At 58.1% G+C, this 55,980-nt stretch carries 52 protein-coding genes and 1 pseudogene (1 of these 53 only partly in view); 20 read left to right on the top strand and 33 right to left on the bottom strand.

What is annotated here, in order from left to right; genetic code table 11:
- A protein-coding gene (locus ACWKXN_RS09185) for an MFS transporter (protein WP_039262842.1) crosses the window boundary here: on the top strand, positions 1–72 show its final stretch. The gene continues 1,416 nt to the left of window position 1, outside the view; 72 of the gene's 1,488 nt are visible here — the last part of the coding sequence; its start codon lies off the left edge, out of view; the stop codon is at positions 70–72.
- A 77-nt stretch (positions 73–149) separates the two neighbouring features.
- Positions 150–2,033, top strand: a complete 1,884-nt coding sequence (locus ACWKXN_RS09180; protein ID WP_182072937.1) for a potassium transporter Kup — start codon at positions 150–152, stop codon at positions 2,031–2,033.
- 39 nt (positions 2,034–2,072) lie between these two features.
- On the opposite strand, the gene ACWKXN_RS09175 is transcribed toward ACWKXN_RS09180, so the two are convergent.
- From ACWKXN_RS09175 to ACWKXN_RS09145, 7 genes are read right to left on the bottom strand one after another with little or no spacing between them, the layout of a single operon-like run.
- Positions 2,073–3,299: an allantoate amidohydrolase gene (locus tag ACWKXN_RS09175; RefSeq protein WP_454543679.1), complete on the bottom strand. Its 1,227-nt coding sequence runs from the start codon at positions 3,297–3,299 to the stop codon at positions 2,073–2,075.
- A complete protein-coding gene (locus ACWKXN_RS09170) occupies positions 3,296–3,778 on the bottom strand; it encodes an L-2-amino-thiazoline-4-carboxylic acid hydrolase (protein ID WP_032656897.1) in 483 nt (160 codons plus the stop codon). The genes ACWKXN_RS09175 and ACWKXN_RS09170 overlap by 4 nt, the downstream gene beginning before the upstream one ends.
- A gap of 18 nt (positions 3,779–3,796) precedes the next feature.
- The gene (locus ACWKXN_RS09165) at positions 3,797–4,954 is read right to left on the bottom strand and encodes a branched-chain amino acid ABC transporter substrate-binding protein (RefSeq protein ID WP_454543678.1); all 1,158 of its coding nucleotides are present in this window, start codon (positions 4,952–4,954) and stop codon (positions 3,797–3,799) included.
- 28 nt (positions 4,955–4,982) lie between these two features.
- Positions 4,983–5,702, bottom strand: coding sequence for an ABC transporter ATP-binding protein (locus ACWKXN_RS09160; protein WP_331395432.1), 720 nt, complete (start codon positions 5,700–5,702; stop codon positions 4,983–4,985).
- Positions 5,695–6,462 (bottom strand): ABC transporter ATP-binding protein, encoded by a 768-nt coding sequence (locus ACWKXN_RS09155; RefSeq protein ID WP_039262838.1) that lies wholly within the window; start codon positions 6,460–6,462, stop codon positions 5,695–5,697. The genes ACWKXN_RS09160 and ACWKXN_RS09155 overlap by 8 nt, the downstream gene beginning before the upstream one ends.
- On the bottom strand, positions 6,459–7,565 hold the full coding sequence (locus ACWKXN_RS09150) for a branched-chain amino acid ABC transporter permease (RefSeq protein WP_023335815.1): 1,107 nt from the start codon (positions 7,563–7,565) through the stop codon (positions 6,459–6,461). The genes ACWKXN_RS09155 and ACWKXN_RS09150 overlap by 4 nt, the downstream gene beginning before the upstream one ends.
- Before the next feature lie 8 nt (positions 7,566–7,573).
- Positions 7,574–8,524 (bottom strand): branched-chain amino acid ABC transporter permease, encoded by a 951-nt coding sequence (locus ACWKXN_RS09145; protein ID WP_094934999.1) that lies wholly within the window; start codon positions 8,522–8,524, stop codon positions 7,574–7,576.
- 170 nt (positions 8,525–8,694) lie between these two features.
- Between ACWKXN_RS09145 and ACWKXN_RS09140 the strand changes: the two genes are divergently transcribed.
- Positions 8,695–9,639: a LysR substrate-binding domain-containing protein gene (locus ACWKXN_RS09140; protein ID WP_248180062.1), complete on the top strand. Its 945-nt coding sequence runs from the start codon at positions 8,695–8,697 to the stop codon at positions 9,637–9,639.
- Between the two features lie 55 nt (positions 9,640–9,694).
- Here the strand turns inward: ACWKXN_RS09140 and ACWKXN_RS09135 are convergent, their stop codons facing one another.
- On the bottom strand, positions 9,695–10,804 hold the full coding sequence (locus tag ACWKXN_RS09135; protein WP_454543677.1) for a porin OmpC: 1,110 nt from the start codon (positions 10,802–10,804) through the stop codon (positions 9,695–9,697).
- A gap of 629 nt (positions 10,805–11,433) precedes the next feature.
- Positions 11,434–12,312: an aromatic amino acid DMT transporter YddG gene (yddG, locus tag ACWKXN_RS09130; protein ID WP_182931942.1), complete on the bottom strand. Its 879-nt coding sequence runs from the start codon at positions 12,310–12,312 to the stop codon at positions 11,434–11,436.
- Between the two features lie 221 nt (positions 12,313–12,533).
- Between yddG and fdnG the strand changes: the two genes are divergently transcribed.
- The 3 genes from fdnG to fdnI are packed head-to-tail and all read left to right on the top strand — an operon-like array spanning position 12,534 to position 17,126.
- Positions 12,534–15,581 carry a formate dehydrogenase-N subunit alpha gene (gene fdnG, locus ACWKXN_RS09125; RefSeq protein ID WP_454543778.1) on the top strand — a complete coding sequence of 1,016 codons (3,048 nt, stop codon included), beginning with the start codon at positions 12,534–12,536 and terminating at the stop codon, positions 15,579–15,581.
- An 11-nt stretch (positions 15,582–15,592) separates the two neighbouring features.
- A complete protein-coding gene (fdxH, locus tag ACWKXN_RS09120) occupies positions 15,593–16,477 on the top strand; it encodes a formate dehydrogenase subunit beta (RefSeq protein ID WP_454543676.1) in 885 nt (294 codons plus the stop codon).
- Entirely contained in the window at positions 16,470–17,126 is a 657-nt protein-coding gene (gene fdnI / locus ACWKXN_RS09115) for a formate dehydrogenase-N subunit gamma (RefSeq protein ID WP_047060941.1), read from the top strand. The genes fdxH and fdnI overlap by 8 nt, the downstream gene beginning before the upstream one ends.
- Positions 17,127–17,177: 51 nt before the next feature.
- Here fdnI and ACWKXN_RS09110 read toward each other — a convergent pair whose 3' ends face one another.
- From ACWKXN_RS09110 to ppk2, 3 genes are all read right to left on the bottom strand, one after another.
- Complete coding sequence (locus tag ACWKXN_RS09110) at positions 17,178–17,501, bottom strand: CcdB family protein (protein WP_454543675.1); 324 nt, start codon at positions 17,499–17,501, stop codon at positions 17,178–17,180.
- Positions 17,501–17,689, bottom strand: a complete 189-nt coding sequence (locus tag ACWKXN_RS09105; RefSeq protein WP_048981265.1) for a type II toxin-antitoxin system CcdA family antitoxin — start codon at positions 17,687–17,689, stop codon at positions 17,501–17,503. Before ACWKXN_RS09105 ends, ACWKXN_RS09110 begins: the two co-directional genes overlap by 1 nt.
- Before the next feature lie 102 nt (positions 17,690–17,791).
- Positions 17,792–18,610: a polyphosphate kinase 2 gene (gene ppk2 / locus ACWKXN_RS09100; protein WP_033145639.1), complete on the bottom strand. Its 819-nt coding sequence runs from the start codon at positions 18,608–18,610 to the stop codon at positions 17,792–17,794.
- A 261-nt stretch (positions 18,611–18,871) separates the two neighbouring features.
- Here ppk2 and ACWKXN_RS09095 point away from each other — a divergent pair, with 261 nt between their 5' ends.
- From ACWKXN_RS09095 to araJ, 3 genes are all read left to right on the top strand, one after another.
- Entirely contained in the window at positions 18,872–19,240 is a 369-nt protein-coding gene (locus tag ACWKXN_RS09095; protein WP_182072888.1) for a hypothetical protein, read from the top strand.
- On the top strand, positions 19,240–19,746 hold the full coding sequence (locus ACWKXN_RS09090; protein ID WP_211438091.1) for a YbjP/YqhG family protein: 507 nt from the start codon (positions 19,240–19,242) through the stop codon (positions 19,744–19,746). The genes ACWKXN_RS09095 and ACWKXN_RS09090 overlap by 1 nt, the downstream gene beginning before the upstream one ends.
- Before the next feature lie 189 nt (positions 19,747–19,935).
- Entirely contained in the window at positions 19,936–21,111 is a 1,176-nt protein-coding gene (araJ, locus tag ACWKXN_RS09085; RefSeq protein ID WP_454543674.1) for an MFS transporter AraJ, read from the top strand.
- A gap of 6 nt (positions 21,112–21,117) precedes the next feature.
- Here araJ and ACWKXN_RS09080 read toward each other — a convergent pair whose 3' ends face one another.
- The 6 genes and pseudogenes from ACWKXN_RS09080 to ACWKXN_RS09055 form a co-directional block, all read right to left on the bottom strand.
- Positions 21,118–22,209 carry an alkylhydroperoxidase domain protein gene (locus ACWKXN_RS09080; RefSeq protein ID WP_058840965.1) on the bottom strand — a complete coding sequence of 364 codons (1,092 nt, stop codon included), beginning with the start codon at positions 22,207–22,209 and terminating at the stop codon, positions 21,118–21,120.
- 10 nt (positions 22,210–22,219) lie between these two features.
- Positions 22,220–23,209 carry a putative FMN-dependent luciferase-like monooxygenase gene (locus ACWKXN_RS09075; protein WP_182931946.1) on the bottom strand — a complete coding sequence of 330 codons (990 nt, stop codon included), beginning with the start codon at positions 23,207–23,209 and terminating at the stop codon, positions 22,220–22,222.
- Positions 23,206–24,081: pseudogene (locus tag ACWKXN_RS09070) on the bottom strand (ABC transporter ATP-binding protein); the annotation flags it as partial. The gene ACWKXN_RS09075 and the pseudogene ACWKXN_RS09070, both read right to left, overlap by 4 nt.
- A gap of 162 nt (positions 24,082–24,243) precedes the next feature.
- On the bottom strand, positions 24,244–25,188 hold the full coding sequence (locus tag ACWKXN_RS09065) for an ABC transporter permease (protein WP_454543673.1): 945 nt from the start codon (positions 25,186–25,188) through the stop codon (positions 24,244–24,246).
- A gap of 10 nt (positions 25,189–25,198) precedes the next feature.
- On the bottom strand, positions 25,199–26,818 hold the full coding sequence (locus tag ACWKXN_RS09060) for a TIGR04028 family ABC transporter substrate-binding protein (RefSeq protein ID WP_454543672.1): 1,620 nt from the start codon (positions 26,816–26,818) through the stop codon (positions 25,199–25,201).
- A 136-nt stretch (positions 26,819–26,954) separates the two neighbouring features.
- Positions 26,955–28,157, bottom strand: coding sequence for an NAD(P)/FAD-dependent oxidoreductase (locus ACWKXN_RS09055; protein ID WP_096151095.1), 1,203 nt, complete (start codon positions 28,155–28,157; stop codon positions 26,955–26,957).
- 130 nt (positions 28,158–28,287) lie between these two features.
- Here ACWKXN_RS09055 and ACWKXN_RS09050 point away from each other — a divergent pair, with 130 nt between their 5' ends.
- The gene (locus ACWKXN_RS09050) at positions 28,288–28,794 is read left to right on the top strand and encodes an RrF2 family transcriptional regulator (protein ID WP_096151094.1); all 507 of its coding nucleotides are present in this window, start codon (positions 28,288–28,290) and stop codon (positions 28,792–28,794) included.
- 43 nt (positions 28,795–28,837) lie between these two features.
- Here the strand turns inward: ACWKXN_RS09050 and adhP are convergent, their stop codons facing one another.
- The 6 genes from adhP to ACWKXN_RS09020 form a co-directional block, all read right to left on the bottom strand.
- Positions 28,838–29,848 carry an alcohol dehydrogenase AdhP gene (gene adhP / locus ACWKXN_RS09045; protein ID WP_033145630.1) on the bottom strand — a complete coding sequence of 337 codons (1,011 nt, stop codon included), beginning with the start codon at positions 29,846–29,848 and terminating at the stop codon, positions 28,838–28,840.
- 196 nt (positions 29,849–30,044) lie between these two features.
- Entirely contained in the window at positions 30,045–31,757 is a 1,713-nt protein-coding gene (locus ACWKXN_RS09040) for an ABC-F family ATP-binding cassette domain-containing protein (protein WP_454543671.1), read from the bottom strand.
- Between the two features lie 424 nt (positions 31,758–32,181).
- Complete coding sequence (locus tag ACWKXN_RS09035; RefSeq protein WP_039262819.1) at positions 32,182–33,879, bottom strand: NAD-dependent malic enzyme; 1,698 nt, start codon at positions 33,877–33,879, stop codon at positions 32,182–32,184.
- Between the two features lie 176 nt (positions 33,880–34,055).
- On the bottom strand, positions 34,056–34,193 hold the full coding sequence (gene sra, locus ACWKXN_RS09030; protein ID WP_008501714.1) for a stationary-phase-induced ribosome-associated protein: 138 nt from the start codon (positions 34,191–34,193) through the stop codon (positions 34,056–34,058).
- Between the two features lie 95 nt (positions 34,194–34,288).
- On the bottom strand, positions 34,289–34,504 hold the full coding sequence (gene bdm, locus ACWKXN_RS09025) for a biofilm-dependent modulation protein (RefSeq protein ID WP_013096534.1): 216 nt from the start codon (positions 34,502–34,504) through the stop codon (positions 34,289–34,291).
- 232 nt (positions 34,505–34,736) lie between these two features.
- Positions 34,737–35,588 carry a Vmh family MBL fold metallo-hydrolase gene (locus ACWKXN_RS09020; protein ID WP_454543670.1) on the bottom strand — a complete coding sequence of 284 codons (852 nt, stop codon included), beginning with the start codon at positions 35,586–35,588 and terminating at the stop codon, positions 34,737–34,739.
- 110 nt (positions 35,589–35,698) lie between these two features.
- Between ACWKXN_RS09020 and ACWKXN_RS09015 the strand changes: the two genes are divergently transcribed.
- Positions 35,699–36,574 (top strand): LysR family transcriptional regulator, encoded by an 876-nt coding sequence (locus ACWKXN_RS09015; protein WP_454543669.1) that lies wholly within the window; start codon positions 35,699–35,701, stop codon positions 36,572–36,574.
- 7 nt (positions 36,575–36,581) lie between these two features.
- Here the strand turns inward: ACWKXN_RS09015 and ACWKXN_RS09010 are convergent, their stop codons facing one another.
- On the bottom strand, positions 36,582–37,541 hold the full coding sequence (locus ACWKXN_RS09010) for a hypothetical protein (RefSeq protein WP_454543668.1): 960 nt from the start codon (positions 37,539–37,541) through the stop codon (positions 36,582–36,584).
- Between the two features lie 115 nt (positions 37,542–37,656).
- Between ACWKXN_RS09010 and ACWKXN_RS09005 the strand changes: the two genes are divergently transcribed.
- Positions 37,657–38,085 carry an OsmC family protein gene (locus tag ACWKXN_RS09005; RefSeq protein ID WP_023311893.1) on the top strand — a complete coding sequence of 143 codons (429 nt, stop codon included), beginning with the start codon at positions 37,657–37,659 and terminating at the stop codon, positions 38,083–38,085.
- A 23-nt stretch (positions 38,086–38,108) separates the two neighbouring features.
- Here the strand turns inward: ACWKXN_RS09005 and ACWKXN_RS09000 are convergent, their stop codons facing one another.
- On the bottom strand, positions 38,109–39,014 hold the full coding sequence (locus ACWKXN_RS09000) for a LysR family transcriptional regulator (RefSeq protein WP_047060930.1): 906 nt from the start codon (positions 39,012–39,014) through the stop codon (positions 38,109–38,111).
- A 114-nt stretch (positions 39,015–39,128) separates the two neighbouring features.
- Between ACWKXN_RS09000 and ACWKXN_RS08995 the strand changes: the two genes are divergently transcribed.
- On the top strand, positions 39,129–39,878 hold the full coding sequence (locus ACWKXN_RS08995; RefSeq protein ID WP_454543667.1) for an SDR family NAD(P)-dependent oxidoreductase: 750 nt from the start codon (positions 39,129–39,131) through the stop codon (positions 39,876–39,878).
- On the opposite strand, the gene ACWKXN_RS08990 is transcribed toward ACWKXN_RS08995, so the two are convergent.
- Genes ACWKXN_RS08990 through ACWKXN_RS08960 form a run of 7 tightly spaced genes read right to left on the bottom strand, consistent with a single transcriptional unit; the run spans position 39,875 to position 46,709 of the window.
- Complete coding sequence (locus ACWKXN_RS08990; protein ID WP_182383603.1) at positions 39,875–40,804, bottom strand: oligopeptide/dipeptide ABC transporter ATP-binding protein; 930 nt, start codon at positions 40,802–40,804, stop codon at positions 39,875–39,877. The two genes, ACWKXN_RS08995 and ACWKXN_RS08990, sit on opposite strands and share 4 nt — an antisense overlap.
- Complete coding sequence (locus ACWKXN_RS08985) at positions 40,797–41,783, bottom strand: ABC transporter ATP-binding protein (protein WP_454543666.1); 987 nt, start codon at positions 41,781–41,783, stop codon at positions 40,797–40,799. The genes ACWKXN_RS08990 and ACWKXN_RS08985 overlap by 8 nt, the downstream gene beginning before the upstream one ends.
- On the bottom strand, positions 41,783–42,676 hold the full coding sequence (gene ddpC, locus ACWKXN_RS08980) for a D,D-dipeptide ABC transporter permease (protein ID WP_094935015.1): 894 nt from the start codon (positions 42,674–42,676) through the stop codon (positions 41,783–41,785). Before ddpC ends, ACWKXN_RS08985 begins: the two co-directional genes overlap by 1 nt.
- On the bottom strand, positions 42,673–43,695 hold the full coding sequence (locus tag ACWKXN_RS08975) for an ABC transporter permease (RefSeq protein WP_033145620.1): 1,023 nt from the start codon (positions 43,693–43,695) through the stop codon (positions 42,673–42,675). Before ACWKXN_RS08975 ends, ddpC begins: the two co-directional genes overlap by 4 nt.
- Positions 43,696–43,718: 23 nt before the next feature.
- The gene (locus ACWKXN_RS08970; RefSeq protein ID WP_039262806.1) at positions 43,719–45,251 is read right to left on the bottom strand and encodes an ABC transporter substrate-binding protein; all 1,533 of its coding nucleotides are present in this window, start codon (positions 45,249–45,251) and stop codon (positions 43,719–43,721) included.
- Positions 45,252–45,266: 15 nt separating this feature from the next.
- Positions 45,267–45,842, bottom strand: a complete 576-nt coding sequence (ddpX, locus tag ACWKXN_RS08965) for a D-alanyl-D-alanine dipeptidase (RefSeq protein ID WP_048981295.1) — start codon at positions 45,840–45,842, stop codon at positions 45,267–45,269.
- 12 nt (positions 45,843–45,854) lie between these two features.
- Positions 45,855–46,709, bottom strand: coding sequence for a MurR/RpiR family transcriptional regulator (locus tag ACWKXN_RS08960; RefSeq protein WP_039262804.1), 855 nt, complete (start codon positions 46,707–46,709; stop codon positions 45,855–45,857).
- Positions 46,710–46,975: 266 nt separating this feature from the next.
- Between ACWKXN_RS08960 and ACWKXN_RS08955 the strand changes: the two genes are divergently transcribed.
- The 7 genes from ACWKXN_RS08955 to ACWKXN_RS08925 all read left to right on the top strand — a co-directional run.
- Entirely contained in the window at positions 46,976–48,457 is a 1,482-nt protein-coding gene (locus ACWKXN_RS08955) for an alpha/beta hydrolase (RefSeq protein ID WP_454543665.1), read from the top strand.
- A 95-nt stretch (positions 48,458–48,552) separates the two neighbouring features.
- Positions 48,553–49,764, top strand: coding sequence for a diguanylate phosphodiesterase (locus ACWKXN_RS08950; RefSeq protein ID WP_454543664.1), 1,212 nt, complete (start codon positions 48,553–48,555; stop codon positions 49,762–49,764).
- An 88-nt stretch (positions 49,765–49,852) separates the two neighbouring features.
- Positions 49,853–50,743, top strand: a complete 891-nt coding sequence (locus ACWKXN_RS08945) for an aminoimidazole riboside kinase (RefSeq protein WP_454543663.1) — start codon at positions 49,853–49,855, stop codon at positions 50,741–50,743.
- A gap of 173 nt (positions 50,744–50,916) precedes the next feature.
- A complete protein-coding gene (locus tag ACWKXN_RS08940) occupies positions 50,917–52,434 on the top strand; it encodes a carbohydrate porin (RefSeq protein ID WP_167818580.1) in 1,518 nt (505 codons plus the stop codon).
- Positions 52,435–52,500: 66 nt separating this feature from the next.
- Complete coding sequence (locus ACWKXN_RS08935; protein ID WP_048974816.1) at positions 52,501–53,871, top strand: sucrose-specific PTS transporter subunit IIBC; 1,371 nt, start codon at positions 52,501–52,503, stop codon at positions 53,869–53,871.
- Entirely contained in the window at positions 53,871–55,277 is a 1,407-nt protein-coding gene (locus tag ACWKXN_RS08930; protein ID WP_454543662.1) for a sucrose-6-phosphate hydrolase, read from the top strand. Before ACWKXN_RS08935 ends, ACWKXN_RS08930 begins: the two co-directional genes overlap by 1 nt.
- A 28-nt stretch (positions 55,278–55,305) precedes the next feature.
- On the top strand, positions 55,306–55,980 hold a 675-nt coding region (locus tag ACWKXN_RS08925; protein WP_454543661.1), incomplete at its 3' end, for a LacI family DNA-binding transcriptional regulator.

The following is a 55,980-nucleotide window of genomic DNA, read 5'->3' as shown; positions in this document are numbered from 1 at the left end:
AGCGCGGGCGGAATGCTGCTGTTGCTGGCAGTGGGGATCTGGTTCAGCCTGGCGAAGGCCAGGCCGCAGTAATACAGGGCGCGCGGTTGGCGCGGGTGGGGCAGATGGGCTATGTTTTTTAAAGGATTATCTGACTCTTGCTGGAAAATATGCGCCCTCGCCACAGCAGTGAACCGTCCCAACCGCTCTCCCGGTTAACCCTGCTTGCAGGGGGCGCGCTGGGCGTCGTTTTTGGTGATATCGGCACCAGCCCGCTCTATACCTTCCGCACGGTGCTTTCGCTCTCTGAGCATGACCCGACGCCCGGCGTCATACTGGGCCTGCTCTCCCTGATTACCTGGACACTCATCCTGGTAACGTCCATAAAATATGCCGCCTTTGCCATGCGAATTGATAATCATGGCGAGGGAGGCATCATGGCCTTAATGTCGCTTCTGGTGGAGAAAGGCAAAGGCGGGCGCTGGGTTATTTTTTCCGCCCTGATCGGTGCCGCTTTAATTTACGGTGACGGCGCGATAACCCCGGCTATCTCCGTGCTTTCTGCCCTTGAAGGGCTGGAGATGGTCATTCCTGAATCTCAGCCGTACATATTACCCCTGACGGTGGCGGTTCTGCTGGGGCTGTTTCTTCTTCAGCCTTTTGGCACTGCGCGAATAGGGAAAATATTTGGCCCGGTCATGGCGGTTTGGTTTTTGGCGATTGCTGCCCTGGGCGTGCGGGGGATCGTTCAACACCCCTCGGTATTGCTGGCCCTCAACCCTGCGTACGGCATCGCGTTTTTGTTTTCGAACGGGTACACCAGTTTCCTGGTCCTGGGCGGCGTTTTTCTCTGCGTGACGGGTGCCGAGGCCCTGTATGCAGACATGGGGCATTTTGGCAAAAAGCCCATCTGGCTTGCCTGGTACGGCATAGTCTTTCCTTCGCTGCTGCTCAACTATGCCGGCCAGTCAGCGCTGATTCTGGCCGGTGCCGACAGCAAACAAAACCTTTTCTATACGCTCTGTCCGCCGGTGCTGCAGGTTCCGCTCATCATTCTTGCCGCGCTGGCGACGATCATCGCCAGTCAGGCGATTATTACCGGCGCTTTTTCCATGACGCGCCAGGCCATACAGCTTGGCTGGTTACCCCGATTACGCATCAAGCAGACGGCGGCGGAAAGCTACGGCCAGATTTATATCGGGATAATCAACTGGCTGCTGATGGGGGTGACCATCGGGCTGGTGGTGTTCTTTAAATCCTCCGATAAGCTCGCCGCCGCGTACGGCATTGCCGTGTCGTTAACCATGCTGATGACCACGGGGCTGCTGTTTGTGGCGATGCGCGAAGTGTGGCGCTGGAGCCTCGCCAGCAGCGCGGTGATTGCCCTCTGTTTCCTGGTGATTGATGCCACCTTCTTGTTTGCCAATCTGATTAAGGTCCTGGAGGGCGGCTATATTCCGCTGCTGATGGCCGCCGCTATTTGTACGGTGATGCTGATCTGGCACCGCGGCGTTAAGGCGGTATCCGCATCGGTGGGCGAGAAGGGCGTCAGCGTGGATGCGTTCTTTGCCCAGCTTCAGCAAAAGACGGTGCCCAGAGTGGCGGGCTCCGCCGTCTTTTTGACCCGGACACAAAACAATATCCCGCCGGTCATGCGCTGGCACGTCGCGCGAAACCGGGCGCTACAGCAGGATGTGTTGTCGCTTACCATTGATATTCTGAATGTGCCCTACGTGGGGGAAGAACAACGCATCAGGGTAGAGCAGCGCGCGCCGGGCTACTGGCACGGCGTGGCGCAGTATGGCTTTATGGAACATCCGGACATCCCGCGTTTGCTGCAGGGTGTCAGCGAGATTAACGCGCTTTTCGCCACGGATGACGCCACCTGGTATGTCGGGCATGAAACCATTGTGGCAGGCGAGGGTGAGGCAGGGATGGCGGCCTGGCAACGGCACATCTTTGCGTTCATGAAGCGCAACTGCACGCACGTCATCAACCACTATCACCTTCCCAGCGATCGGGTTGTCGAAATCAGCCGACGCGTTGCCGTGTAGATTCTGGCGAAAGCAGAGCCCCTCTGCTTTCGCACCGTTCTATCTCTCAAGGGCCGCAGACAGGACGCTATGCAATAACACGTTCGCCCCTTTCTCCGCCCATTCTGGCAGGATCCTTTCCGCTTCGTTATGGCTGATGCCTTTCACGCAGGGGATAAAGATCATGCTGGCGGGCGCCATTTTGCTGACATAGCAGGCGTCGTGTCCCGCCCCGGAGACCATCGGTTTCGACGAATAGCCCAGTTCCGCCACGGCCTTCTCCGAACGCGCCAGGCATTCGGCGTCAAACGCGATGGGCGCGTAGTCGAAAATACGCTCAACGGCAGCCGCGACGCCGCGCAGGCTGAGGCTTTCAGCCACCTTATGCAGCGCAGCTTCCATGGCTTCCAGCGCCTGCTGCATAGGATGGCGAAACTCAACGCTGCATTCCACGCGAGACGGCACGACGTTGCGCGAGTTTGGCGTAACCTTCGCCCTACCGATCGTCGCGCGTCCGTCCGGCGCATGCCGGTAGCCAATCTCTTCCACCTTCAGCGCCAGCTCTGCGAAGGCGGTCAGCGCGTCGCGGCGGCTGTGCATCGGCGTCGTGCCCGCGTGGGCGGCGAATCCGTCCAGCGTCAGGGTAAACCAGCGCTGGCCCATTGCCGCGCGGACTAACCCGATATCAATGGCTTCATCTTCCAGGATCGGGCCCTGTTCGATGTGCAGTTCGTAGCAGGCGTGAACCGGAAACGCGCGGGCAGGGGTTTCACCCCGGTAGCCAATGCTATCCAGCGCTTCGCCCACGGTGATGCCATCGTTATCCGCGCGGGCATGGGCGTACGCTTCGCTAAACTGTCCCGTCCAGACCCCTGAAGAGAGCATAGCTGGCGCAAAGCGCGCGCCTTCTTCGTTAGTCCAGTTCACCAGCACAACGTCACGCTCGGTCTCAACGTTATGATCGTTAAGGGTGCGCAGTAGCTCCAGCCCGGCCAGCACGCCGTAAACACCGTCGTAGTTACCGCCCAGCGGCTGGGTATCCAAATGTGAACCCGTCATGACCGGGGCAAGCTGCGGGTTTTTCCCCGCGCGACGGATAAACATATTGCCCATGCTGTCGACCTCGCAGGTGAAACCCGCGTCCAGCGCCCAGTCGCGCAGCAGGTTACGGGCAATCCGGTCTTCCTCGCTCAGCGCCAGGCGGGTCACGCCGCCGGCGGGCGTGCCGCCGATCTGCGCCATCATCTCTAGCGTTGACCACAGCCGTGCGGCGTTAACGCGGATCATGTTTTGTCCTTACTGCTGCGGTAGCGGAAATCACAGCACGAACCGCCCTGCATGATGGTGGTCGTGCGGGTCAGCTTCACGTCAGGCGCATAGCCAACGATGAATTTTTCATCGCGCGCGCAGGAGAGCAGATGACCAATCTCGCCCAGCCCCATTTCGTGATACATCTCCGCGTAACGACAGCGGGTCACGTTGTAGTTGTACTGCTGGTCGTCGGCGTCGATCACCTTCACGTCCAGGGCGTTATCTTTCTCCCACAGATACTGCAGGGCGATGAAGCTCTTTACGTCCGCGCCGTTGGGTTCTTTGCTGGCAAACGCTTTGCCAGCGTCAATCGCGGCCTGCTCAATGGCCTCGCCAATGACCGCCTGGGCGCGGGTTTTCCCTATCTCGCGCACCAGGATTTCATAAATTGGCTTTATAATTTCTGCTTCAATTTTGCGGCGGGCGAGAATGCCCAGCTCGTTATTATCACTCATCACATTGCCCTCGCTGCGTTACTTCGCTTTTGCGCCACCCAGCACGGTCTGCGGCTGCCATTTGCCGTCGACAACTTTGTAAACGGTGAAGGACGGCGATTTCAGGTTACCTTCTTTATCAAACGCGATCTGGCCGGTGACGCCGGAGTAGCTGATGGCGCGCAGGGCGGGCAGATAGTCGGACGGCTCAACGGAGTTTGCTTTTTCCATCGCCGCAACCAGCACGCGGGTGGCGTCATAGGCGAACGGGGCGTGCAGTTCGATATGGGTGTGGTAGCGGGACTGATAGGCCTGTTCGAATGCCTTTCCACCCGGCATCTGGTCAACGGGCAGACCCGGCTCCAGCGCCACCACGCCTTCGCCTTCTTTCTGCGCCAGCTGCAGGAACGTCTGGCTGACAAATCCGCCTGCGCCCATCAGGGTGGCGTTCATGCCCAGCTGTTTGATACGACGCGCCAGCGGTGCGGCCTGGCTGTCGACGCCGCCGAAGAAGATCAGATCGGCGTTTTTACTCCGGATGGCGGTCAGCACGGCGCTGAAGTCCACCGTTTTGTCATCAACGTACTGACGATCGACAACCTTCACGCCCTGCGCTTCAAGGGATTTAATGAACTGGTCCGCCAGTCCCTGACCAAAGGCGGTACGGTCGTCGATCACCGCAATACGTTTGGCTTTGAGGGTATTGACCGCGTACTGACCGGCAAACTGACCGCCGTCGTCGTCGTGGCCCATCACGCGGAAGCTGGTATCAAAACCCTGTTTGGTATAGGCGTGACCGGTCGCGACCGGTGCCACCTGTGCGATGCCCGCATCGTGATAGACGCGTGCGGCAGGAATGCTGGTACCGGTGTTCCAGTGACCGACAACGCCCGCCACGCCGCTATCCACCAGACGCTGCGCCACGGCCACGGCGGTGCGCGGGTCGGACTGATCGTCTTCGGACTGCAGTTTGAAGGTCACCGCTTTGCCGCCGATGGTCGGGTGCTGCTTGTTAATGTCGTCAATGGCCAGCTGCGCGCCGTTCTCCAGGTCCTTACCGATACGGGCAGACGGGCCGGTGAGCGGGCCTGCCAGACCGATAACCACGGTTTCGCCGTCGGCGGCCCAGGCTCCGGTAGAGGCAAAGCTGCCGAGGAGGATAGCGGCGCTAAGCGCACTGATTTTTACTGTTTTCATTGTGTTTCCCTGATGTTGGCTGGTGTTGTTAAACGGGCATTTCGCCCAAATAAATCTGTGCAATCTGGTCGTCATTGAGCAGCGCTTTCGATTCGCCATGATGAACAATGCTGCCGCTGTCCATCACCCACGCGCTGTCGGTGACTTCCAGCGCGAGACGGGCGTTTTGTTCGATGAGCAGCAGGGCAACGCCGCGCTCGCGCAGGCCGGCAATGACGGCAAAAATGTTCTCGACCATCTTCGGGGCAAGGCCCATCGAGGGTTCGTCGAGGATCAGCAGGCGCGGGCGGCTGAGCAGGGCGCGGTTAAGGGCCAGCAGCTGTTGCTCACCGCCGGAAAGCAGGCCGGCGAGCTGATGCTGGCGTTCGCCCAGGCGCGGGAAGCGCTCGAAGATCTCGTTCATCTCGCGCTTAACGGTGACAGTGTCACGCCTGAGCCAGGCGCCCATCTGCAGGTTTTCCACCACCGTCATTCGGGAGAAGATCCCCCGGCCTTCCGGGACCATCACCAGACCGTCACGGAGCAGGGTTTCGGGCCTGTGCTTACGCACCGCTTTACCGTTGAATTCAATACGGCCGCTAAAGCTTTCCAGCCCGGTAATAGCGCGCACCGTGGAGCTTTTCCCCGCGCCGTTAGCGCCGATCAGCGTAGCCTGTTCGCCCTCGCGCAGGGTAAAAGAGACATCGCGTACGGCCTGAATGCCGCCGTAATGCACGTCCAGACGTTCCACCTTCAGTAATTCAGACATGGGCGTTGCCTCCAAGCCAGGCGGCGATCACCGCCGGGTCGCGACGCACGCTCTCCGGCGTGCCGCTGGCGAGCGTTTTGCCGTAATCAAGCACCGTCAGGCGATCGCAGATGCCCATCACCAGCTTGACGTCATGTTCGATCATCAGCAGGGTTTTGCCGTCATCGCGAAGGCGGATAAGCAGCTCGCCGAGCGCCACTTTTTCAGCAGCGTTCATCCCGGCGGCGGGTTCGTCCAGCGCCAGCAGCAGCGGATCCGTTGCCAGCGCGCGGGCAATCTCCAGACGTCGCTGATGGCCATACGCCAGATCGCAGGCGCGGTAGTGGGCGAACTTCGCAATGCCGGTGTACTCCAGCCAGTGCCAGGCCAGCTCCCGGGTCTGTTTCTCTTCTTCGCGAGCGCGTTTGTGACGGCTCAGCGCGGCCCACAGGCCGTTACGGGTGCGCACGTGGCGGCCCACCATCACGTTTTCCAGCACCGACATGTCGTTAAAGAGGCGCACGTTCTGGAAGGTACGCGCGATCCCGGCGGCGGTGACTTTCTCAATGTGCTTTGGGAAATAGGGCTTATCTGCAATGGAAAATTCACCGCTGTCCGCCGGATAAAGCCCGGTGATCAGGTTAAAACAGGTGGTTTTTCCCGCCCCGTTAGGACCAATCAGGCCGTAGATCTCGCCCTTGTTCACGGCGATCGAAACGTCATCCACGGCGGTAAGCCCGCCGAAGCGTTTGGACATGTTGCGTACGGTTAACAGACTCATGTATTCACCTCCTTGTGGCGTACCGGCCAGATCCCGGCAGGACGCACCAGCATGACCAGCACCAGCGCCAGGCCGTAGAACAGCTGACGCAGCACTTCCGGGTCAATCAGTACCGTACCGAACAGCGCCTGCTGAACCGGGGCTGCCTGACTGCGCAACAGTTCCGGCAGGGCGGTAAGCAGTATCGCGCCGAGGATCACGCCCGGAATGTGTCCCATCCCGCCCAGCACCACCATCGCCAGTACGGCAATGGATTCCTGTAACGTGAAGGATTCCGGGGAGACAAAGCCCTGGAACGCGCCGAACAGGGCACCCGCCACGCCGCCAAAAGAGGCACCCATCGCAAAGGCCAGCAGCTTATAGTTACGCACGTTGATGCCCATCGCGCGGGCCACATCCTCATCTTCACGGATGGCGTGCCAGGCGCGGCCAATACGGGAATGCTGCAGGCGCAGGCAGACAAAAATAATCGCCACAATCACCAGCATCAGCAGGTAGTACCACAGCCATAGCGCGGGCACTTTGAAACCAAACCAGTGGTATACGCCGCTGAACTTCAGGCCGAACAGATTCAGCGTATCCACCCCGGTAATGCCCTTCGCACCGTTGGTGATGTTCACCGGACGGTCGAGGTTGCGCATCAGGATGCGGATGATTTCGCCAAAGCCGAGGGTCACTATCGCCAGGTAGTCCCCGCGCAGCTTCAGCGTGGGAGCACCCAGTAAAATGCCGCAGACCGCAGCGACGAGCGCCGCCAGCGGAATAATCAGCAGATATGAGGTGTGCAGCCCGTCCGGGAACCAGACGCCGAGGAGAGGAAACACCTCCAGCAGGTGTGGCGAGGCCATCAGCGCGGCGAGATAGGCGCCGACCGCGTAAAAGGCGATAAACCCCATATCCAGCAGGCCGGTATAGCCCACCACAATATTTAGCCCCAGCGCCAGCATGATGTAGAGCAGGGCGAAGTCGATAACGCGCACCCAGTAGTTGCCGCCAAGCTGCGTGGCCACCACGGGCGCAACCAGCAGCGCGAGGCAGAACAGGACCATGCCTGACCAGAATTTGCGCGTCGCCGCCGGGGTTTGTAGTTGAAGCGTTGTCATTGTATCCCTCACGCCCTGTGCGCTACGCGCTCGCCCAGCAGGCCTGCCGGACGGAAGACCAGCACCAGGATCAGGACCATGAAGGCAAAAACGTCCTGATAGTTACTGCCGAAGACGCCGTGGGTCAGTTCACCCAGGTAACCTGCGCCCAGCGCTTCGATAATGCCGAGCAGGATCCCGCCAATCATGGCGCCACGAATGTTGCCAATGCCTCCCAGCACGGCGGCGGTAAAGGCTTTGATCCCGGGCAAAAAGCCCATCGAGAAGCTGGCGTTGCCGTAGTTGCTGGCCATCATGACGCCTGCCAGCGCGGCGAACACGCCGCCAATGGCGAACGTCAGGGTAATAATGGCATTGGGGTTAACCCCCATCAGCGTGGCAACGCGCGGGTTTTCCGCCACGGCGCGCATGCCGCGCCCCAGGCGGGTGTATTCCACCAGCAGCCATAGCCCCGTCATCACCGCAAGCGCCAGCGCCACGGTAACAATGCCGGTGACGGTCACAATCGCAGGGGGATGCATTTCACTTCCCGACGTCACGGCGATCGGTTCCATGGGCAGGATCTGTGGGAACATCAGCGGATTGCGCGTCCAGATAATCATCGCCACGGTTTGCAGCAGGACCGAGACGCCGATACCCGAAATAAGCGGTGCCAGGCGCGGGGCGTTGCGCAGTCGACGGTAGGCAAAGCGCTCCACGGCCATTGCCAGCAGGGCGCAAACGGCCATGGCAATCGCCAGGGCAACGCCAAGCTGCAACAGCAGCGGCATGTGAGGAAAGGTGGCGTTCAGGGCGTTAATGGCGGAAAGGGTGGTGAGCGCACCGACCATCAGAATATCGCCGTGAGCAAAGTTAATAATGCGCAAGATGCCATACACCATGGTATAGCCCAGCGCGATCAGCGCGTAAATGCTGCCCAGCATCACACCGTTGATCAGTTGTTGTATGAGTGTATCCAACGTCTGTTCCCGCAAAGTCTTCTTTCTGCGGCTACCATCCGATAAATGAATTTAATTGTAAAATACACATATATTATTTCTTATGATAAACCGCTATTGTTTTATCTTAATGATTTATATAAAGATAATGTAATCGCGTTCTCTGGTGAAAAGCCTAAAGAAATCAACATATGAATAAAACAGAACAATCGGCGGGTTTGCCTGCGTATGCAGACAGCCGTCTGGCAAACGATCCGCCGCTTCGGGCCGTCCGTGCCTTTGAGGCCATCGCCCGGCTGGGCAGCGTCACGCTTGCCGCGCAGGAGCTGGATATCTCACCGTCGGCGGTCAGCCATCAGCTCAAGGTGCTCGAAGGGTATCTGCAAATGCCGCTGACGGAACGTCAGGGGCGCAGGCTGGTGCTGAGCCAGCATGGACGTGAATATTACCGTTCGATCCGTGCGGCATTTAACGTGCTGCGCCAGGCAACGGAACATCTGGCCGGGCAGGCGCAAACGCGTCAGGTCACCATCAGCCTGATCCCGCTTTTTGGCATGGGGTGGTTTATCCCGCGTCTGCCTGATTTTATGCGTGCCAATCCGCAGACCGAGATCAACGTAGTGTATGCCAACCATCGTAACTATCTGAGCGATGCGTCGGATATGTCGATTCGTTTTGGTAACGGCCAGTGGGCGGGCTATCAGAGCGAAAAGCTGATTTCCGGACAGATGGTGCCGGTGTGCAGCCGCGCGTTTTTGCGCATTCATGGCCATATCGACACGCCTGAGCAACTGCTGCAAATGCCGCTGCTGCATGATGAAGAGCGCACCACGTGGCCGCAGTGGTTTCTGCTGCAGGGGGTAAAACGAGCTCTGCGGCGCAGCGGCCCCCTGTTTGAAGACGGGCTGTTAACGCTGGCGGGCGTGCAGGCCGGGCTGGGCTGTGCGCTGATGCGCGAGCCGCTGATCGCGCCTTATCTTGAGAGCGGCGAGCTGGTGAAGATATTTGACTTACCCATTGATGACGGGCGCGACTATCACCTCTGCGTGCGTTCGGATTCGGAGATGACCGAGGACGGTAAGTTGCTGCAAAACTGGCTGCGTCGGGCGGCGAGCGGGGAGCCGTCAGCCGGGTAAAAGTGACGGATAAAAAAAAGCCAGCTTATTCAGCTGGCTTTTGTACAGACAAGATTTAGAACTGGTAGGTCAGACCCAGCGCAACGATGTTGTCGGTACCGATGCCTGCCTGGCGAGTGAACTGGTTGTCGTCGAGCAGGTTGATTTTGTAATCCACGTAGGTGGACATGTTTTTGTTAAAATAGTAGGTTGTGCCAACATCGATGTATTTAACCAGATCCTGGTCGCCGAAGTTCTCGATGTCTTTACCTTTAGACTGCAGGTAAGCAATGGATGGGCGCAGGCCAAAGTCGAACTGATACTGAGCCACAACTTCGAAGTTTTGCGCCTTGTTTGCAAAACCGTAGATGTCGCTGCGATTACCGTTAGAGGTACCGAAGCGGGTTGCGTTATAGGTCTGAGAGTACTGTGCAGCAAGGTAAATGTTGTTTGCGTCGTATTTCACACCACCGCTGTACACTTCAGCGCGGTCGCCTTCACCGTATACGCCAGCCGCATTCTGGTCAGCGGTACGACGTGAAGAGGACATTGCGCCACCCACGCTGAAACCTTCACCCAGATCGTAAGTCAGGGACGCGCCGTAACCGTCGCCGTTCTGGTTCAGCAGGCTGCGACCGCTGGTGTTTTCACCGCTTACGCTGCCGTTTTTGCCCTGATACTGCAGAGCAAAGTTCAGGCCGTCAACCAGACCAAAGAAGTCCTGGTTACGGTAGGTCGCAACGCCGTTTGCACGAGACTGCAGGAAGTTGTCGGCACCGTAGGTGTCGCCGCCGAATTCTGGCAGGACGTCGGTCCAGGAGGTCACGTCGTAAATTACGCCGTAGTTACGACCGTAATCAAAGGAGCCTGCTTCAGCAAACTTCAGACCTGCAAACGCCACACGGGTCCAGGACTGGTTGTCGCCTTCGTCTTTGTTACCCTGAATCTGATATTCCCACTGGCCGTAGCCGGACAGCTGGTCGTTAACCTGGGTTTCGCCCTTGAAGCCGATACGCATGTAGGTTTTATCGCCATCTGCGCCAGCGTCATCAGAGAAATAGTGCAGACCTGTTACTTTACCGTACAGATCCAGATTGTTACCGTCTTTGTTGTAAATTTCGGCAGCGTTAACAACGCCTGCTGCCAGCATGGAAGTGACTGCCACTGCAACTAATTTAAGTTTCATCTTAAATGTTCCTTATAATTTTTTTGAGTATTTCCTGAACCACTGTGAACGATTTCTAAACGAGGCTGCTCGTCAATGGCATGCTATTTTTAAAAATCTCGTAGTCTTATTTCAATAATAAGTTTCAAAATATTAGAGATAATTTCAATTAGTGTGATCTCGATCGTGCAAAAAGGCGATTATTCAAACAATGCGATCGAGTTTCATACGATTAATAATTATGTGTTCTGCGGGGCTATTGCTATCGCTATAATTTCTGCGTGTTTTAGTCTATTGCGTTAGATTTCGGTATTATCGATGCTTTGAGGGGGTTGTTATTACTGTTTTGACTTAATAACAGTAGGTTAGGGGTAGATCGCGACGTATATTGCGAATATTGCCATGAACACGTCAGAAATGAATTACTGCACTTAATGCTATCCATGACGTTAATATTCGCAGTTAATTAATTCCATAGTGTTGTCAGTTTGTGTCAATTATCTTTTCTGCCGTTTACAGAAGGCGGCAAATATAAACCGAATTTAAACGGAAATGCGATAATTATGATAAATATTCTGAGGAGCGATCACACTTTAAATTTATGTTAATTATGTTGCCGGACTGAAATTCGCCCGGCCGTTAGAGAAGCATTATTTTCTTGTTGCGTACCAGCAGAGCAACGACCCGGCGCAGACCATTAGCGCGCCTTGCCAGAACGAGAATGAGAGAGGCGAACTCAGCACTGCGGCGGCAAGCGCGGCGGAGAGGACAGGGGTAAAATAGGATACGGCAGCCAGTACCGTGACGTTACCGTGAAGGATGCCAATATTCCATGCGGCGTAACCAAACCCAAGCGCGATACCGCACATGACGAGTTTCACGACCACCGGAAGCGTGAACACCATCTCGGGCTGATCGCTCAGGAAATATTTCACCCACAGGCTCAGCGCGGTCAGCAAAACAAACAGGGTAATGCCGTTTTGTCCTTTCGCAAATTTGCTGGTGACCGTGCAGTAGGCGGCCCAGATAAATGCCCCGGCAAACGCCAGCGCGTAGCTCAGCGGGCTGAAAACGATATTGCGGGTTATTTCATCGAGATGTAAACCCTGTTCACCGCCCAATACCCAGCATACGCCCAGCAATGAGATGGCTAAGCCGGGGATCACCCACAGGGTCGATTTCTGCCCGTTGAACAAGATGGCAAACACAATGGTCAGGCTCGGCCAAAGGTAATTGACCATGCCCACTTCAATCGCCTGCGATCGCGTTGCGGCATAGCCCAGCGACAGCGCCAGGCATATTTCGTAGCTGACAAATAAAACGCTGCCGGCAATAAGATAGCGGGGCGAAAACCGCCTGATATCAGGAAATCCTACCGTCACCAGACACAGTAATCCGCTCAGCGTGTAGATCATTGCCGCACCGCCTACCGGGCCCAGTCCCTCACTCACGCTGCGAATAAGGCCGACCATGGTGCTCCATAACAGTATTGCCGCCAGCCCAATAAGCGTTGCTCTCTTTCTGTCCATTACTCCGCCATTGCAATAAAAATCAGAGGAAAAATGTATCGCATTCATCCTGACGCTGTCGCCAATTATTCTCTTAAACCGTTAATCAAAAAGGAGTATTTAAAGGTTCCGGGGGTGACTATTAAGGGGGTGAAGGCAGATGACCTTGATTTGACGCAAAAAAATCAGGGGCTTTGCTGTTAGTTTGCGGCGCGAAGTCTTATATGAAAACGAGGACAACAATGGACGTCAGCCGCAGACAATTTTTTAAAATCTGCGCGGGCGGTATGGCCGGAACAACGGCAGCCATGCTGGGATTTGCTCCCAAAATGGCGCTGGCTCAGGCACGCAACTATAAGCTGCTGCGCGCAAAAGAGATCCGTAACACCTGCACATACTGCTCCGTAGGTTGTGGGCTTTTGATGTATAGCCTGGGCGATGGCGCGAAGAACGCCAGAGAAGCGATTTACCATATTGAAGGGGACCCGGATCATCCGGTGAGCCGCGGGGCGCTTTGCCCGAAAGGGGCGGGGCTGCTGGACTACGTTCACAGCGAAAACCGCCTGCGCTACCCGGAATACCGCGCGCCGGGTTCCGACAAGTGGCAGCGTATCTCCTGGGATGAGGCCTTCTCCCGTATTGCCAAATTAATGAAAGCCGACCGCGACGCCAACTTTATTGAAAAGAACGCCCAGGGCGTAACGGTTAACCGCTGGCTTTCCACCGGGATGCTGTGCGCCTCTGCGGCGAGTAATGAAACCGGCATGCTGACGCAAAAATTTGTGCGCTCTCTCGGCATGCTGGCGGTAGACAACCAGGCGCGCGTCTGACACGGACCAACGGTAGCAAGTCTTGCTCCAACATTTGGTCGCGGTGCGATGACCAACCACTGGGTTGATATCAAAAACGCTAACGTCGTGGTGGTGATGGGCGGTAACGCCGCGGAAGCCCATCCGGTGGGGTTCCGCTGGGCGATGGAAGCGAAAAACAACAACGATGCGACGCTTATCGTCGTCGATCCGCGCTTTACGCGTACGGCATCGGTGGCCGATATCTATGCGCCGATCCGCTCCGGTACGGACATTACGTTCCTGTCCGGCGTGCTGCTGTACCTGATCGAAAACAACAAAATTAACGCGGAATACGTTAAGCACTACACCAACGCGAACCTGCTGGTGCGGGATGATTTTGCCTTCGATGACGGGTTGTTTAGCGGCTATGACGCCGAAAAACGCCAGTACGATAAAACGTCCTGGAACTATCAGTTCGATGAAAACGGCTACGCGCTGCGTGATGAAACCCTGACGCACCCGCGCTGCGTGTGGAACCTGCTAAAACAGCACGTTTCCCGCTATACGCCGGAGGTGGTGGAAAACATCTGCGGCACGCCGAAAGCGGACTTCCTGAAGGTGTGTGAAGTGCTGGCCTCCACCAGTGCCGCAGACAGAACCACCACGTTCCTCTACGCGCTGGGCTGGACGCAGCATACCGTCGGCGCGCAGAACATCCGCACCATGGCGATGATCCAGCTGCTGCTCGGCAACATGGGGATGGCGGGGGGCGGCGTAAACGCGCTGCGCGGGCACTCCAACATTCAGGGGCTTACCGACCTCGGTCTGCTCTCCACCAGCCTGCCGGGCTACCTGACGCTGCCGTCGGAAAAGCAGGCGGATCTGCAAACGTATCTTGAGGCCAATACGCCGAAAGCAACGCTGCCGGATCAGGTGAACTACTGGAGCAACTATCCGAAGTTCTACGTCAGCCTGATGAAATCCTTCTACGGCGACGCGGCGCAGAAGGAGAACGACTGGGGCTTTGAGTGGCTGCCGAAGTGGGACCAGGCTTACGACGTCATCAAGTATTTCAACATGATGGATAAGGGCAACGTCACGGGGTATATCTGCCAGGGCTTTAACCCGGTGGCCTCCTTCCCGGACAAGAACAAAGTCGTTCGCAGCCTGAGCAAGCTGAAGTACATGGTGGTTATCGATCCGCTGGTGACCGAAACGTCAACCTTCTGGCAGAACCACGGGGAATCGAACGATGTCGATCCGGCGTCGATTCAGACCGAAGTGTTCCGCCTGCCGTCCACCTGCTTTGCGGAAGAGGACGGTTCAATCGCTAACTCTGGCCGCTGGCTGCAGTGGCACTGGAAAGGCCAGGACGCTCCGGGCGAAGCGCGTAACGACGGCGAAATCCTGGCCGGGATTTACCATCGCCTGCGCGAAATGTACCGCACCGAAGGCGGCAAGGGCGCTGAGCCGCTGCTGAAGATGGGCTGGAGCTACAAGCAGCCTGACCATCCTGAGTCAGAGGAAGTCGCCAAAGAGAACAACGGCGTGGCGCTGGCGGATCTCTATGACGCCAGCGGCAACCTGGTGGCGAAGAAAGGCCAGCTGCTGAACAGCTTCGCGCTGCTGCGCGATGACGGCACGACGGCGTCGTCATGCTGGATCTACACCGGCAGCTGGACGGAGCAGGGCAACCAGATGGCCAACCGCGACAACGCCGACCCGTCCGGGCTGGGCAATACGCTGGGCTGGGCATGGGCGTGGCCGCTGAACCGTCGCGTGCTGTACAACCGCGCGTCTGCAGACGTAAAAGGCAAGCCGTGGGATCCGAAACGCATGCTGATCCAGTGGAACGGGGCGAAGTGGGCGGGGAACGATATCCCGGACTACAACACCGCCGCGCCGGGCAGCAACACCGGGCCATTCATCATGCAGCCGGAAGGGCTGGGACGCCTGTTTGCCCTCAACAAGCTGGCGGAAGGGCCGTTCCCGGAACACTACGAGCCGATGGAAACGCCGCTCGGCACCAACCCGCTGCATCCGAACGTGGTCTCCAGCCCGGTGGTGCGTATCTACGAAGACGACGTCCTGCGCTTAGGTAAAAAGGACAAGTTCCCGTACGTAGGGACGACCTATCGCCTGACCGAGCATTTCCACACCTGGACCAAGCACGCGCGGCTTAACGCCATCGCGCAGCCGGAACAGTTTGTGGAGATCAGCGAGACGCTAGCGAAGGCGAAAGGCATCGCCAACGGCGACCGCGTGAAGGTGAGCAGCAAGCGCGGCTTTATTCGCGCGGTGGCGGTGGTGACCCGTCGTCTTCAAAGCCTGAACGTGCACGGCCAGCAGGTGGAAACCGTCGGGATCCCGCTGCACTGGGGCTTTGAGGGCGTGGCGCAGAAAGGCTACATCGCCAACACCCTGACGCCAAACGTCGGCGATTCCAACTCGCAAACGCCGGAGTACAAGGCGTTCCTGGTCAACATCGAGAAAGCGTAAGGAGCGATTCAATGGCGATGGAAACACAAGACGTTATCAAACGCTCCGCGACCAACCCGATTACCCCCGCGCCCCGCGCGCGGGACTACAAGGCAGAGGTCGCCAAGCTTATCGACGTCTCCTCCTGCGTGGGCTGTAAGGCCTGCCAGGTGGCCTGCTCGGAGTGGAACGATATCCGCGACGAGGTGGGGCACTGCGTGGGGGTCTACGACAATCCGGCGGATCTGAGCGCCAAATCCTGGACGGTGATGCGCTTTAGCGAAACCGAGCAGAACGGCAGGCTGGAATGGCTCATCCGTAAAGACGGTTGCATGCACTGTGAAGATCCGGGCTGCCTGAAGGCGTGCCCGTCTGCCGGCGCGATTATTCAGTACGCCAACGGAATCGTCGACTTCCAGCAGGACAACTGTATCGGCTGCGGGTACTGCATCGCGGGCTGTCCGTTTAATATCCCGCGCCTCAATAAAGAGGATAACCGGGTATACAAATGCACCCTGTGCGTGGACCGCGTCAGCGTCGGACAGGAGCCTGCCTGCGTCAAGACCTGTCCGACCGGGGCTATCCACTTCGGCACCAAAAAAGAGATGCTGGACGTGGCGCAGGCGCGCGTGGACAAGCTGAAAGCGCGCGGCTACGAGAATGCGGGCATTTATAACCCGCAGGGCGTGGGCGGTACGCACGTGATGTATGTGCTGCACCATAACGACCAGCCGGAGCTGTACCACAACCTGCCGAAGGCTCCGGCGATCGATACCTCCATCAACCTGTGGAAAGGGGCGCTTAAACCGCTTTCGGCGGCGGGCTTTATCGCCACCTTTGCCGGGCTGATTTATCACTACATCGGTATCGGGCCAAACAAAGAGGTGGATGAGGACGAGGAGGAGCATCATGAGTAAGTCGAAAACGATCGTGCGCACGAAGTTTGTTGACCGCGCCTGTCACTGGACGGTCGTGATTTGCTTCTTCCTGGTGGCGGTGTCGGGGATTTCGTTCTTCTTCCCGACGCTGCAGTGGCTGACCGAAACCTTCGGCACGCCGCAGATGGGGCGCATTCTGCACCCGTTCTTCGGCGTGCTGATTTTCGTGGTGCTGATGTTTATGTTCGTGCGCTTTGTCCACCACAACATCCCGGACAGGCAGGATATCCCGTGGGTGAAAGGGATCGTCGAAGTCCTGAAGGGCAACGAGCATAAGGTCGCGAAGGTGGGGAAATACAACGCCGGGCAGAAGATGATGTTCTGGACCATCATGAGCATGATTTTTGTGCTTCTGGTGACCGGCGTGATTATCTGGCGTCCGTATTTTGCGCACTATTTCCCGATTCAGGTGATTCGCTACGCGCTGCTGATCCACGCCACCTCGGCCATCATTCTGATCCACGCCATCCTGATCCATATGTATATGGCGTTCTGGGTAAAGGGATCGATTAAAGGGATGATTGAAGGGAAGGTGAGCCGCCGCTGGGCGCAGAAACACCACCCGCGCTGGTATCGTGAAGTGGAACGACTGGAAGCGAAACGGGAAAGCACGGAAGGAATGAAGTAAGACCTGCGCCGTCGGCTTTGCCCGGCGGCGCTGAGTTTGCGCGGGCCTACGTTATGTATTGGTCACTAACGCATCTATCGCCGCGATAACAGTACTTCTCGCGCTGCGAAGATTACATACATAATCTTTATTATTTAGTTTCTGTTTTTCCACGTGTGTTATGCTAGCGGTGTTAAGGAAATATCGCTCGAAATCAATATTCACTAAAGGCATCGCGGCATTGATATGTCCACGTAGATAACTATGGTAGCTCAATGGAATAATCAGTCTTGTTGATAAATCATCATAATAGTCATGTTGAATTATCATAAAATAAGGCTGGTAGTCCCGTGTTCTTTCTGAAGGGTTACGGTAAATGTCAAACTGAAAGCACATTAAATCCCTCCAAAGAAAGGATCGTCTGATAATAATCCCGCTTTAGCCGTAAATTCATTTATGGCTTTTATGAATTTTTTATCTTGCTGACGATCTCGTCTTCGAGCCTCTGGTGTCCGGGCTTCACGGGAGACTCCACTCGCTATGCTCTCCCTTTTGCCATAGTCTTTGCTTCGGTTTGGCTTCATTTGTATCTCCTTTGTTGGTGCGGTCATTATCAACCGCAGCCAACAAAAAACAATACCGTATCCCCTGGTAATCTACATTCTGCGAGGCGTATTCCAGTAATTTCAGAACCGCTCCTCCACATACCGGAACGGATATTTTGTGGGTTTGACTTTACCAATTTTACGTTTCGGTAAATCCACTTTTTCGACGTGAATTTCTTTATAGGGAATTTGGGTGAGCAGGTGCGAAATAATATTCAGGCGCACGCGTTTTTTATCTTCTGAACGCGCTACAAACCACGGCGCCCAGGCGGTATCTGTCGCTTCAAACATGGCGTCGCGCGCGAGGGTATACTCGTCCCACAGGTTAAAGGATTTAATATCCATCGGCGATAGCTTCCAGATTTTACGACCATCGTTAATACGGTCGCGCAGGCGGCGCTCCTGCTCTTTAGGCGTGACCTCCAGCCAGTACTTCAGCAGGATAATCCCGGCATCCACCATCGCTTTTTCCATCACCGGCGCACCATCTAGAAACTTTTCAACCTGCTCGGGGGTGCAGAATCCCATTACCCGCTCGACGCCCGCGCGGTTGTACCAGCTGCGGTCGAAAATGACGATCTCCCCGGCGGCAGGCAGATGGGGAACATAACGCTGAAAATAGAGCTGGGTTTTCTCTTTCTCGGTGGGTGCAGGGAGGGCAACAACGCGAAACACGCGAGGGCTGACGCGCTCGGTGATCGCTTTAATGGTGCCGCCTTTACCCGCTCCGTCGCGTCCTTCAAAAACAATACACACTTTTAGCCCTTTGGCGACGACCCACTGCTGGAGCTTAACCAGTTCAACGTGGAGGCGACGTAGCTCTTGTTCATACTCTTTGGTCTTTAACGGAGCATTCTTTACGACATCAACAGCGACACTGGTTTTCTTTTTGCTTCCCATGATGGTCATCCTCAGATTGTCCGGCGCGGAAAAAAGCGAGGCCGCACTATGAAGTGTAATCCACCTGATATTATACGTATTGTTTTTAGGTAATTAATTTAACAACACTTTTTCAAGCAGTTACTTAGGTATTCACGAAGGTGCTTAGCACCCGTTCCCCTTTTAGAACGTCACGGATGCGAAAAATCAGCACGTTTAATCCCACACGCTAAATGTGGTTAGCGTGATAATTTCGTTCTTATTTACTTAAAGGAACTAAGAATGAGTTGGAATAAAGAAGCTGCGGTTTCGTATCTCCGTTCACACGCTCTGGGGCACTCTCATAGTGAATGTGCGAAGTTTACCCGCCTGGCCATTCTGGCTGGAGGCGTTAAGGTGCCGAACACAGATTATGCAAAAGATTATGGGGCGCAGTTATTACGTGCTGGGTTCAGTGAGCTGCCGCCCGGTTCTACTTTAATTTCTGGCGATGTGGCTGTGATACAGCCGTATTCTGGCGGAAATGGCATAGGTCACATGACTATGTATGACGGTACGCAGTGGATTTCTGACTTTGTTCAAAAAAGCATGTATCCGGGGCCTGGGTACCGCAAAATGCAACCATCCTTTAAAATTTACAGGATGCACTGATGCAAAGGGTATTTTTATCATTCGTTATGCTGCTGGTGGGATGTAGTTCTGCTGCCCGTCAAGATCAGAGTGCGCAAGACGCTACCGAATCATTTTATAAATCCTATCTTTCCGCATTCGGCAGCGATGAAGCCAGGCCTTATCCTGCCGACGCACTGCGAAAATATGTTTCTGCTGATACTATTGCTCGCATTAGCGCCATTCAGGAAATCTCTGAACAAGAGTTAATCGAATCTGATTATTTTACGTATACCCAGGATTACTCTCGCGATTGGATACCTGCGTTACGAGTGGGAAACGCAAGGCCATTTTTAAACGGTGAAGTAGTCCAGGTCATTGAGGGGGCGGGTGATGGAAGAAGCATACATCTTGAAGTCTTTCTTCGTCGTGAAGGAGATGCATGGAAAATCTACCGCGTTCGTGACGTAACGAACAATCACGAGCACCCAATTTTCAATGCTGGCGCTATTACACGCGCTAAATCAGCGGCAGAAAGCGAACTGTAAAAGCTAAACCTTAAATCCTTTGAAGCCCTGACACCAGTCGGGGCTTTTTGTTTGCCATTCCCGCCGCGTAGCAATTGGAGAAAACTCCTGAATTAATGGATTAACCTGCCAGCCATCGGATTTGAACTGGCTCACCATACAAGATTATTCAATAATGTCCGTCGCGTGTGATTAACCAGTGGTTGAAGTATGAAAAAGACAATTTTTTCGTTGGCGCTTGGCACATTTGGCCTGGGAATGGCCGAATTTGGCATTATGGGCGTGTTAACCGAGCTGGCACATGACACCGGTATTTCGATTCCCTCCGCCGGGAATATGATCTCGTTTTATGCGTTCGGCGTGGTGATTGGTGCCCCGATTGTGGCGCTGTTCTCAGGCAAGTTTTCGTTAAAAACCACGCTGCTGTTTCTGGTGGCGATGTCCGCTGTCGGCAATGCCCTGTTCACGTTTTCCACGTCCTATTTCTGGCTGGCGGTGGGGCGGCTGATTTCCGGCTTTCCGCACGGGGCTATTTTTGGCGTCGGGGCGATTATCCTGTCTAAAATTGCGCCTCCGGGTAAGGTGACGGTCGCGGTGGCTGGGATGATCGCCGGCATGACCGTGGCCAACCTGATGGGCGTTCCGCTGGGGACCTGGCTCGGGCACCAGTTTAGCTGGCGCTATACCTTTTTTCTGATTGCCGTGTTCGATGCGCTGGTGATCCTTTCGGTTCTGCTCTGGGTGCCGGACATCCGCGACACATCAGAAATCAAATTAACCGAGCAGTTCCACTTTCTGAAAAAACCAGAACCCTGGCTGATCTTTGCCGCCACCATGTTTGGCAACGCCGGGGTGTTCGCGTGGTTCAGCTTCGTTAAGCCGTTTATGGTCAACGTCTCCGGTTATTCAGAAGGGATGATGACGGCCATCATGATGCTGATGGGGCTTGGCATGGTGTTGGGCAATCTGATGAGCGGTAAGCTCTCGGGGCGTTTTAGCCCGCTGCGCATTGCGGCCACCACCGACATGGTGATTGTCGCCTCGCTGCTGCTGCTTTTCGCCTTTGGTGAACTGAAAACGGCCTCGCTGATCATGGGCTTTATCTGCTGTGCGGGGCTATTTGCGCTCTCTGCGCCGCTACAAATTCTGCTTCTGCAAAATGCGAAGGGCGGTGAGATGCTGGGGGCGGCAGGGGGGCAGATGGCGTTTAATCTCGGCAGTGCGATTGGCGCGTACTTTGGCGGAATGATGATTGTCCTCGGCTTTAGCTGGCGTTACGTCACGCTGCCGGCGGCAATACTCTCTTTCTCGGCCATGAGTGCACTGCTGATCTACGGCCACCTGCGGGCCAGGCGGGCTCAGGCTAACGCTCGCGCGCTAGCCTGACAGGCTTCAGGCAAGCCAGGGCTCACCCAGGGTCAGCATCAGACGGTTGGCCCAGGCGAAGAACGCGGCGGATTGCACCAGATCGAGCTGCGCTAAGGTATCCAGCCCCTCTTTTTCCAGCGCGGCAAGGTGCAGCGGCGTGGCGGCAGGCGGCGTGACCGACAGCGCCGCCGCAAAATCGATTTCCGCCTGCCAGCGTGCGGATTGCCCCTCGCTCAGGGACCGCCCCGGCCTCACGGCCAGCAGGGCCTCTACCGCCGCGTCATCCTTTGACAGCTGGCTGGCTTTGCGCGCATGGACAGATGCGCAGTAAATGCAGCCGTTGATTTTACTGGCTACCGTTGCGGCCAGCTCGCGCTCGGCGCGCGGCAATCCCCCCGATGTATAAAAAATGCCTTTATCCGTTAACGTGCGCTGTTCAAGCACCGGCAGGTTGCGCGCCAGCAGGCGGAAGTACTCGGAATCGGTATGGCCAAATTTCGCCAGGATGGCAACCTCATCGTCACTGAAATCCGCCAGCGGTTTGGCCGCTATCCACGGTTCCCATCCCAGCTCCTGCTGGGTGAACGCGACGGGGGCCGCCTTTCCAGTGACCGTTGTTGCGGTCGTGTGCCAGATGCCTGCCGCCACCGGCGCATCGCTTTTGGCGACGGGCCTGTCATTCAGCAGCCGCAGCCCGGTGATGAGTCGGCTCTGGAAGCTCACAAACGCAATAAGCTGCGCCAGGGTAACAATGCCTTCCTTGCTCCATCCCGCCTGGGTCAGCGCCCTTAACGCTGCGGGCGTCGCTTCGACGGGGGAGAACGTCAGCAGCCGCGCGAAATTCAGCGCCGGGGTCAGGCGTTCTGAGGTGGGATCGGCCAGGCCAAACCCCGCATAGTGCGCGGCCAGCGCCTCCGCGCTGTGCCACCTGGCGACTTTTGCCGCCACGGCGAAGCGCTCGTCGAGTGCAAAATCAGCATCCTGCTGGCTAAACAGGATTTCGTAGCTGCCCTGCGCGTGGCGCGTGGCGGCATCACGCGTGGCGCGCGCCTCTGCCAGAGGGGAACCGGGTTTTATTTCCGCCAGCTCGGCGAGAATGTCCTGACTTAACGACATAGGTGTCTCCTCAAAGGATGTGGGGGGCAATACGTTCGGCGATCAGTTCGATGGACCGCAGCGTGTCGCGATGCGAGGGTTCGACCGAATGGACCTGGAATGAGATATCCGTGGCGCGCCTGAGAATGGAATCAGCATTCAGCGAATGCAGCACCGTGTCGGGCGAACCAATATGCGCGTCAAACTGGCGGCGATAATCAGTGACGTTGTCACCTTTAACCACGTGCCCGGCAGCGCGATGCTGCTGGGCCTGTTTCGTGAGGCCCGGCGTTGCGACCCTGAGCGCATAGTCGTCGCTGTCGGCGACGAACGCCGTACGGGAGGCCAGAATGCGCGGTGCGATGCCCGCAGGCAGCGCCTCAAGGTAGGCATCCACAATCGGGTTCTGGATCTCGTCGAGCGTTAAATCCAGCCGATCTGCCGGGCGCGGCTGCGTGCGGGAGAGCATTAAACCGTGTCCGGCCCGGGCGGCGCGAACGGCTCCGTCAACAGAGAAGGTGGCAATCCAGATACGGTCGGCCAGCTGTGGCGCAGGCGGGTAAAGGTGGTTATCCGGATGGGTAAGCGAATCCCCGCGCCAGGCGCTTTGGATCACATGCAAATGGTCAGCAAACGCCGCGCCGCGCTCCTCGAACGTCAGTCCGAACGGCAGAAATGAGGTCGGTGTGCCGCCCGAACCAAAACCGATCTCAAGACGGCCATCGGCGAGTAAATCGAGCACGGCGGCATCTTCCGCGACGCGCAGCGGGTTTTCCATCGGCAGGGTGATGATGGCCGTGCCCAGCCGGATGGTTTCGGTATGCGCGGCTACGTGCGCCAGAAACAGCAGCGGCGACGGCAGGCCGCCTTCACTTTCGTGGAAGTGGTGCTGGGCAATCCAGGCGCTGTCAAAACCGTGGCGTTCGGCGTGGCGGATCTGTTCAGTTGCCAGACGATAGCGCTCCTTCGGCGCAGCGTCGTCAAGCAGGCGGGTAAAAAATCCCAGGCGTTTTCGCGTCATGCGAACTCCTCCGTAGCGGGTGAAAAATGGGGAATGGCGTCAATCAGCTCGCGGGTATAGTCGTTCTGCGGCGACGCGAATAAGGTTCCGACGTCGCCCTGTTCGACCACCTGACCGCCGCGCAGCACCGTGACGCTGTGGGCGATCCGGCGGACAGTTGACAGATCGTGCGTGATAAAGAGGTAGGTCAATCCCAGCTGCTGCTGCAGCTGCTGAAGCAGAGCCAGGATCTGCGCCTGCACGGTGACGTCCAGCGCGGAGGTGGCTTCGTCCAGCACCAGAATGGTCGGCTCCAGAATCAGCGCCCGGGCGATGGCAACGCGCTGGCGCTGTCCGCCTGAAAGCTCCCGGGCGGTGCGGGTCAGGAATTCGACGGGCAGGGCAACCCGCTGCGCCACCGTCTCCACCCGGAGCTTTCGCTGCGCCTTACTGAGGCGAGAAAAGTTCTTCAGGGGCTCCTCGATGATCTCGAACAGCGTCTGTCGCGGGTCGAGAGAGGCAAACGGGTTCTGGTAGACGAACTGGATCTTCTGGCGCAGCTGACGGCGGGCCTCGCGGCTGAGCGCGGTGGCATCAATATCATCAATGATGACCTGTCCGCTGTCGGCCTGTTCAAAACCCAGCAAAATACGGGCGAGGGTGGTTTTCCCGGAGCCGGATTCACCGACCAGCGCATGCGTGCTGCCGCGCTTGACGTCAAACGTCACCCGATCCAGCGCCTGAAGCTGATGACCTTTGCCCAGGGAGAATTGCTTGCTGATGGCGCGGGCGCGAATGGCCGGCGACGCGAGCGGGAGACCGGCTACCGGGGCGATGGTCAGGCGCTGGCCCTGGAGATCGCTCAACAGCTGGCGGGTGTAGGCGTGCTGCGGCGATGCCCTCAATCGGGCTGTAGTGGGTTAACAGGCCGGGCGCTACGGCGGCAAAAGCGGCGAGAATAATCACCCCCCACGCCAGCCACAGTCCCGGTTGCCATTCCACGGCCTGCCAGGCTGGAACGCGTTTTCGCGCGGCGGCAGCGTAATCGACCAGACTCATGATGCACCTCCGGTAACGGTTTGCAGACGGGGATCCAGCAGCGGCATCAGCAGATCCACCAGCAGATTGATCAGGACAAAACCGAGGGCGGAAATCATCACTACCGCCTGAAGTACGGCGATATCCTGGTTATTCACCGCCTGCTGGGTCAGCTGTCCGAGCCCGCTGCGGCCAAAAACGGTTTCGGTGATCAGCGCCCCGGCAATCAGCTCGCCCAGCAGCAGCCCGGCAATGTTCAGGACCGGCAGCAGGGCGTTGCCGGTCACGTGACGCCACAGGACGGCGGTTTCACTCAGCCCTTTGGCACGGGCGACGGCGACAAAAGGCTGCGTCGCCACCTGGTCCAGACTGCGCATCAGAATTTGCGCCTGCGGGGCGGAGATCGGGATCGCGACGGTCACGATCGGCAGGATCAGCCCCTGCAGCGGCGTCGGGTTAATCACCGGGATCAGCCGCAGCTGAAAAGAAAAGAGCTGGATGAGGGCAATCCCCAGCCAGAACGTCGGTAAGGAGATAAAAAGGACCGGCAGAGACTGAAGGGTATTGCTCAGCCAGCGCAGACCCGGCAGACGCGATGCAAAGGCCAGCGCAAAGGCCAGCAGGACCGCGAGTACAAACGCGGGCAGGGCGAGGCTCAGGGTATCCGGCAGATTGCTGGCAATCAGCTCGCTGACCGGCACGCCCGCCTGTAGCGAATAGCCGAAATCCCCGCGCAGCATTGCCAGCAGCGTGTGGCCGTATTGCTGCCACAGCGGGCTGTCCGCGCCGTAGGCCACGCGCATCTCCTCGATTTGCGCCGGGCTTAAGCCCAGGTCCGGGTTCTGAAATTTAATCAGCACCGCGTCGCCCGGCAGCACCTGGAGCAACACGAACGAGAGGGTAAAGGCGGCCCACAGTACCAGCAGCCCGTGCCCAAAGCGTTGAAGAAGTGCGTGGCGCATCGTCAGCTCCTCAGTGTTTCTCAATCCACGCGCCGTAGAACGACGGGCGGCCTACCGCTTCAAAATTGACGCCTTTCAGCCACGGCGCACCGGCAAAGACCTGCGGCTCTTCGAAAATCGGAATGACGTAGGCGTTATCCAGCAGGTAGCGCTGGGCGTCCCCCGCCAACTGCAGGCGTTTTTGCGGGTCGACCTCAGCCGAAATGTTCACCAGCAGCGCATTCAGCCTGTCGTCACGGAAGTTTTTGACCTTGTCGCTGGATCCGCCTTTTTGCAGCAGCGCGTCGCGGTTAGCCGGGTAGAACATGCTTTTCACCACGTCCGGATCGGCGCGGCCCACTTCGGAGACGGTTAACGGGGTTTTCAGCGGGTCAAGGTTATCCAGCGTGCGGCTGCCTGCGTCTCCGGCTTTGACGCTCAGCGCCACGCCCACCTGGCGCCATTGCTGGGCAACCAGCTGCAGCACCTCTTTGTTTTGCGGCTGCGGCAGGGATTCATACACCGTCAGCGCCAGACGTTGGCCGTCTTTGGCGCGGATCCCGTCGCCGCCTGCTTTCCAGCCCGCCTCGTCCAGCAGCTGGTTGGCTTTTGCCGGGTCAAAGGTCAATTTGTCGCTGAGATCGACAAAGCCTGCGGCGGAACCGGCAATCACCGACTTCGCCTGCGGATAGTTGGCCGAGAAGAGGGTCTCGACCACCTGTTTTGCATTGGTGGCATGCAGCAGCGCCTGGCGAACGCGAATATCGGAGACCAGCGGGTTATCCGGGCGGAAGCTGATGCTGTCGTTCACCCCGCGCGTCGGGGCGGCGTAGATCTTATAGCCCTGATCGGTCGCCTGCTTTTCGTCATACGCCTGCACCTGGCGAATAAAGTCGGCCTGACCCGCCAGCAGGGCGCCGACGCGCACGCTGTCTTCCTGGGTCACGATAAACTTGATGCCATCGAGATTGGCTGGCCCCTGTTGCGTCAGGTTTTTCGGCCCCCACTGGTAGTCTTTGCGGGCTTCGAGCGTCACTTCACGACCCAGCTTCTCGTCCTTCACCACAAACGGGCCGGAACCAATGATGTGGCGGGCATCTCCCAGCTCTTCGAAGTTGCGCTTCAGCGTGCTGAGCGAGACCAGCCCCGAGCCAATGGTGGCGGTGCCCTGCAGGAACCCCGGCGACGGTTTTTTGAAGTAGAACTTCACGGTCAGCGGGTCGATGACTTCGCTGCGATCGTAGTTATTGATCACTTCTGACACCGGCAGGCGCTGCGCCTTGTTGCCTAAACCGTAGGTATCAAAGTTTTTCGCCACGGCGTTGGCGTCCAGCGACGTGCCGTCGGAGAAGGTGATGCCGGGACGAAGCTTAAAGGTGTATTCGGTTTTATCGGCGTTGGTGGTCCAGCTTTCGGCCACCCAGGGTTCCACCTGCAGCGTTTTTGGGTTCTGCCACGTCAGTTTGTCGGTGATTTGATTCAGAATGCCGCCGTTCGGGTAAAAGCCACCGGCAGGCGGATAGAGGTTGGTGTGCGCCTGTTGCTCCAGATAAATCAGCGTGCCGCCTTTGACGGGCGCATCTGCGGCCCAGGCTGCGGTTGTCGCCAGAATCAGCGCCGTCAGCAGCGGCAGACGAAATGGGGTTTGCATGGTGAATTCCTTTGTTATCTTCTTGTTAGCGTCGGATTCATCATCGGGCGCGGGGGAAAACAAGGGAACAAAGGAATTAAGATAAGGATTGCCGGAAAATGGCTATAAAAAAACCGCCCCGTTAGCGGGGCGATGGCTAAACGAATTTCGCCAGCGGGTCGGCGGCGGCAAATGCGACCGTTTTGTCTGCTGCTGGCGGATAGATCAGCTCGTTCGTGATGGCGATTTTGATCTTCTTCGCCTCGTCGCGGACGGATTTAACGGCCTGTTCCCAGCCCTCGGTATAGACCGCGCCCCACGCGCCTAAATCCAGGCAGGTAACATAGTTCACCTGACGATAAGGATATGGCGCGATTTTTAGCAGGCTGGCTGCCGCGTTGTGTCCGGCAAATTTTCCAAGCTGGATCGCGTGCTGGCAGGTCATCAGCGCCGTGTTGCCCGCATCGTCTGTTTTGGCGTGCGCCATGTCGCCCGTTGCATAGATGTCCGGATGGGCTGGAACCTGCAGCGACTCGGTAACGATAAGTCGCCCCTGGCTGTCACGTTCACCGTCAATCTGCTGGCTAAGGGGGTTGGCCTCGACGCCTGCCGTCCAGACTACGGTAGTGGCGGCAATACGTTCGCCATTTTTTAATGTAACGCCGTTTGCATCGATGGCTTCCACCTCACTGTTAAGACGCCATTCAACGCCCAGCTCGTGGCTTGCGTCTTCAATGGTCTTGCGCAAGGCTTCGCTGTAACGTCCACCGATAGCTGTACTGCGCTCAACTACGATGATTTTAATCCTGGTATCCTCACCTAATCTGGAACGAAGCCGGGCAGGGAGCTCGGTCGCCAGCTCAATGCCGGTGAAACCGCCGCCGCAGACCACAACGGTGTTACGTTCCGGGGAGGCAGGCCGTGAAGCCAGTGAATTCAGGTGCTGCTCAAATACCTGCGCCGATTCCAGCTGGTCGATATCAAATGCGTATTCGGCAAGCCCGGCAATGGGAGGGCGTTTGGTTTGGCTACCCGTCGCCAGCACTAAACGTTCGTAAGTCACCGGGGATGTTATCCCCTGATTATCACGCCATATCACCGTTTTTGCATCAGGATCAATATGTTCTGCGCTTCCGGCAATGAATTCAATATCCAGCTCAGCGAACAGTTCTGTCAGCGGCGCGACTAGCGTTGATACCTTTTCTTCATAGAAGCGTGGGCGAACGCGCAGCTCAGGAACGGGCGCCAGCACGGCAATCTTAAGATTGTCTTTTCCTTCCAGCGCCGACAGGCGAGCGGCACTGACCGCAGCCCACATACCGGAAAAGCCGCTACCCACAATTAAAATTTGCTTTTTCATACTCGATCCTTTTGATCGCCAGGCTCTGTTCCTGACATAACTGCTACTATACTTGTCGGAGTTAACTGCGACAACTTCTTTCTGAGTTAAAAATCGTTATAATGGCCCGAACAGCAAACTGGGGTTAAGCATGGCGTTTTACAGTTCCGGTGTGGAATACGGCATTCACAGCCTGATGTGTATGGTGGATGCGAAGGGCAATGAGCGGGAGATGAGCGTCAGGGAGATGGCTGCCCTTCAGGGCGTGCCGTACGATTATCTTGGTAAAATATTCACCCGCTTGTCGCGTGCCGGTCTGGTCATCAGTACGGAAGGCAAGGGTGGGGGCTTTCAGCTGGCGCGCCCGGCGGAACTGATCACCGTGCTGGACGTAACGCACGCCATAGACGGCGAGAAAAATATGTTTGAGTGCAGGGAGATACGCCAGCGGCTGGCCGTGTTTGATGAAACGCCGCCTGCCTGGGTATGTGACGGTCCGTGCGGGGTACGTTCGGTGATGGACAGCGCGCAGCAGAGAATGGAAGAGGAGTTAGCACGGCATACCATTCTCGATCTGGCGCGCAAAATGTATCGAAAAGCACCGGACACGTTCCAGATTGAGGTTCAGGAGTGGATTTCGAACCGGCGTTCGTCGTAACAGTAGGCCGGGTAGGGCAAAGCCGCTACCCGGCGATAGTTTTTTACGAGCGGAGATCAATGACCATACGGCCGCGGATCTGGCCCTGTTCCATCTCTTTAAAGATGGCGTTGATGTCCTCGATTGGACGCATCGTGACTTTCGGCACCACCTTACCTTCAGCGGCGAACTGGAAGGCTTCCTGCAGATCCTGACGGGTGCCGACCAGCGAACCCACCACCTGGATGCCGTCCAGCACCAGACGCGGAATGTCGAGGCTCATCGCTTCCGGCGGCAGGCCAACCGCGACCACGCGGCCACCGGCACGCACGGCGTCAACGGCGGAGTTAAAGGCCGCTTTTGCGACGGCAGTGACGACTGCGGCATGCGCGCCGCCGGTTTTCTCCTGCACAATTTTCGCGGCGTCTTCGCTGCGGGAGTTGATGGTTAAATCCGCACCCATGCTGGCCGCCAGCTTCAGCTGTTCGTCGTTAACGTCGAGAGCGATGACTTTGGCGTTAAAGACGTTTTTGGCGTACTGCAGCGCAAGGTTGCCCAGACCGCCCAGACCGTAAATCGCGATCCACTGGCCTGGTTTGATTCCGGACACCTTCACCGCTTTGTAGGTGGTAACGCCGGCGCAGGTGATGCTGCTGGCCGCAGCGGATTCCAGACCGTCCGGCACTTTTACGGCGTAATCCGCGGTGACGATGCACTCTTCCGCCATGCCGCCGTCAACGGAGTAACCGGCGTTTTTCACGTCGCGGCACAGGGTTTCGTTGCCGGTATTACAGTATTCGCAGTGGCCACAGCCTTCAAAAAACCAGGCCACGCTTGCGCGGTCGCCGACTTTCAGCGACTTCACGCCGGGGCCGACTTCTTTTACGATACCAATCCCTTCGTGGCCCAGGATAACCCCGGTTTTATCGCCGAAATCACCGTTCTTCACGTGGAGATCGGTATGGCATACGCCACAGCATTCCATCTTCAGCAGGGCTTCCCCGTGCTTTAGCGGGCGTAAGGTTTTTTCGGTGATATTGACCTGATGATCCTGAGTGACAACAGCAGCCTTCATGTGTATCTCCTTGTTCATGATGAGTATCTGCATAGCAGGTGTAATACTCCTCAAGGATTAGTGGTTTGGCGCTGTAATGCAAGGCAACGGCAACATAATGTCATTATTTAATCCATTTTCAGAATAAGAATACGGCGTTCCTCTAATAATTTAGGGGGAAAATACTGGCCCGACGAGAGACTCGCCGGGCGCAGACTTACAGCTGTGCCTCTATCTCCTCAATCTCTTTACGCCATTGCGCCTGCAGCTGCGGCTTTTGATGCTTCGGCTTACGCGCCAGATCGTCTTCCAGCAGCGCTTCCAGCGCGACCAGCCGTTCGAGCAGATCGTCATACGGTGAGGGTTGAACCGTCGCCGCGTCGATGGCGGGCGCGGTGGATGTCGCCAGCCCCGCGCTTTCACGCAGGCGCTCAAACACCGCTTCTGCATCGTGCCACTCGCTCAGCTTTCCCTCTTCAATCAGCCAGAAACGGTTGCAGCTTTGGCTAATTAACTGACGGTCGTGGCTGACCAGCAGAACGCCGCCTTCAAACTGCTGAAGGGTTTGCGCCAGCGCCTCTTTGCCTTCCATGTCGAGGTGGTTGGTCGGCTCATCCAGCATCAGCAGGCTGTAGCGGGCAAGCGTCAGGCCAACGAACAGCAGGCGCGAGCGCTCGCCGCCGCTGAGCGTGCTGACCGTTTGCCCGTGACGCGACCACGGGAAACCCGCGCTTATCAGCGCCATTTTGCGGTTCTGCGGATCCGGTGCGAAAGGCTCCAGCGCGTCGAGCAGCGTGGCGTTGTCCGCAAGCTGGTGAAGCGTCTGGTCGTAATAGCCTGGCGACACGCGCGGATGGATTTTCAACCCGTAGTCTGCGGTCTCATCTGCAAACTGTTGCCAGATAAGCCTCATCAGCGACGATTTGCCGCAGCCGTTACGACCGACAATCGCCACGCGATCGCCGCTTTTTAGCCGCGCCATTTCGATGCTGAATAACGCCGGCAGGCCAGGTGCAGGAGGAACGTCGAGATTCTCCATTTCCAGCAAACGGTCGGCCCGCAGCGCGTCGCCGCGCAGGGTTAACGTCCACGGGCTGCCTGCCGTGAGCGCCGTCTGGCTCTCCTTCAGCCGTTCGACCTGTTTTTCCATCTGTTTGGCTTTGCGGGCAAGATCTTCGTTGTCGTAAACCTTGCCCCAGGTCGCCAGCCGCTTCGCGCTGGCGGACACGCGGTCGATCTCCTTTTGCTCCGCCTTGTGGCGCTGCGCGTCGCTTTCATCCTTTGCTTCAAGCGCCTTGCGGGCGGCCGTGCAGGGAAGGGCGAAGTAGTGCAGCGTTTTATCGCGCAGGATCCAGCTGCCGTTAGTGACGGCATCCAGCAGCTGTCGGTCGTGCGAGACCAGCACGAAGCTGCCTGACCAGTTCTGCAGAAAGTGTTCCAGCCAGAGCATGGTCGGCAAATCAAGGTGGTTGCTGGGTTCATCGAGCAGGAGCAGATCCGGCTCGTGAATCAGGGCCCGCGCCAGCAGCAGGCGCGTGTGCTGTCCGCCGCTCAGCGTGGCGGATTGCAGCGCCATATCCTGCGGCGTGAAGCCCATGCCTGCCAGCAGCGTTTCGGCTTTCCAGCGCAGGCTATCGCGCTCGGCTAAAGGCAGCTGTGCGAGTACGGCATCCAGCATGGTCAACGGGAAAATGGCGTCCGGGAGATGTTGCTCCACGCGCGCCATCAGGCAGTGCCCGGCCAGCGAAACCGTTCCGGCGGCGGGGGAGTCAGTGCCGTCCAGCACCTTCAGCAGCGTGCTTTTGCCGCAGCCGTTGTCGCCCAGCAGGCCAATGCGGTCGCCTTTTTTCAGCGTAAAGGAGAGTGAGTCGAAGAGCGTGCCAAACGCCGTATCAACGCGTAAAGATTGTGCAGTGAGTAAAGTGCTCATTGTTGCTTACCCAAGAGTTACAGGCATGTTTATGCCTCGTCAAACATCGCTGACGATAACTCAGTAAGCCCGAGAGAAGGGATTTCAGGGGTTGGTGTCTTCGCTCAAGCAGAAGTTATCGCAGCACGATACCGATAACGCTTGAGCTGGTGCGATCACCAAATGTATGTGAAACATTGAAAATTTCACAGTACAGCATAATTGGCCTCCTTATATATTCAGTAGGTTAATGGATGAAGGGAGTGTAGCGGGGGAAAGGGGGTTTGGCTAGTGGGTATTCAATGGTGCGGTCTGATGCCCTCACCCTAACCCTCTCCCACAGGGAGAGGGAAAACACCCCGCCCGTAGGCCCGGTAAGCGAAGCGCCACCGGGCGATTGGGCCGCACTGCGTCTCCCTGTGGAAAAGGGAACGGTCAAAGCGAATTAAATCGAGGTACGACGATAGCTGCGGTATTCAGGTTTCCAGAAGTTGTCGTCGATGGCCTGCTGCAGCGCGTCGGCAGAGGTTTTCACCGCCACGCCCTGCTGCTGCGCCATTTTACCTACCGCGAACGCGATAGCGCGCGACACCTTGTGAATGTCTTTCAGCTCCGGCAGCACCAGCCCTTCACCGTTGTTGACCAGCGGCGAGTAGCCCGCGAGGGTTTCGCTCGCCGACATCAGCATTTCGTCGGTAATGCGGGACGCGCCGGAGGCGATCACGCCCAGACCAATCCCCGGGAAGATGTAAGAGTTGTTGCACTGGGCGATCGGATAGGTTTTATCCTTCCACACCACCGGGTCGAACGGGCTGCCGGTCGCGACCAGCGCGTTACCTTCGGTCCAGGCGATGATGTCCTGCGGGGTCGCTTCCACGCGGGAGGTCGGGTTGGAAAGCGGCATTACGATAGGGCGTTCGCAGTGCTTGTGCATCTCGCGAATGATCTCTTCGGTGAAGAGACCGGTTTGCCCGGAAACGCCGATCAGAATATCCGGCTTCACGTTGCGCACCACGTCCAGCAGGGAAAGGACTTCGTTGTCGGTATCCCAGTTTTTCAGGTTATCGCGCTTCTGCACCAGCTTGTTCTGGAACGGCAGCAGGTTCGGCATAGCGTCGGTCAGCAGGCCGAAACGGTCAACCATAAAGACGCGGGAGCGGGCCAGCTCTTCGCTTAAGCCTTCGCGCTGCGTCTGGGCGATGATCTGCTCGGCGATACCACAGCCCGCAGAGCCTGCGCCCAGGAAGACGATTTTCTGGTAGCTCAGCTGGCTGCCGGCTGCGCGGCTGGCAGCGATAAGCGTACCCACGGTCACGGCCGCGGTGCCCTGGATGTCGTCGTTAAAGGAGCAGATCTCATCGCGATAGCGGTTCAGCAGCGGCATCGCGTTTTTCTGCGCGAAGTCTTCAAACTGCAGCAGAACGTCCGGCCAGCGGTGCTTCACGGCCTGGATGAAGTCGTCGACAAACTGATAGTACTCGTCGTCGGTAATGCGCGGATGGCGCCAGCCCATATAGAGCGGATCGTTGAGCAACTGCTGGTTATTGGTCCCGACGTCCAGCACCACCGGCAGGGTATACGCCGGGCTGATGCCGCCGCAGGCGGTGTAGAGAGAGAGTTTACCGATTGGGATCCCCATCCCGCCAATGCCCTGGTCGCCGAGGCCGAGAATACGTTCGCCGTCAGTCACCACAATCACTTTGATATTGTGGTTTGGCACGTTCTGCAGAATATCGTCCATGTTGTGACGGTTCTGATAGGAGATGAAAACCCCGCGTGAACGACGGTAGATCTCTGAGAAACGCTCGCAGGCCGCACCCACCGTCGGGGTGTAGATCACCGGCATCATCTCTTCGAGATGGTTCTGCACCAGGCGATAGAAGAGGGTTTCATTGGTGTCCTGAATGTTGCGCAGGTAGATGTGCTTGTCGATTTCGGTTTTGAAACCCTGATACTGGATCCACGCGCGCTCCGCCTGTTCTTCAATGGTTTCAACCACTTCGGGCAGTAAACCCAGCAGGTTAAAGCTGCTGCGCTCTTCCATGCTGAAGGCGCTGCCTTTGTTGAGCAGGGGGAATTCGAGTAAAACCGGTCCGGCGTATGGGATGTATAAGGAACGATGTTTTTTCAGTTTGTTGTCCATGTCACTCACTCTTTTTATGAAGATCCGTCCCTGACACTGCTGTTTGTCATCTTTCTGGCCTGTGCGATGGGGTGCGGTCATGCGGTATTATAAAGGAGCTAAATATTAATTACCGCAACACATAAACAAAAACACCATCGGGATTACCGATGGTGTTCTGGATCTCAGTCTGGAACTTACTTGCCGGCGTGGCGTTTTCTGCCGGTGGCGTGAGTGACCTGCGTTTCGTGGTCGCCTTCAATCACCACTTTACGCTGATTGGAAAGCTTGTAGTTCAGTCCCAGAATATGGCGTGCCTGACGGTTCGATTTCATGTTAACTCCTCAATCCTGTTGATAGTTTTAAGGACCAGTTTGCTTACGCAAACGAAATGTAACCCCTTAGGTTGCAGATCCAGCTTAGCAGGTTTTTACAAGGGTGCGTTTTGCCCGCTAACGACGTAGTTAATAGTCTGCTGGTAGATGTCACTGAGGATGTCATTATCCGTGGATTCCACCCATTTGGTCAGTTCCATCAAAATGTCATCTTCAGTCACAGCACCGTGCTCGGCGTGAAGACCCTGCGCAATCGCGTTAACGAGTTCAGGTTGTGCTGCTGCGGTATTAGCCGGGTAATAAGTAAACATGCTGCCTCCGTGTCGTTGTCTGTTTAATGGTACGGCTCGCAAAAAATTTAATTCATAAACAGAATGGCAAATATTTTCCCGGTTGTGGTTCAGATTCATCTTAGAAATAAAAATGACATAAGTGCATGCTTTTATGCACTTTTAAAAGGTGTGGCTATATCGACGGGTAACGGCGGGGATATTTTGGCGGGGCTCCTGCTATCGCGGAAATATAGCAGGAGCCGTTTTTAAATTACCACTTCATTTCGCCAGTATTCACTTTGGCGCTTAATTCCAGCGAGCTTTCATCCGCCAGGCCCGGATACTGTTTTTTCAGGGTACTGATAACGCCTGCGGAATCTTTATGCGCGGCTAAAGCCTTTTCAAAGCGCTGCAGATAGTCGCGGGTAAACTCAATCGCGCCAGTGCCCGCTGGCGGGGTGCCCAGGTAGTGGCCCGGGATCACGCGCTCAGGTTTGTGCGCGGCCATATTCTCCAGCGTTTCCTGCCACTGCTTGCGGCTTTCCGGCGTCTGGGTGTCTGCCGTCCAGACGTGAATACCCCAGGCTACCCCGGTGCCGCCGAGGATCGTTTTTGCCGACGGGATCCACACATAGGCCGCGTAGCTGTCTGGCTGCTCGATATCGACCTTTTCCCCGTCAACCATGAACGTGGTTGAGGCAAGCACCTGCGGGACAACCAGCTCCGTTGGCGCGCCGTCCTTCATCTGCGGCCCCCAGAAGGCGAGCTTGGCGTTTTTGGTGGCTTTAATATGGTCAACCACATGCTGTGTGGCCACCACTTTGGCATTCGGGAAGGCTTTGACCAGCGGCTGCAGGCCAAAAAAGAAATCCGGATCGCCGGAGGTGATCACAATCTTGTTCAGGGTTTTACCGCTGCGGCGAATTTTTTCTACCAGCGCTTCGCCATCCTTCACGCTGAACTGCGCGTCAAACAGCACCGCCTCTTTCGGGCCGGAAACCAGCGTGGAGGAGACCGGGAAAATGCCTTTTTCCTGCGGGTTATAGGTATCAATGGTTAACGGTGCGGCAAAAACAGCTGGAGTGAAAAGGGTGGAAAGCAGGGCAAGGTGAGTGAATTTCATGCTGTTGTCTCTGTTGTTCAGGAATGTCTCTATTGTACGGATATTCGCATTTGCCAGAATTCCTGAAACAAGACATGCTTAGTTTCATAAATCGAGCAAATGGAGCTTATATGGATCGCGTTATCGCCGCTCAGGTCTACAACCGGATATGCGAGCTGGGCAGTCTGAGCGCGGCGGCCCGCGCGTTGGGCATTTCCCGACCGATGGTGAGCCGCTACCTTGAACAAATGGAGAAGTGGGCGGGAACGCGGCTGGTAAACCGCTCCACGCGCAAGCTGACGCTGACCGCGGCAGGGGAAAAGGTGCTGCAAAAAACGCGGACGCTCTCGCAGATTTCGCAGGAAATCGAAGGCCAGTCGGAGAAAGATCTGCCGTCCGGCACGCTGCGGGTGGCCTGCGCCCATTTTACCGCCATGCACCTGATTGCGCCGGTCCTGCCTGAGCTGCTCTCGCGCTACCCGCAGCTGCGCATCGAGCTGGACGTGAATAACCACCCGGTCAGCCTGGTGGGAGAGCGCATTGACGTCGCCGTGCGCATTACCGACAACCCCGAACCCGGCATGATTGCCCGCCGGCTGGGGGAGTGTCGCTCGGTGCTTTGCGCCTCGCCGGAGTACCTGGCACAGCACGGTATCCCCGTCAGCCCTGAAGAATTAGCGCAGCACAACTGTCTGCACTACAGCTTTTTTGCCGGGCAGTCCTGGCACTTCGTGACGCCGGAAGGGGAAAGCCTGAGCGTGGCCGTCAGCGGCAACCTGAGCGCCAGCATCTCTTCGCTGTTGATGGACGCGGCGATTAAGCACTGCGGTATCGCCATGCTGCCGGAGCGCGAAGCGTCTGCCGCGCTGGAACAGGGATTGCTGGTGCCGGTACTGGAGGCGCTTGAGCCGAAACCGCTTGCCATCCATGGCATTTATCAGTCCTGGGAATACCAGCCTGCCGCGCTGCGCGTGTTCCTTGACGAACTGTCGCGCTACCTGGCATAAGAAAGGATTACTTCGCCTTTAGCCAGGGAGACGTCGTGCTCCAGAAAATAATATCGGCACCGAGATAACTTTCGCCGAAGCGGACAAATTCCGCTTTGGTGAACGGTTTTCCGGTCTGAGGATCCTTATAGGTCAGGGTCGGCTCCTGAACCGCCATGGCGATGAGCGGCAGCGTCTGTTTATTTTTATGGAAGAAGGGATAGGCATTCTTCATGTGTGCCTTGCGGTTGGGAACAATGTCCGGCCCACCCAGGCCGACGTTGTTGGCGCTGGCATACGCAAACAGACGCCCCATGTAGTTGTGGTCGTTATCCCATTCGCACGGCCAGAAGTTCACGTACTGCACCACGTGTGATTTCTGAAAAGCCTTTCGCGCAAAGGCCAGGTTTTCCATTTCACCCGCGAAATAGCTGTCGCAGGTAAACCCGACGGGCGGATTTTTTTCGTCGATATCAATGGCGGTTTCGGGCAGGTTTACCCCGTACACCTCGCCATCAAAGCGTTTCGCGAGGGCGGCCAGCAGCGCCTGGTAGCGCTGGCGCACGGGGGGATCCCACTGACGCGCCACCCACCCTGAACCGACCGGCTTGCCTTCGCCGGGGTTATCGAACTGCGGCGCAATCCCGCCACCGTAATGCGTGTCGCGCATCAGATAGTCCGGAACGTAGCGGGCGTCCGGCTCAAAGAAACGATCCTGGATTTGAATAAAGAGTTTTTTTCCGGCGGCCTTAACGCGCGCCAGATCCTGTTCAATCCGCGAGAAGTCATAGCTGTCCTTCTCGGGTTCCAGCAGGCGCCAGTTGTAAACGATCTGCACGCCGCCGATATCGCTTCGCGCAACAAGCGGGAACGCCGCGTCGAGATCGCCCGAGCTGGTATAGATAAAGTTCTCCGGCGTTTTCGCCAGTGAAGAGAGCGACAGAGCCAGCGTGGTTACGGCAACGGCCATCCTGATTTTTAGCGCCATATCATTATCCTTTTTGTCGGTACAGCAGGTGAAAGTCCTGGAATTGTCTGTGTTCCAGGGTGGGTCAGATGCGTAGTCTATACTTAACCCTTTGTAAGCCAAAAGGAGAGCAAGAATGACTATTCATAAGCACGGTTCGGCACACTGGTCTGGCGACATTAAGCGCGGAAAAGGAACGGTTTCCACCGAGAGCGGCGTTCTCAATCAGCAGCCTTATGGTTTCAATACCCGCTTTGAGGGCGAAAAGGGGACCAACCCCGAAGAGCTGATTGGCGCGGCACATGCGGCCTGCTTCTCAATGGCGCTGTCGCTGATGCTCGGCGAAGCGGGCTATACCGCCGATTCCATTGATACCACCGCGGACGTCTCTCTGGATAAAACCGACGGCGGCTTTGCCATCACTAAGGTTGCCCTGAAAAGCAAGGTGACCGTTCCCGGCATCGCCCCGCAGCAGTTCGACGGCATTATTCAGAAAGCAAAAGCCGGCTGTCCGGTCTCGCAGCTCCTGAAAGCTGAGATTACGCTGGACTATAAGCTCAATTAAGCCACAGCCGGGTTCGCGCCCGGCTACCCCTTCAGCGCGGCGGGGAACACCTCCGCCAGCCAGGCGATAAATACCTTCAGTCTGTGCGTCAAATGCCGGTTCTGCGGGTAAACTACATGAAACGGATACGCGGCAGGGCGCCAGTCGCCCAGGATCGCCGCCAGCGTGCCCGCCTGTAAATACGACTTTGCCGAATACTCAAAGGTCTGAACGATCCCCAGCCCCGCCGCGGCAGCTGCCAGATGGGCATTACTTTCATTGACGCCGAGATAGTGCGGAATGTTGATTTCAAGCGCCTCGCCGTTCTGCCGGAAGCGAAACGGAAACGGCCGTCCGGTGACGGGCGAGAGATAGCTAATCAGCTTGTGGCCGTTGCGCAGCTCCTGCGGATAGGCCGGGACGCCATGATTTTTCAGGTAACCCGGCGTCGCGCAGGTGACCATTTCGGCGTTACCGAGATGACGGGCGATGAGGGTCGAGTCGTCCAGTGGACCGCCGCGGATCACGCAGTCTACGTTACCGCTGATGAGATCGACCGGCCGGTCGGCCACGCCTAAGTCGATGCGGATCTCCGGGTAGCGCTGCATAAATTCCGGAAGCAGGGGGATGAGCACGTCCCGGGCGGTGGATCCGCCCACGTCAACCCGCAAATGCCCTTTTGGCGTCGCGCGGGAAACGCGAAACGAGGTGTCGATATCTTCGATATCAATCAGCACCCTGAGCGCTTTTTCATAGTATTCCATCCCTTCAGGCGTCGCGACCACCCGGCGAGTGGTGCGGTGCAGAAGGCGTATCTCCAGGTGCGACTCTAGCGATTTAACCAGCTTGCTCAGCGTGGCGATCGGCATATTCAGCGAGTCCGCCGCGCGGGTAAAACTGCCTGACTCCACGACCCGCGTAAAGGCGCGCATCGCCATGAGCTGGTCCATGATGACCTCGGATTATTTCTGTTTGTGAATAGTCATTTTCATTTTTGCCCGTTTTTCACTAATGCCGCAAGGGCTAAAGTTTGTCCAACGCAAACCCAACAAAAGGTAAATGACATGAACACGACTCTTTCAGGAAAAATTGCACTGGTCACCGGCGGCAGCACCGGTATTGGTCTTGCCACGGCGCAGGAGCTGGCGGCGCAGGGCGCGAAGGTCTACATCACCGGTCGTCGTCAGGCCGAGCTGGACGCGTCGGTGGCGGAAATTGCTTCAACCGCAGTGGGCATTCGCGCGGACGCCTCAAAGCTTGCCGATCTGGATGAGGTTTATGCCCGGATAGCCAAAGAAGAAGGCCGTCTTGATATCCTGTTCGCCAATGCGGGTGGCGGCGATATGCTGCCGCTGGGCGCGATCACCGAAGAGCAGTTTGACCGGATTTTTGGCACCAACGTCCGCGGAGTGCTGTTCACGGTGCAGAAGGCGCTGCCGCTGCTGTCCGCCGGATCGTCGATTATTCTGACCGGCTCGACGGTGTCCATTAAAGGGACGGCCAACTTCAGCGTCTACAGCGCCAGCAAGGCCGCCGTGCGCAACTTTGCCCGCTCCTGGGCGCTGGATTTGCAGGGCCGCGGGATCCGCGTCAACGTGGTGAGCCCGGGCCCGATCAAAACGCCAGGTCTCGGCGATCTGGTGCCGGAAGAACATCGTCAGGGGCTGTACGACGCGCTGGCCGCGCAGGTACCGCTCGGCCGCTTAGGCGCGCCGGGTGAGGTGGGGAAAGCGGTGGCGTTTCTGGCCTCCGACGCGGCCAGCTTTATTAACGCCACCGAGCTGTTTGTGGACGGCGGGATGGCGCAAATCTAATCCAGACTGCGCCAGCAACGCACGTTACGGCCCTCGCGTGAGGGCTGTAGCGGCTGGGGACGTTCACACCCCTGCGCTGCCATCGGACAACGGTCGCGGAAAAAACAGCCTTCGGGCAGATGACGATTGCCGGGAAGCTCCGTTTTGCGTAACGCCAGATTTTCATCGAGCGGTTCACCGGTGCGGGGAACCGAGTCGAGCAGCAGACGGGTATAGGGATGGCGCGGCTCGCCAAGCACCTGCGCGGCGCTGCCCAGCTCCACAATCTGCCCGAGGTACATCACCGCCACCCGGTCGCTCATGTGTCTGACCACCGAGACGTTATGCGAAATTAACACGTAGGTCAGATTACGCTGCTGCTGCAGGTTCACCAGCAGGTTGAGGATTTGCGCCTGCACGGAGATATCCAGCGCGCTGGTGGGTTCATCAAGCACGATAATATCGGGGTCGGACGACAGCGCCCGGGCGATGGCAATGCGCTGGCGCTGCCCGCCGGAGAAGGCGTGCGGAAGCCTGTCGAGATATTCCGGGCGAATGCCAACCTGCAGCGCCAGGTTTTCTGCCAGCTGGCGGCGTTCGCGCTCGCTGCTGCGTTTTTGCACCCACACCGGCTCGGTGATGATGCGCCAGACCGGCAATCGCGGGTCGAGCGAGGAGAGCGGATCCTGAAACACCATCTGCATGCCGCCCGCGTGGTGCGCCCGCTGACACGCGCCGGTGCTGGGCTTAAGCATGCCCATCAGCAGCTGGGCCAGCGTGCTTTTCCCGCAGCCGGACTCACCGACAATGCCCAGCGTTTCCCCGCGACGGATCTGGAGATCGAGCCCGTTGAGGGCATGGACCTGTTCCGTTACGCGGCCCAGCCAGTTTTTGCGCGCCGCAAAGTTCACGTGCACGCTATCCAGTTCCAGCAGTACATCAGACATGGTGTTTCTCCCGTTGCGGATACCAGCAGGCGGCCTGTTGGCCTTCTGCGCCACTGGGCGCTAAGCGCGGCGTTTCGCTGCATTTCGCCCCGGCGGCAAAGCAGCGCTCGCGGAAGGCGCAACCCTGCGGAAGCTGGCTGAGGTTGGGCACCGTGCCGGGGATGGCGGGAAGCAGGTCGCGCGGCTGGCCGTTTTCCGGTGCGCACCGCAGCAGGCCGATGGAGTAGGGATGCACGGGTCGGTGGATCAGCGTTTGCGTGGCACCGCTCTCGATCACGCTCCCGGCATACATCACGTACATTCTGTCGCAAAGCTGCGACACCACGGCCATATCATGGCTGATAAACAGCACCGAGGTCCCGCTGGCCCGCGCCTTATGCTTCAGCAGGCGCAGCACCTGGAGCTGGACGGTAACGTCCAGCGCGGTGGTCGGTTCGTCGGCGACGATCAGCTCCGGCTCGCAGGAGAAGGCAAGGGCGATCATCACCCGCTGGCGCATGCCGCCGGACAGTTCAAACGGATAACGCTCCATGACCTGCTTCGCGTCCGGGATTTGCATCTCTTCCAGCAGGGTAATCGCCTTCTGCTGCGCCTCGCGCCGCGAAAGAGGCTGATGCTGGCGGATCACCTCCACCATCTGTTTGCCAATCCGCCGCGTCGGGTTGAGGGCGGTCATGGGCTCCTGAAAAATCATCGCCACTCGTGCACCGCGCCACTGGCGAAGCTGTTTCTCGGACGCCGTCAGGACGTTTTCGCCGAGTAACTTCACCTGACCGTGATGAATGCGGTAGCTCCCTTCCGGCAGCAGCCGCATGGCGAGCATGGCGGTCACGGATTTGCCCGATCCCGACTCGCCCACCACGCCGACGATTTCGCCCCTGCCGATCTCCAGCGAGACGTGGTTCAGCGCGTGGACCTCACCGCGAAAAACCGGGAAGCTCAGGTGCAGGTCTTCAATACGTAATACCGGTTCGGTCATCACTGTTTTCCTCCCGATTTCGGATCCAGCAGATCGCGGATACCGTCGCCAAACAGGTTAAAGCCCACGGCGGTAATCAAAATCGCCGCACCGGGAAAGGCGCAGTACCACCACTGGTCCAGCACGTAGTTACGGCCCACGGCCACCATCGCGCCCCATTCGGCGGTGGGCTGCTGCGCGCCCAGGCCAATAAACCCCAGCGTGGCGGCCATCAGAATGGCGCTGCCGATATCCAGCGAAGCCTGCACAATCAGCGGCGGCAGGGCGTTGCGCAGGATATGCCAGCGGATCAAATGCCAGCGGGACGCGCCAAAGGTGCGGGCGGCCTGGACGTAGGTAAACTGGCGCACCACCAGGGTTTGCCCGCGCGCCAGGCGGACGTAAAACGGGATGCGGACAATCGCAATCGCCAGCATGGCGTTAAACAGGCTCGGACCGAGCGCGGCGGCCAGCGCCATAGTCAGCACCAGGGAGGGAATGGAGAGCATAATGTCCATCACCCGCATGATGATGGCGTCGCCGCGCCCGCCCAGCACGCCGGACAAACAGCCCAGCAGCGAGCCAATACCGCCCGCAATCACCACGACCGCCAGCCCGGCGGTAATCGACTGCTGGCTGCCCGTCAGCACGCGGCTGAACAGGTCGCGTCCTACCTCATCGGTACCAAACCAGTGTTGCGCAGAAGGCGCCTGCAGGCGGGCGGTCAGATCCAGCGCGTTCGGGTCATGCGGCACAATCCACGGTGAGGCCACCATCAGAAAGAGCATCGCAATCATAATGACGCCGCCAACGATCGTGAGCGGGCTTTGACGCAGCATCCAGAACAGCTTTGCCCAGTTGATGCGTTGTCCGGCGGTTTTAGCCGGGACGGGCGTTTCCTGCGTTAACATCATTCGGCACCTCCGCGCCCGATTCGCGGGTCAATCCACAGGTAAAGCAGATCGACCACCAGATTAACCAGCACGTAGGCCAGCGAAACGACGACGGCAAAGCCCATCACGGCAGGGAAATCGAGCGCCTGAATTGACGTCACCACCCAGGCGCCCATGCCCGGCCAGGCAAAGACGGTTTCGGTCAGCACGGCGCCGTAAAGCAGATCGCCCAGCGCCAGCCCGAGGACGGTAATGGACGGGATCATCGCATTGGGCAGGGCGTAGCGCAGGACGATGTACCAGCCGGGCAGGCCGCTGGCGCGCGCGGTGCGGATGTAGTCCTCGCTAAGCTGCTCCAGCATCGCCGAACGGACCTGGCGCGCCACGATCCCCAGGTGAACAAACGCCAGCGTCAGCGAGGGTAAAATCAGGTGCTGAAGCGCGTTGAAGAACACCTCACCGTTGCCCTCCAGCAGCGCGTCCAGCAGATAAAATCCGGTGACGTGCGTCGGGGGATCGAGCCAGTCGTCCAGCCTGCCGCCGCCCGGCAGGATCTGCAGGTGCCCGTAGAACAGCACGATGACGCCCAGCCCGAGCCAGAAGGCCGGCGTGGAGATCCCGGTCATCGCCATTAAACGCACCAGGTGATCCAGCCAGCGGTTGCGGTACACCGCCGACAAAATCCCCAGCGGCACGCCGATGACCAGCGCCAGCAGCAGAGAACAAAAGGCCAGCTCCAGCGTGGCGGGGAAAAAGGCCTTCAGGTCTTCCGCTACCGGGCGTCCGGTGCGGATGGACGTGCCTAAATCACCGTGCGCCAGAGCGTCCACGTAGCGGCCAAACTGAACATACAGGGGCTGGTCCAGCCCTAGCTGCTGGCGGATGTTCTGCACGATTTCGTCGCTGGCGCGGTCGCCGGCCAGCAGACGGGCCGGATCGCCGGGGATCAGGTGTGAAATAATAAAGGTGATAATACAGACACCGGCCACCACCAGGATTAACCCCCAGCAGCGCTGGCGCACTATGCTCCAGAACGTCATACGCTTTCCCCCGGCGAGAACCGTTATTTGCTCATGGTGGCGATGTTGAACACCTGCTCGAGCATCGGATTAAAGGTGAAGCCTTTGACCTCTTTGTTCATCGCCAGCTGGTAGTTTTTCTGAAACAGATAAACGTAGGCCGCCTCGTCGATAACCACCTTTTGCGCCTGCTGGTAATCTTTGGTGCGTTCCGCCTGGTCGGTGGTTTTCAGCGCGGCCTGCAGCAGCGAATCAACCTCTTTGTTCTCATAGAACGAGCGGTTGCCCGGCAGCCCTTTTTTGTCCGATTCGAACCAGTAGTTCATGAACATGTACGGGTCGGCAAAGTCCGGGCTCCAGTTGCCGATGGCAATGTCGTAATCGCCTTTTCCGACGCGGTCGCGCATGGTGGCGTTGGCCAGTTTTTCCAGCTTGACGCTAATGCCGATCTTGCCGAGGCTGGCCTGAGTGGAGAGGGCGATAGGCTCCCAGTTCGGATCGTTGTCCGAGTAGAGGAAGGTCAGGCTGGCGGGTTTGTCTTTGACCTTCTCCAGCGCCGCTTTGGCTTTGGCCTCGTCAAAGCTGTACTGCATTGCCGTGGCGTCAAAGCCCCACATGCCTTCCGGGATCGGGCCGCGCATCTGCTTGCCGTTGCCGCTCAGAATACCTTTCACCATCCCCTGGTAATCCGTAGCCCAGGAGATGGCCCGGCGTAAATCCACCTGATTGAGCGGCGCTTTGCTGTTGTTGAGATAGAGGTAAGTCACGCGCAGGGACGGGTATTCTGCGACGGCGACTTTACCTTCCTGCTTCAGGGCCGCAAGCTGGTCGACCGGCAGGGAGTCGGCAATGTCCAGATCGCCGCGGGAAAGCTGCAGTCGGCGCGAGGCGCTCTCACCGATAATTTTCACCGATACGCGTTTAAAGTGCGGCTTCTCACCCTGCCAGTGGGGGTTAGGCACCAGGATCAGCTGCTGGCCTTTCTGCCAGCTTTTCAGCATAAACGGCCCGGAACCGGCGGTGTTTTGCGCCAGAAAACCGCGAGCATCGTCTGCCGCGTTGGCCTTCAGCACCGCCGGGTTAATGATGGACGCCCCGTCGTTTGCCAGCGTGTAGAGGAACGGCGCAAACGGCTGGCTGAGGGTGAACTTCACCGTATGGTCATCGACGGCATCAATTTTCAGGTCTTTCGGGAAGGCTTCAGACGGCCCCTGGCCGAGCTTCAGCAGGCGCTCAAAGGAGAGCTTTACCGCCTCGGCGGTGACCGGCGTGCCGTCGGAAAATTTCGCGTTATCCGCCAGGGTAAAGGTCCACTCTTTCTGGTCTTCAGACGCCTTCCAGCCCGTCGACAGATCGCCTTCCACCTCGGTAGAGCCTGGCTTGTACTTGACCAGACGCTGGTAGGACGGATAGGTGACGGTCCAGTCGTTGTTATCAATGGTGATGGCAGGATCGAGCGTTTGCGGGTCGGCGGCTTTACCGATCGCCAGCATATCTTTCGGGACGGCAGCCAGCGCCAGCGGTGCGCTCAGGGCCAGCGTAGCGGCGATCAGCGTCGAGAGAAGCGATGTTTTCATGGCAGTGCTCCAGGTTTAGAGAGAAGTGTGCGTCAGGGGAAAACAGGCAAAACGGTCGTCAAGCAGCGGGTAGCTGGCGGCGTTCGGCAGTTCGAAGTGCCACCATTCGCTGCTGATACCCACAAAACCACCGCCGAACATGATGGCGTTCAACAGCAGACGGTTGCGCTGGGCGTGCGGCGGCACGGAGGGGTGATACGGATGCGAGCGGTCGTGCATTTCGTCAAAACCGGCCCCCATATCCAGCACGGCGTTATGTTCATCCATCAGGGTGACGTCGATGGCCGTACCGCGGCTGTGATTGGAGCCAATCGCCACGTCGACCACGTATTCCGGGTTAGGGCAGGCATCCCACAGCTGAGCCTGCGCCTGCTGCGGCCGATAGGCGTCGTACACCACCAGCTTCAGCCCGGCCAGCGAGGCAATGCTGATGGCTTTTGCCAGCGCGGTGGCCGCGTCGGTATGCAGCAGGCACAGCGCCTCCTGATAGATCGGATGGCCGGTGATGTTGTCGGCGGTGGCGTACTTCAGATCGATATGCAGCGTGGGAAACGTCTTCGCCACATCAATCAGTTCACTCTCTTCGGGCATAGCTCCGCTCCTTTAGCGTTCGAATTGACCAAACTCTTGTTGTAATTGCCGGTTTACCGCCAGACGCGCCGGGAGCGCCTCACCCAGCGCCTCCACCACGCCCGACAGCAGCAGGTTGAACAGACAGCTCACGGGGGCAAGTGAATCCCAGAAGTGACCGGTATCGGTTTTCACCTGCAGTAAATCCATCGGGTAATCCCGCGCCCACGGGCACCAGATGTCGGTGATTAAGGCCATCGGAATGCCTTTCTCGCTGGCGACGCGGCAGTACTGGCGGGCCATCGCGGAGTAGGTGCGCGTATCGGTCAGCACGACGTACGGGTGCGAAAACCCCGAGTTGAGGGATTCCACCCAGCTGCCGGAAGCGCCCTCCGAATAGCTCACGCGCGGGCGGAGGTACTCGAGGTGGCTGAAGAAGGCGTTGGCAATCCCGCGCGTGGACTGGATCCCCAGCACGAACACCGCGTCGGCGTGGGCGAGGTTGTGCACCACCTGACGGAAGGCGTCCGTTTGCGCCAGCTGGTACACCTGCGTGATGGCATCCACTTCCAGCGACAGGGCGTGCTGAAGGCGGCTGGAAAGGGGGCGCTGCTGCTGCCAGGAGTCCAGCCGCTCGTTCATGCCCCAGGGCTGATACGGATCGCGCAGGCTCTTTTTGGCATCTTCCAGGTTGCGATACCCCAGCTTGCGCAGGAAGCGTCCGACGGTAATTCCGCTGGTCCCGCTCGCCTGACCGATGCTCTCAGCCGTTTCAAACGGGATTTGCGCGGCGTGCGCCAGCAGCCAGCTTCCGACCCGCTTTTCGCTGGGCGTGAGCTGGCTGAACGTCGCTTCGATACGGCTCAACATCTCGGGTTTCGTCGTCATACCGCCTCGCTGTTAACAGGCTGTCAATGGCCGAATTTTTGTTACCTGGTTAACAATGCATGACGCGTGCCATGTTCACAGGGCGGGTGAAACCCGCTGTGCAGTAAACTTCATGCAATATTTGTTTAACCAATGATCAACATTTGTGCAGCGTAGTTCACTTTTGGTGCACTGTCTGACGCGGCAGGTATGAATTTGGTGAATACGTCAGTCCGTTCACATTTTTGATAAGATAGATGTACTGTGAATATAAAAGGGATCCCGGCATGGCAAATCTGCCCTGGCGAGTCAGCGTGCGCCTGATGGCGCTTGCAAAGAAAATAGGGATGGTCGTAGGGATCGTGCTGGTCGTCCTGCTGGCGGTGCGGGTCTATCTCTCGCAGAAGGGACCGGAACTGCACCTGTGGCATACCTGGCGGGCCGATGAGATGTCCGTGCGCGAGATGGATAACGCCGATTTTGCCCGGTATATCGCCCGGGAAAACGCCATTTTCGCCGATCTTGATAATACGGTGACGGCGAAAACAGAGGGCGAGGAACGCACGCCGTTAAACCGCTATTATCGCCAGAGCCTGGTATGGCCGGGACAGTTTACGCCCGATGCCAACCGCTCCTTTGTGCTGATGCCTGCCGGAAAGCCGCGCGGCGCGGTAGTGCTGCTGCACGGTCTGACGGACTCGCCCTACAGCGTCCGGCGGCTTGCCGTGAACTATCAACAGCACGGCTTTGTGGCCGTGGTCCCGCGCCTGCCCGGGCACGGCACCGCGCCCGGCGCGCTGACGGACGTCGACTGGGAGATGTGGCTCGCGGCAACGCGTCTTGCGGTGCGGGAAGCCACGCGTCTGGCGGGCGAGGCTGCGCCTCTGCATCTGGTGGGCTACTCCAACGGCGGGGCGCTGGCGATGAAATACGCCCTCGATGCGCTGGACGCGCCTGCGCTGCGTAAACCGCAGCAGGTGATACTGCTCTCACCGATGATCGGCGTGACGGCCTTTGCGCGCTTTGCCGGTTTCGCCGGGTTACCGGCGCTGCTGCCGGCGTTTGCCAAAGCGGCGTGGCTGAATATCTCTCCGGAATATAACCCGTACAAATATAACTCGTTCCCGGTGAACGCCGCCCGCCAGTCATGGCTTTTGACGAAGGCCCTGCAGGAGCAAATCGGCCGCGAGGCGCGGGAGAACAGGCTGGCGAATTTGCCGCCGATCCTGGCGTTCCAGTCGGTCATGGATTCCACGGTCAGCACCCGCGCGGTGGTGACCGGCCTGTTTGACCAGCTTCCGGCAAACGGCAGCGAGCTGGTGGTGTTTGACATCAATCAGGCAGCCAGCTTCCGTCCGCTGTTCAAACCGTCGTCGTGGACGGCAACCTCGGCGCTGCTGCCGGTTGTGCAGAGGCGTTACGGTGTCACAATTATTACCAATGCCAGCGAGCACAGCTTCTCGACGGTGGCGAAAATCACTCCGGCAGGCAGCACCCGGGAGACGGTCGTGCCGCTCGCGCAGGCCTGGCCGCAGGATGTCTATTCCCTGTCGCACGTTGCGGTGCCGTTCCCGCCGGATGACGATCTCTATGGCCGTGAGCCTGGAGTGAAAAACCGCTACGGCATCAGCCTGGGGACAATTGCGCTCTGGGGCGAAACCTCCGTGTTGAGCGTCGGGAAAGAGGCGCTTATGCGGGTCACCTCGAACCCGTTTTACGACTATATTCAGGAGAGGATAGACAGCCGAATTGGCAGCGGGGAAAAGTAACGTTCCCCTGCGGTGTGAATATGTTAGGTCGCATTGATTAAGTATGTTAAATAGTAGCTTCAAGGCACCTCTCTTTCTCATCGGAACCCATTTTTGTGCTGACGACTCTGATCTACCGAAGCCAGTTGAATTTATCCCGCCCCTCCACCGAGCTGCGGGAACTGGTGGAGCGCGCCCGGATCCGCAATGCCAATCTGAATATCACCGGGGTTCTGCTTGCAAAAGGCAGTGACGTGCTGCAAATACTCGAAGGGGCGGAAGAGAGCGTGCTTAAGCTGTTCCATAGAATCCGTGACGACAAGCGTCACAGTGTAGTGGTAGAGCTGATGCGGGACTATGGCCCGCGCAGACGCTTTGAAAACGTCGGTATGCTGCTGTTCGATCTGCAGAGGCAGTCACCGAAAGAGGTGCTGCAGTCGGTTCTGAATTACAGCAAGCTGGACAGCTATCTCACATCCGATGACCGGGTGTTCAAATTTATCCAGACGTTTATCACGGGTAAACGTCCGGCCCTGTCGGGTGCACGCTACGTACCTGAAAAATGGACGCTTTCACCCGAGGCGTTGCCCTTTGGCGAACACCTGGGGCTGATGGCCAACCAAACCTGTCAGTTTGCGCTCCAGCCCATTGTTGAGCCCTCGGAAGGGAAGATCAGTTCACTTGAAGCCCTTATTCGCGGCAACGACGGCGGCAGCCCGGAGCATTTCTTCAGCACCCTCGACCCGGACAAAATCTACGAAGTCGATCTCCAGACGAAGGCGTATGCCTTTGCTCTCGCGGAAAAGCTGGGCATTGGTAGCCATAAGATTGCGGTAAACCTGCTGCCGATGTCGCTGGTGAATGTTCCCAACGCCGTGGAATTCCTGGTCAGCGAGATAAAAAAACATGGGCTGCAGCCGGAGCAGGTAGTCATTGAAGTGACGGAAAACGAGATGATCTCCGGCTTCAACCAGTTCAATAGCGCCATCAAGCAGCTTCGCGGTGAGGGGATTGGCCTGGCGATCGATGATTTCGGTTCCGGCTATGCCGGTCTCTCGCTGCTGACTCGTTTCCAGCCGGATAAAATTAAAATCGACCGGGAGATAGTCAGCGATATCCACCTCAGCGGCCCGAAGCAGGCGATTGTGCGCTCCATCGTCAGCTGTTGCTCCGATCTCGAAATTACCCTGGTGGCCGAAGGAATCGAGAAGATAGAGGAGTGGTGCTGGCTCGAGTCTGCCGGGATCCGCCGCTTCCAGGGCTTTCTGTTTGCCCGCCCGCAGCTTAATGGCGTCGGTGATATTTACTGGCCGCATCTGGTGCGTTAGCCAATTTTCCTCCCGCGTTATTTCCCCTTCGTCCTGCCTGTGCTTAAATAGCTAAAACGGTTTAACATGGTTTAGCTACGAGGATCACATGAAAAAAATCTGGGTACTTGGCGATGCGGTGGTGGATTTGCTGCCCGATGGAGAAGGCAGATTGCTGCAGTGTCCCGGCGGCGCACCGGCAAACGTTGCGGTCGGTATTGCCCGGCTGGGCGGCCAGAGCGCCTTTATCGGCAGGGTTGGCGACGATCCCTTCGGGCGCTTTATGGCGAAAACTCTCGCTGACGAAAAGGTTGACGTGAAGTCTATGCGCCTTGATCCGGCGCACCGCACCTCAACGGTGGTGGTCGATCTGGATGACCAGGGCGAACGCTCGTTTACCTTTATGGTGCGCCCGAGCGCCGATCTGTTTCTCGAATCCGCCGATCTGCCGACGTTCAGCGCCGGGGAGTGGCTGCACGTCTGTTCCATCGCATTAAGCGCAGAGCCGAGCCGTTCTGCGACGTTTGAGGCGATGGCCGCTATTCGCGAGGCGGGCGGTTACGTCAGCTTCGACCCCAATATTCGCCCGGATCTCTGGCCGGATGAGAACGCGCTGCGTCGCTGCCTGGAGCAGGCCCTGCAGAGTGCCGACGTGGTGAAACTCTCCGTCGAAGAGCTGGCGTTTCTAACCGGAGATGTAGAGGTAAACGTCGGCCTGGACGCGCTGATGGCGCGCTGTCCGGCGCGTCTGGTGCTGGTCACCCAGGGAAAAGAGGGGGTGATCGCCTGGCATGACGGCGCAGTGAAGCACTATCCGGCAACGCCCGTCGAGTGTGTCGATACCACCGGCGCGGGCGATGCCTTCGTCGCCGGACTGCTCTTCGGACTGGCCGCCGGGCAGGACCTGACGCCGGTCATCGCCTTAGCCCAGCGCTGCGGCGCATTAGCCACCACGGCCAAAGGGGCAATGACCGCATTGCCCTGGCAGCACGATCTGTAATTCCCTCCTTCACTGGCCGCCATCCGGCGGCCTGAATTGTCGCCTCGATCACACTTACTAAAACAGTTTAGCAAAAAAGATTGCCGATCCAAAATTCATAGGTTTAGTATCAGCAACCTAAACCGGTTTAGCTATTTAGCACGTTTAATGACTTCTTTTAGGGATGCGACAAAATGTATAAAAAACGCAGACTTGCCGTGATGATAGGCATGCTGGCCGGAAGTACCTCTGTTTTTGCCCAGACGGATATGACAAGTATCGAAGCGCGTCTTGCCGCGATGGAGCAGCGCCTCCAGGCTGCGGAAACGCGTGCGCAGGTGGCTGAGAAACGCGCCACGGATGCGGAACAAAAAACGCAGCAGCTGGTGGCCGCCCAGCAGCAGACGCAAACGACAGCCCAGGCGGTGGCGCAGCGCACCACCGCGCTGGAGAAGAAGGCGGATCAAAGCAGCGGATTTGAGTTCCACGGCTACGCCCGTTCGGGTCTGCTGATGAACGATGCGGCCTCCAGCAGCAAAAGCGGTCCTTATCTGACCCCGGCCGGAGAAACCGGCGGCGCGGTAGGGCGTCTGGGTAACGAAGCCGACACCTACGTCGAGCTGAACCTGGAGCACAAGCAAACTCTGGATAATGGCGCCACCACGCGCTTTAAAGCGATGCTGGCCGACGGTCAGCGGACCTATAACGACTGGTCAGCCGATACCAGCGATCTTAATATTCGCCAGGCCTTCGCGGAGCTGGGCAACCTGCCTGATTTTACCGGCGCGCTGAAGGGCAGCACCTTCTGGGCGGGTAAACGCTTCGACCGCGACAACTTTGATATTCACTGGCTGGACTCCGACGTGGTGTTCCTGGCCGGTACCGGCGGCGGCGTCTACGACGTGAAATGGAACGAGTCGCTGCGCAGCAACTTCTCCATCTACGGCCGCAACTTCGGCAGCGTGGAGCAGACCGACAATAACGTTCAGAACTATATTCTCAGCATGAACCACTTCGCCGGACCGTTCCAGCTGATGGTGAGCGGCCTGCGGGCGAAGGATAACGACGACCGTAAAGACACCAACGGCGATCTCATCAAAACTGACGCCGCCAATACAGGCGTTCATGCGCTGGTCGGGTTGCACAACGAGAGCTTCTACGGCCTGCGGGAAGGGACAGCCAAAACGGCGCTGCTGTACGGTCACGGGCTGGGTGCGGAAGTGAAAAGCATCGGATCCGACGGCGCGCTGCTGTCTGAGGCGGATACCTGGCGCTTCGCAAGTTACGGTGTCACGCCAGTCGGCGGCGGCTGGAGCGTTGCGCCCGCCGTACTGGCGCAGAGCAGTAAAGATCGCTACGTCAAGGGCGACAGCTATGAGTGGGTGACGCTTAACACCCGCCTGATTAAAGAAGTGACGCAGAACTTCGCCCTGGCGTTTGAGGGAAGCTATCAGTACATGGATTTAAATCCGGAAGGCTATAAGGACCGCAACGCCGTCAACGGCAGTTTCTACAAGCTGACCTTTGCGCCGACGTTAAAAGCGAGCAAAATCGGCGATTTCTTCAGCCGTCCGGAGCTGCGCCTGTTTGCCACCTGGATGGACTGGAGCAGCAAACTGGATCATTACGCCAGCGATGATGCCTTTGGCAGCAGCGGCTTCAACGCCGGCGGGGAATGGAACTTTGGGGTCCAGATGGAAACCTGGTTTTAACCCATCACGCTCCCGCTTTGCGGGAGCGTTTCGCACATCATAAAAAGAAGTCAGGCAGAGGTATCTATGGATTTTAATCAAATCGCCCGCGAGCTTATTCCGCTGCTCGGTGGCAAGGAAAATATTGCCAGCGCGGCGCACTGCGCAACGCGTCTACGTCTGGTGCTGGTCGATGACGCGCTTGCGGATCAGCAGGCGATCGGCAAGGTCGACGGCGTAAAAGGCTGTTTTCGTAACGCCGGACAGATGCAGGTGATTTTTGGCACGGGCGTGGTCAACAAGGTCTACGCCGCGTTTATTCAGGCGGCGGGGATTAGCGAATCCAGTAAATCTGAGGCTGCGGATCTGGCGGCGCGCAAGCTGAACCCGTTCCAGCGCATTGCCCGTCTGCTCTCCAACATCTTTGTCCCGATCATTCCCGCGATTGTGGCATCCGGCCTGCTGATGGGCCTGCTCGGCATGGTGAAAACCTACGGCTGGGTCAATGCGGATAACGCCATCTACATCATGCTGGACATGTGCAGCTCCGCGGCGTTTATCATTCTGCCTATTCTGATCGGCTTTACCGCCGCGCGGGAATTTGGCGGTAACCCGTATCTCGGCGCGACGCTGGGCGGCATTCTGACGCACCCGGCGCTGACCAACGCCTGGGGCGTGGCCTCCGGCTTCCACACCATGAACTTCTTCGGCCTTGAGATTGCGATGATTGGCTATCAGGGCACGGTGTTCCCGGTGCTGCTGGCCGTCTGGTTTATGAGCATCGTCGAGAAAAACCTGCGCCGCGCGATCCCGGACGCGTTAGACCTGATCCTGACGCCGTTCCTTACCGTCGTTATCTCCGGCTTTATCGCCTTGCTGATTATCGGCCCGGCGGGGCGCGCGCTGGGCGACGGCATCTCCTTTATCCTGAGCACGTTAATTGAACACGCGGGCTGGCTGGCCGGGCTGCTGTTCGGCGGGCTTTACTCGGTGATTGTGATCACCGGTATTCACCACAGCTTCCACGCGATTGAAGCCGGGCTGCTGGGTAATCCGTCGATTGGCGTTAACTTCCTGCTGCCTATCTGGGCCATGGCGAACGTGGCGCAGGGCGGCGCCTGTCTGGCGGTGTGGTTCAAAACCAAAGATGCCAAAATCAAAGCCATTACCTTACCGTCGGCGTTTTCTGCGATGCTGGGCATCACCGAAGCGGCCATTTTTGGTATCAACCTGCGCTTTGTTAAGCCGTTTATCGCCGCGCTGATCGGCGGCGCGGTGGGCGGGGCCTGGGTGGTCTCAGTCCATGTCTACATGACCGCCGTTGGGTTAACCGCCATTCCGGGCATGGCCATCGTGCAGGCCAGCTCGCTGCTCAACTATATTATCGGTATGGTGATTGCCTTCGGCGTGGCGTTTACCGTCTCACTGCTGCTGAAATATAAAACGGACTCTGAATAATGACGTTACCTTCCCGCTGGCCTGCGATCCTGCAGGCCGTTATGAAAGGCCAGCCGCGGGCGCTGGCGGATAGCCACTATCCGCAGTGGCACCCCGCGCCGGTGACGGGGCTGATGAACGATCCCAACGGGTTTATCTGGTTTGCCGGCCGCTACCACCTGTTCTATCAGTGGAACCCGCTGGACTGCGAGCATCGGTTTAAATGCTGGGGGCACTGGAGCTCTGCGGACCTGGTGCACTGGCAGCACGAGCCGCTGGCGCTGATGCCGGATGAAGAGTATGACCGCAACGGCTGCTACTCCGGTAGCGCCGTGGATAACGATGGCGTTTTAACACTGTGCTATACCGGCAACGTCAAGTTCGATGACGGCAGCCGCACCGCCTGGCAGTGCCTGGCGGTGGAACAGCCGGACGGGACCTTTACGAAGCTGGGGCCGGTGCTGGCGCTGCCGGAAGGCTATACCGGCCACGTGCGCGACCCGAAGGTGTGGCAGCACGACGGGATGTGGTACATGGTGCTCGGCGCGCAGGATCTGCAAAAGCGCGGCAAGGTGCTGCTGTTTAAGTCAGCCGATTTGCACGCCTGGACGTCATGCGGGGAAATCGCCGGTCACGGCGTCAACGGCCTGACGGACGCGGGTTATATGTGGGAGTGTCCGGACCTGTTCGCCCTCGACGGAACGCACATCCTGATTAGCTGTCCGCAGGGGCTGGCGCGCGAGCCGCATCGCTATCTCAACACCTATCCGGCGACCTGGATGAGCGGTGCGTTTGACTATGCAAACGCCGCGTTCGATCACGGCGAGCTGCACGAGCTGGACGCGGGCTTTGAGTTTTACGCTCCGCAAACGACGCTGGCGGAAGACGGCCGACGCATTCTGATCGGCTGGATGGGCGTACCGGACGGGGAAGAGATGTTTCAGCCAACCCGGGCACACGGCTGGATGCACCAGATGACCTGCCCGCGCGAATTACGCTATCGCGACGGCAGGCTCTGGCAGACTCCGGCGCGCGAGCTGGCGGCGCTGCGTGAAGATGAGCAGCGCTGGCAGGGGCGCGCCAGCGAGGCGCCGGACCTGGACGCGACGCGCCTGGAGTTTGAGCTGAGCGCATCGCAGGTGAATGTCGATTTTGGCGGCGCGCTGCGCCTCACGGTCGATGAGCAGGGTATACGTCTTGAACGCGCGAGCCTGAAAACCGGTGAAACGCTGACCCGCTACTGGCAGGGCGACGTCACTCATTTACGCGTTCTCTGCGACCGCTCCAGCGTTGAAATCTTCATCAATCACGGTGAAGGGGTGATGAGCAGCCGCTATTTTCCTGACCATCCGGCCCGGGTGCGATTCGAAGGTGCGTCCGATATCACATTACGCTACTGGTCGCTGCGCGCCTGCATGATAGAATGAGGGTTTTGGCAGCCGGATCTAAGTCGTTGTGAGAAAAACAAAACGCGTCACCATTAAAGACATCGCGGAGCTGGCGGGTGTGTCAAAAGCCACCGCCAGTCTGGTCCTGAACGGGCGCAGCAAAGAGCTTCGCGTGGCGGAAGAGACGCGCGAGCGCGTGCTGGCGATTGCAAAAGAGCACCACTATCAGCCCAGCATTCACGCCCGGTCGCTGCGCGATAACCGCAGCCACACCGTTGGTCTGGTGGTCCCGGAGATCACCAACTACGGTTTTGCCGTGTTTTCTCACGAGCTTGAGACGCTGTGCCGCGAGGCGGGCGTTCAGCTGCTGATCTCCTGCAGCGATGAAAACCCGGGCCAGGAGACGGTGGTGGTGAACAACATGGTGGCGCGTCAGGTTGACGGGCTGATTGTGGCCTCCAGCATGCTTAACGATGCGGACTACCACAAGCTGAGCGAGCAGCTGCCCGTTGTCCTGTTTGACCGCCACATCAACGACAGCGCGCTGCCGCTGGTCATCACCGATTCGATTACTCCAACGGCGGAACTGGTGGCCGACATTGCGCGCCAGCACCCTGATGAATTCTACTTCCTCGGCGGCCAGCCGCGCCTTTCTCCGACGCGCGACCGCCTGGAAGGGTTTAAGCAAGGTCTGCGAGAGGCGGGCGTGGAGCTGCGCCCCGAGTGGATCATTCACGGCAAC

It is taken from the genome of Enterobacter sp. UPMP2060, from assembly GCF_053709655.1.
Note: the sequence above shows the minus strand (reverse complement) of the source record. Positions and strands in the feature narration are given on the sequence as shown.

What these genes read in the sequence shown, in the direction of transcription:
- ACWKXN_RS09180 (WP_182072937.1), top strand. Translation starts at nt 150, where the DNA reads ATGCGCCCTCGCCACAGCAGTGAACCGTCCCAACCGCTCTCCCGGTTA.
- ACWKXN_RS09175 (WP_454543679.1), bottom strand. Translation starts at nt 3,299, where the DNA reads ATGATCCGCGTTAACGCCGCACGGCTGTGGTCAACGCTAGAGATGATG.
- ACWKXN_RS09170 (WP_032656897.1), bottom strand. Translation starts at nt 3,778, where the DNA reads ATGAGTGATAATAACGAGCTGGGCATTCTCGCCCGCCGCAAAATTGAA.
- ACWKXN_RS09165 (WP_454543678.1), bottom strand. Translation starts at nt 4,954, where the DNA reads ATGAAAACAGTAAAAATCAGTGCGCTTAGCGCCGCTATCCTCCTCGGC.
- ACWKXN_RS09160 (WP_331395432.1), bottom strand. Translation starts at nt 5,702, where the DNA reads ATGTCTGAATTACTGAAGGTGGAACGTCTGGACGTGCATTACGGCGGC.
- ACWKXN_RS09155 (WP_039262838.1), bottom strand. Translation starts at nt 6,462, where the DNA reads ATGAGTCTGTTAACCGTACGCAACATGTCCAAACGCTTCGGCGGGCTT.
- ACWKXN_RS09150 (WP_023335815.1), bottom strand. Translation starts at nt 7,565, where the DNA reads ATGACAACGCTTCAACTACAAACCCCGGCGGCGACGCGCAAATTCTGG.
- ACWKXN_RS09140 (WP_248180062.1), top strand. Translation starts at nt 8,695, where the DNA reads ATGAATAAAACAGAACAATCGGCGGGTTTGCCTGCGTATGCAGACAGC.
- ACWKXN_RS09135 (WP_454543677.1), bottom strand. Translation starts at nt 10,804, where the DNA reads ATGAAACTTAAATTAGTTGCAGTGGCAGTCACTTCCATGCTGGCAGCA.
- yddG (WP_182931942.1), bottom strand. Translation starts at nt 12,312, where the DNA reads ATGGACAGAAAGAGAGCAACGCTTATTGGGCTGGCGGCAATACTGTTA.
- fdxH (WP_454543676.1), top strand. Translation starts at nt 15,593, where the DNA reads ATGGCGATGGAAACACAAGACGTTATCAAACGCTCCGCGACCAACCCG.
- fdnI (WP_047060941.1), top strand. Translation starts at nt 16,470, where the DNA reads ATGAGTAAGTCGAAAACGATCGTGCGCACGAAGTTTGTTGACCGCGCC.
- ACWKXN_RS09110 (WP_454543675.1), bottom strand. Translation starts at nt 17,501, where the DNA reads ATGTGCTTTCAGTTTGACATTTACCGTAACCCTTCAGAAAGAACACGG.
- ACWKXN_RS09105 (WP_048981265.1), bottom strand. Translation starts at nt 17,689, where the DNA reads ATGAAGCCAAACCGAAGCAAAGACTATGGCAAAAGGGAGAGCATAGCG.
- ppk2 (WP_033145639.1), bottom strand. Translation starts at nt 18,610, where the DNA reads ATGGGAAGCAAAAAGAAAACCAGTGTCGCTGTTGATGTCGTAAAGAAT.
- ACWKXN_RS09095 (WP_182072888.1), top strand. Translation starts at nt 18,872, where the DNA reads ATGAGTTGGAATAAAGAAGCTGCGGTTTCGTATCTCCGTTCACACGCT.
- ACWKXN_RS09090 (WP_211438091.1), top strand. Translation starts at nt 19,240, where the DNA reads ATGCAAAGGGTATTTTTATCATTCGTTATGCTGCTGGTGGGATGTAGT.
- araJ (WP_454543674.1), top strand. Translation starts at nt 19,936, where the DNA reads ATGAAAAAGACAATTTTTTCGTTGGCGCTTGGCACATTTGGCCTGGGA.
- ACWKXN_RS09080 (WP_058840965.1), bottom strand. Translation starts at nt 22,209, where the DNA reads ATGTCGTTAAGTCAGGACATTCTCGCCGAGCTGGCGGAAATAAAACCC.
- ACWKXN_RS09075 (WP_182931946.1), bottom strand. Translation starts at nt 23,209, where the DNA reads ATGACGCGAAAACGCCTGGGATTTTTTACCCGCCTGCTTGACGACGCT.
- ACWKXN_RS09065 (WP_454543673.1), bottom strand. Translation starts at nt 25,188, where the DNA reads ATGCGCCACGCACTTCTTCAACGCTTTGGGCACGGGCTGCTGGTACTG.
- ACWKXN_RS09060 (WP_454543672.1), bottom strand. Translation starts at nt 26,818, where the DNA reads ATGCAAACCCCATTTCGTCTGCCGCTGCTGACGGCGCTGATTCTGGCG.
- ACWKXN_RS09055 (WP_096151095.1), bottom strand. Translation starts at nt 28,157, where the DNA reads ATGAAAAAGCAAATTTTAATTGTGGGTAGCGGCTTTTCCGGTATGTGG.
- ACWKXN_RS09050 (WP_096151094.1), top strand. Translation starts at nt 28,288, where the DNA reads ATGGCGTTTTACAGTTCCGGTGTGGAATACGGCATTCACAGCCTGATG.
- adhP (WP_033145630.1), bottom strand. Translation starts at nt 29,848, where the DNA reads ATGAAGGCTGCTGTTGTCACTCAGGATCATCAGGTCAATATCACCGAA.
- ACWKXN_RS09040 (WP_454543671.1), bottom strand. Translation starts at nt 31,757, where the DNA reads ATGAGCACTTTACTCACTGCACAATCTTTACGCGTTGATACGGCGTTT.
- ACWKXN_RS09035 (WP_039262819.1), bottom strand. Translation starts at nt 33,879, where the DNA reads ATGGACAACAAACTGAAAAAACATCGTTCCTTATACATCCCATACGCC.
- sra (WP_008501714.1), bottom strand. Translation starts at nt 34,193, where the DNA reads ATGAAATCGAACCGTCAGGCACGCCATATTCTGGGACTGAACTACAAG.
- bdm (WP_013096534.1), bottom strand. Translation starts at nt 34,504, where the DNA reads ATGTTTACTTATTACCCGGCTAATACCGCAGCAGCACAACCTGAACTC.
- ACWKXN_RS09020 (WP_454543670.1), bottom strand. Translation starts at nt 35,588, where the DNA reads ATGAAATTCACTCACCTTGCCCTGCTTTCCACCCTTTTCACTCCAGCT.
- ACWKXN_RS09015 (WP_454543669.1), top strand. Translation starts at nt 35,699, where the DNA reads ATGGATCGCGTTATCGCCGCTCAGGTCTACAACCGGATATGCGAGCTG.
- ACWKXN_RS09010 (WP_454543668.1), bottom strand. Translation starts at nt 37,541, where the DNA reads ATGGCGCTAAAAATCAGGATGGCCGTTGCCGTAACCACGCTGGCTCTG.
- ACWKXN_RS09005 (WP_023311893.1), top strand. Translation starts at nt 37,657, where the DNA reads ATGACTATTCATAAGCACGGTTCGGCACACTGGTCTGGCGACATTAAG.
- ACWKXN_RS09000 (WP_047060930.1), bottom strand. Translation starts at nt 39,014, where the DNA reads ATGGACCAGCTCATGGCGATGCGCGCCTTTACGCGGGTCGTGGAGTCA.
- ACWKXN_RS08995 (WP_454543667.1), top strand. Translation starts at nt 39,129, where the DNA reads ATGAACACGACTCTTTCAGGAAAAATTGCACTGGTCACCGGCGGCAGC.
- ACWKXN_RS08990 (WP_182383603.1), bottom strand. Translation starts at nt 40,804, where the DNA reads ATGTCTGATGTACTGCTGGAACTGGATAGCGTGCACGTGAACTTTGCG.
- ACWKXN_RS08985 (WP_454543666.1), bottom strand. Translation starts at nt 41,783, where the DNA reads ATGACCGAACCGGTATTACGTATTGAAGACCTGCACCTGAGCTTCCCG.
- ddpC (WP_094935015.1), bottom strand. Translation starts at nt 42,676, where the DNA reads ATGATGTTAACGCAGGAAACGCCCGTCCCGGCTAAAACCGCCGGACAA.
- ACWKXN_RS08975 (WP_033145620.1), bottom strand. Translation starts at nt 43,695, where the DNA reads ATGACGTTCTGGAGCATAGTGCGCCAGCGCTGCTGGGGGTTAATCCTG.
- ACWKXN_RS08970 (WP_039262806.1), bottom strand. Translation starts at nt 45,251, where the DNA reads ATGAAAACATCGCTTCTCTCGACGCTGATCGCCGCTACGCTGGCCCTG.
- ddpX (WP_048981295.1), bottom strand. Translation starts at nt 45,842, where the DNA reads ATGCCCGAAGAGAGTGAACTGATTGATGTGGCGAAGACGTTTCCCACG.
- ACWKXN_RS08960 (WP_039262804.1), bottom strand. Translation starts at nt 46,709, where the DNA reads ATGACGACGAAACCCGAGATGTTGAGCCGTATCGAAGCGACGTTCAGC.
- ACWKXN_RS08955 (WP_454543665.1), top strand. Translation starts at nt 46,976, where the DNA reads ATGGCAAATCTGCCCTGGCGAGTCAGCGTGCGCCTGATGGCGCTTGCA.
- ACWKXN_RS08945 (WP_454543663.1), top strand. Translation starts at nt 49,853, where the DNA reads ATGAAAAAAATCTGGGTACTTGGCGATGCGGTGGTGGATTTGCTGCCC.
- ACWKXN_RS08940 (WP_167818580.1), top strand. Translation starts at nt 50,917, where the DNA reads ATGTATAAAAAACGCAGACTTGCCGTGATGATAGGCATGCTGGCCGGA.
- ACWKXN_RS08935 (WP_048974816.1), top strand. Translation starts at nt 52,501, where the DNA reads ATGGATTTTAATCAAATCGCCCGCGAGCTTATTCCGCTGCTCGGTGGC.
- ACWKXN_RS08930 (WP_454543662.1), top strand. Translation starts at nt 53,871, where the DNA reads ATGACGTTACCTTCCCGCTGGCCTGCGATCCTGCAGGCCGTTATGAAA.